This is a genomic window from Kitasatospora sp. NPDC101447, assembly GCF_044767225.1.
Lineage (GTDB): Bacteria > Actinomycetota > Actinomycetes > Streptomycetales > Streptomycetaceae > Kitasatospora.
Genome location: NZ_JBIWNL010000025.1, coordinates 64645 through 122076, shown reverse-complemented (window position 1 = coordinate 122076; position 57432 = coordinate 64645). Strand labels below are relative to the sequence as shown.

Sequence of the window (57432 nt, the reverse complement as noted above, 5' to 3'; positions counted from 1 at the left end):
TCACCCAGACCCCCGCCGACATGGCCGCCACCATGTCCCTGGCCGCGCTGTCCACCGCCGCCGGCGGCCGGGTGAACGTGGGGATCCGGCCTGGCTGGCGCGAGCAGTCCAACCTCTACCTGGTCTGCGCGATGCCTCCGGCCAGCCGAAAGTCCGACGTGTTCGCCTTCATGACCGGCGCGGTCTACCGGGTCGAGGACGAGCTCCGCGCCGAGGCCAAGGGCCGGATCATCGAGGCCGAGACCGCCAAGGAGACCGCACTCGCCGAGGTCGAGGCGCTCATGACCAAGGCCCGTAAGAACCCCGACCTCGACCGCGCGCACCTGGTGGCCGAGATCTCCGGCGCCCGGATGCTCGCCGACGAGATCGTCGTGCCGCCGAGCCCGCGGCTGACCCTGTCCGGGGACATCACGCCGGAGACCGTCACCCACCAGCTCGGCGTCCACCGCTGCCTGGCCGCGCTCTCGCCCGAGGGCGACCTGTTCGACAGCATCGTCGGCCGCTACAGCAGCAAGCCGAACCTCGGGGTCTTCCTCCAAGCCCACAAGGGCGAGCGGCTCCAGGCTGACCGGATCACCCGCGAGCAGCCGACCGTCGACAAGCCCGCGCTCACCATCGGGGTCACCCCGCAGCCCGCCGTCCTCCAGGAACTCGGCGCCGCCCCCGGCGCCCGGGACCGCGGCCTGCTCGCCCGCTTCCTGTACTCGCTCCCGCCCTCCAACCTCGGCTACCGGAAAATCCGCACCACCCCCATCCCGGAGCCGGTCGCCACCACCTACGACGCCCGTCTGTCCGCGCTCCTGCGGGCCCTCACCGCCCTGGAGGAGCCGGTCACCGTGAGGATGACCGAGGCCGCCGACCTCGCCGTCGAGAAGCTCCAGGAGAAGTTCGAGGTCCAGCTCCGCCCGGACGAGCCGCTCGCCCACATCAAGGACTGGGCCGGCAAGCTCGTCGGCCACATCGCCCGCCTCGCGGTCCTCCTCCACCTCGCCGACCACGTCGGCGGCGACTGGCGCGCGCCCGTCGAGGCCGCCACCGTCGACCGCGCCGCCGAGATCGCCGAGTACTACACCGCCCACACCCTCGCGGTCTTTGACCTCATCGCCGCCGACCCGGCCACCGAGGACGCCCACGCCCTCCTCCAGTGGCTCCAGCGGCCGAAGAAGGACGGCACCCACCGCACCCACATCAAGGCCCACGACGCCGTCGCCAGCAGCCGCCGGTTCAAGAAGGTCGCCGACGTCGAACCCGCTCTGCAACTGCTCGAACAGCACGGCTGGCTCCGCGCCGACCAGCCACCCGCCGCCGGCCAGCGCGGCCGGCCCCAGGCCGTCACCTACCGCGTCCACCCGGCCGCGAGCAGCCCCACGGACACGGAAACGATCACGTGACCGTCAGGAGTGTCAGGGCAAAGCCCTGACCAGCCACAACGCCGCCGGACGGCCTGTCAGGGAACGTCAGGGCTGTCAGGGATAACCGAGATCCCCTGACAGCCCTGACAACCCCTGACGCCCCACCAGGACTCAACGCAGCAGGTCAAAGACTTCCCCTGACATCCCTGACGGTTCTCGGCCTCTGCCTTTGCCCACACGCTGAGACCGTCGCACATCGCCACCACCCCCGCCCCTGTCTCGCAGTCCTCAGCCGTGCGGCGCAACTCTCACAACCGCCCATGGAGGCGCCACCGTGGCTACGCAGGACCAGAAGCTGAAGCTCGCCGCCGTGCTCGAAGAGCTGGACATGTCCCGCTCCGCCTTCTACCGGATGGTCGCCAGGGGAGCGGCCCCGAAGCTCCTGAAGCTCCCCAACGGCCAGATCCGTGTCCGCCGGAGCGACCTCGACGCCTGGTGGAGCGCGCAGGAGCGGAACGCCGCCGCCTGACCGATTCGCCGTTCCGTCCGGGCCCCGGCCACTGCCGGGGCCCCTTACCTGGAGAGCACATGCTCACGTTCGATGTGCAGATCTACAAGCTCCGCGACCTGAAGCGGGGACGGAAGCCTCACCAGTTGCGGTGGCGGGTCGGGAAGAGCCCGCACTCCCGCACCTTCGCCACGAAGACCCTCGCCGACGGCCGGCGGGCCGAGCTGCTGACCGCAATCAACAAGGGCGAGCAGTTCGACACCGACACGGGTCTACCAGCTTCGGAGCTAAGGGCCCTGACGCTCCAGCAGGCTCAGGTGTCGTGGTTCGAACACGCGAAGAAATACGCCCAGGTCACATGGCCGGGATCGTCCGCGAAAGACCGCGCCGCACGGGCGGATGGGCTGGCCACGATCACTCCGGCTCTCGTCACGGACCACCGTGGAGCTCCGCCGGCGGCCGCGCTGCGGAGGGCCCTCTCATGCTGGGCGTTCAACTTCTCCGAGCACCGGGGCGAGGTCCCGGCGAAGCTCGCCGAGGCACTCGGCTGGCTCTCCCAAAAGTCGGTGCCTGTCTCGCAGTTGGAGGACTCGGACACCCTCCGGGAGGCCTTGACGGCCATCACCCTGAAGCTGGACGGGAGGCGCGCGGCGGACAACACCATCAAGCGCAAGTACTCCACCCTCAGCGGCGCGCTTGGGTACGCGATCGAGCGGAAACTCCTCACCGCAAACCCGCTGAAGTTCGTGAAGTGGGCGCCACCGAAGACCGACGACGAGATCGATTTCCGCTACGTTCCGGCGCCGCGCCAGGCGCGGGAGCTGATCGAAGCGGTCCGGGCGCTCGGCCTCCGCGGACGCCACCTGGCCACGTACTACGGCTGCATCAACTGGGCCGCCACCCGCCCGGCCGAGGTCACGCATCTCCGCCTGGCCGACTGCACGCTCCCGAAGACGGGGTGGGGCCTCATCGTGGCACCCGGCAGTTCGCCTCGGGTCGGCTCCCGGTGGACCGACGACGGCCAGTCCCACGAGGAGCGCGGCCTGAAGCACCGCGCCCGCACGGCCACGCGGGAGATCCCGATCCCTCCAGTGTTCGTCCGGATGCTGCGCGAGCACGTGGACGAGTTCGGGCTGGGCCTCGACGGGCGCCTGTTCCAGGCCTCCGAGGGCGGGCTGCTCAGCACGAAGGAGACGTCCGAGGTCTGGAAGAAGGCCCGGGAGTTGGTGCTCACCCCCGACCAGGTGAATTCCCCGTTCGCGGAGGTGCCGTACGACCTGCGGGCCACCTGCGTGTCCGGCTGGCTGGCGGCCGGCGTCGACCCGGCTGAGGTCGCCCACCGAGCCGGGCACAGCATCACGGTGCTCTTCAAGTTCTACGCCAAGGTGCTCGACGGCCGGAAGGACCGATCCAACACCCTGATCGAGCGATTCCTGGACCAGGAGTACGGCGACGAGTAGGCGCTGATCCGTTCCACGGATGTTCCACACGCACTGGACGACACCGGGATCCAGGTGGGACTACCCGGGACGGGAACGCAAAGGGCGGGTGCCGAATGATCTCGGCACCCGCCCTGAGCAGGTGGTTCTCCTACCGGCGGAGAGCGTGGGATTCGAACCCACGGTGACGGGTCACGCCACGACAGTTTTCAAGACTGTTCCCTTAGGCCGCTCGGGCAGCTCTCCAGGCGGAGGTCAGCCTAACGGGTCCGGCCGGGTTCGGCGCACATGATTCGGGAGCGTGCGGGTCGGCGGGCGGGGGTCACTGGTCGCCGTCGCGCTGGCCGAGGGTCACCTTGGTGGTGAGCGTCTGGCCGTTGCGGGTGTACTCGACGTCGACGGTCTCGCCGGGCTTGTGCGTCCAGATCCGGCTGACCAGGGCGGGGCCGTTCTCGATCGGCACGCCGCCGAGCTTGGTGATGACGTCGCCCGGCTTGAGGCCGGCCTTGTCGGCCGCGCCGCCGGGGGTGACGGCCGGCTGGCCCTGGATGTCCTTGGTCTGGATCTGCGCGCCGTCGCCCTTGTAGTCGTCGTTGCGCAGCACGTCGAGCTTGGCGTAGACGGGCTTGCCGGTCTTGATCAGGGTGTCCGCGACCCACTTGGCCTGGTTGATCGGGATGGCGAAGCCCAGGCCGATGCTGCCGGCCCGGCCGTTGGCCGAGGCGTTGGACTGGATCGCCGAGTTGATGCCGACCACCGCGCCGCCGGAGTCGAGCAGCGGGCCGCCGGAGTTGCCGGGGTTGATCGAGGCGTCGGTCTGCAGGGCGTTCATGTACGAGGCCTGCGAGCCGGTTTCGTCGCCGGAGGCGACCGGGCGGTCCTTGGCGCTGATGATGCCGCTGGTGACGGTGGACTCCAGGCCGTACGGCGCGCCGATCGCGACGGTGGCGTCGCCGACGTTGACCTTGTCGGAGTCGGCCAGCGGCAGCGGGGCCAGCTTGCTCTTCGGCGGGTTGTCGATCTTGACGACGGCGACGTCGTAGCCCTCGGCGTGGCCCAGCACCGAGGCGTTGTACGAGGTGCCGTCGGCGAACTTGACGGTCAGTTTGCCGCCGTTGAGGGTCGGCGCGACCACGTGGTTGTTGGTGAGGATGTGGCCCTCGGTGTCGAAGACGAAGCCGGTGCCGGTGCCCGACTCGCCGTTGCCCTGCGCCTTGATGGTGACGACGCTCGGCAGCGCCTTCTGCGCGATGGCGGCGATCGAGCCGGGGGCGGGCTCGTTCTTCTGGGTGTCGCTGGCCTGGACGGTCGTGCTGCGGTGGTCGTCCGCGGAGCTGCTGCTGCCGTTGCGGTCGGCCACGGTGACGCCGACGGCGCCGCCGGCCACGCCGGCGACCAGCGCGACGGCCGCGATCACGGCGACCAGACCCCCGCGCTTCTTGCGCGGGCCGCCGCCGGTCGGGCCACCGGGGTAGTCGGCCGGGTAACCGAGCGGGCCGGACGGGCCGCCGGGGTAGCCCGCGCCGCCGGAGGTGGCGTCGTGGGTCGGGCCCCAGCCGCCGAGCGGCTGGCCGGCGCCGAACGGGTGGTGGCCGTGTGCGGCGGGCGCACCGGGCGCTGCCGGGGTGCCGGGGGCGGACGCGGCGGCGTACGGGTCGTGCGCGCCGGCGGCGGGGACGCCGTGGGTCGGCGTGGCGTACGGGTTGGCGGCCGGCGGCAGCACCGGGGCCGAGGGAGCGGCCGGCGCGGGCGGCAGGACCGGCGGCGGCGCGTCGATGTACCCGGTGGCCGGGTCGACGGCGGGCTCCTCGGCGACCGGCGCGACGGGTGCAGCAGCTGCGACGGGTGCCTCGGCCGGGGCCTGCGGCGCGGGGACCTTGGTGAAGGCCACGGTGGGCTTGTGCCCGCCCTCCGGCGCGGCGGCCTCGGGGGCCGGCTCCGACGCCGTCGGCTCGGCCGCGGACTCGGGCACCCGGCTGAACGCCATGGTCGGCTTGTGGCCGCCCTCCGCCGGAGCGGCACCGGCGTGGGCCGCGTCCGCCGGAGCGGCGTCGACGGCGTCGGCCGCCGCCTCCGGCTCGGTGACCCGGCGGAAGGCCATGGTCGGCTTGTGCCCGCCCTGAGCGGGGCCGTCGGGAGCCGACTCAGCCGCCCCCTGGCCGGCGGGCTGCTCCCCCTGCGGCCCGGTGGGCCCAACCTCGCGCTCGGTGCTCACGGACGACCTCCATAGCTGGCAGAACCAAGGACCATAGTTTTTCGCATTGTCGATTCGATTGCCGTAAGGACCCCTCTGAAGAACTCATAAGAATCCTTAGCCGGTGCCGACGGCCGGGGGCTCCCCTCCCCGCCTGGCGTCCCGCGATGCGGACCGCGCACGCCGTGGCCTTGGGCGTTCGCCCCCCTGCCGGTTAGCCTGTCGCTCCAAACTGACACGCGGGAGCTTGGACCGACCAGGCTGAGAGTGCGCATGTCGACCGTACGCCACGCGAGCGAGGCGCACGGTCGAGGGGGCGCAGACCGCCGGAACCTGTCCGGGTAATGCCGGCGTAGGGAGTATCGGCCATGCCGTCTGCTTCGCCATCCTCTTCTTCGGGTGCCTCCGGCTCCGAGGATTTCCCCGCCCCCGCGGATTCCTCCGGCCCCGCGGCCGGCACGGGTGCCGCGACCGCCGTCCTGGACCGCCCCGAGCGCCTCGAACGCGTCGAGGCGCCGCTGGTCCTGGACACCGAACCGCCGCGCACGCTGCGGTTCCGCGACCACTTCGCGCTCTGGATGAACCTGGGCGTCAGCCTGATCGGCTTCTCCACCGCCGCCACCGTGCTCGGTGCCCCCGGCAGCGAGCTGTCGCTGGCCGCCGCGGTGACCGCGATCGTGGTCGGCACGGCCGTCGGCACCGCGATGCTCGGCGTGGCCGCGCTGATCGGCGCCCGGACCGGCGCCCCCGCGATGGCGAACCTGCGCGGGCTGTTCGGCACCCGGCTGTCGTACCTGCCGACGGTGCTGAACATCGTCCAGTGCATCGGCTGGGGCGTCTTCGAGCTGCTCACCATCTCGGCGGGCGCCCAGACCGTCGCCCACACCACCGGCTACCGCTGGCTGTTCGTGCTGCTCGCGGGGGCTGTGACCACCGCGCTGACGATCTGGCCGCTGGGCTCGATCGCGGTGCTGCGCCGCTTCGTGGCCGGCGCGGTGGCCGTGGCGATGGTGTACTTCACCGTCCAGCTGGGGCGTCAGGGCGTGCCGGACCCGGGCGCCGGCAACTGGCACGGCTTCCTCGGCGCGACCGACGCGATGATCGCGGTGTCGGTCTCCTTCGTCCCGCTGGCCGCCGACTACACCCGGCACTCGCGCACCGCGCGCTCGGCGTTCTGGGGCAGCTTCTCCGGGTACACGATCGCCCAGGTCTGGTGCTACGTGCTCGGCCTGATGGCGCTGCTGCAGTCCGGCGGCGACCCGGACAAGATCTTCGACTCCTTCCTCGGCGTCTGGGCCGGCTGGCTGTTCCTGCTGGTGCTGGTGCTGCGCGAGACCGACCAGTCCTTCGCCAACGTGTACTCGACCGCGATGTCGGTGCAGAACCTGCTGCCGAAGGTGGACCGCCGGGTGCTGAGCGGCGGGATCGGCGTGCTGACCACCGTGCTGGCACTGCAGATCGACAAGTTCACCGACAGCTACTACAACTTCCTGGGCCTGATCGGCTCGGTGTTCGTGCCGCTGCTGGCGGTGCTGGCAGTGGACTTCTTCCTCGGCGCCGGGCGCCGCGGCTGGAACCTCGCCGAGGACGCGCCGGCCCGCTGGACGATGCTGCTGCCGTGGGTGCTGGGCTTCGCGGTCTACCAGTTCATCGCGCCGACCAAGGTGGCGGACTGGTGGACGGACTTCTGGACCTCGGCCCAGGACGCCCTGCACTTCACCCCGCAGGAGTGGACCTCCGCCTCGCTGTTCGCCTTCCTGGTGCCCGCCCTGGCCACCTGGGCGCTCACCCCGCTCTCCCGCCGCACGGCGCGCTGACACCCCGCGCCCCGGGGCCCGGCGCGCCGTCACCCGACGCGCCGGGCACCCCTCGCGCGGGCGCCGGGCGTCCCCCGCGTGGACGCCCGGCGACCCCCGGCAGCCGGCAGACGGCCCCACAGGTTGGGACCGTCTTCGCCTCCCCGTCACCTCCGCCGCCTATCGTTGGCCCTGTGACCAGCCCAGACCTGTCCTCGGCGGCGGCGCGCACCGCGCTGCCCGTCCAGGTGATCGCCCACCGCGGTTCCTCCCACGCCCTGCCCGAACACACCCTCGCCGCCTTCCGGCGCGCGCTCGACGAGGGCGCCGACGCGGTGGAGTGCGACGTCCGGGTGACGGCCGACGGCCACCTGGTCTGCGTGCACGACCGGCGGATCGGCCGGGTGTCCAACGGCCGGGGCACCGTCTCGGCGATGACGCTCGCCGAGCTGGAGGCGTACGACTTCGGCGCCTGGAAGACCGGCCGCCCCAGCACCGACCCCGAGCTGCGCGGCGTGCTCCGGCTGGAGCGCCTGCTGGAGCTGGTGGTGGACTGCGGCCGCCCGGTGGACCTCGCGATCGAGACCAAGCACCCGGTGCGCTTCCGCGGCCTGGTGGAGGCCGAGCTGCTGCGGATGCTGGAGCGGTTCAAGATCGGCGCGGCCCGGGAGAACGACCGCCCGTCCGCCCGGATCATGAGCTTCTCCTCGGTCGCGCTGAACCGGGTGGCCGCCGCCGCGCCGGAGTTCCGGCGGGTGTTCCTGTTCGAGCGGGCGCTGCCGCTGGTCGGCCGACTGCGCGAGGGCGCGGCGCTGCCGGGCGGGGCGCGGATCGCCGGGCCGGGCATCGAGCTGGTGCGGGCCCGCCCGCAGCTGGTGACCCGGCTGCGCGAGCTGGGGCACGAGGTGCACGTGTGGACGGTGGACGAACCGGCCGACGTCGAGCTCTGCCTGGAACTCGGTGTGTCCGCGATCATCACCAACCGGCCCGCCGAGGTGCTGGCGCAGCTCGGCAGGTGATCCGCCGACGCACCGACGGCCGTGCCGGTGCGGACTGATCGGTCTGGTCGGCAGTCAAACCTTCCGCGCGCGATATTGCCGGAATTCCTTGCCCCGGGCGACAGAGGGTGAGCACGGAATGACCTCCGGTCGACCGTCCGTCGCCGTGCTCGAAATGGGCTCGCGGGATCGTCCGGTGCTCGTTTCCGACGCATTACCAAGGGGCATCTCTCCCTCGGCATACGCTGAAGGAGGTCCGGGGGTGGCGTTGATGGTGGCGCGTGAAGTGCCGACTTCATCGACCATGGCAGTGCCGCACGGCCCAGCGAGTGTCGGGGTCGCACGGCGCCGACTGCGTCGAGATCTGGGCGACCGGCAGATACCCGAACCGGTCATCGATGATGCCGTACTGATCCTTTCCGAACTGTTGAGCAATGCGTGCCGGTACGCCCGTCCGCTCGGCCCGCTGCCGGCGCTCGGCCGCAGCGCCCGGGCCGAGGTGCTCGGGCAGGTGCTGGTCGGCGTGCCGTCCGTCCCGTCCGTTCCGTCCGGCCCCTCCGTCCCGTCCGGGGCGCACGCCGCGGACGGCGGCCGGGAGCACGGCGAGGGCACGGACGAGCCGGACGGCGGTGTGCTGGTCCGCTGGCAGATGCACGCCGACGGCGTGCTCACCCTGGAGGTCACCGACGGCGGGGCGGCCACCCGGCCGCTGCCCGCCAGTCCCTCGCTGACCTCGCGCGGCGGCCGCGGCCTGGGCATCGTCGACCGACTGGCCAGCGACTGGGGCGTGCGCGACGCGCCCGGCGAGGTGACGGTCTGGGCGGCGCTGCCCGCCCGCAGCCGGCACGCCCGGCACACCGGGGGCGACGCCCGCAGCGCGTAGGGCCCGTCCTCGCGCCCCCGGTGCCGGCGCGCCCCGGCGCGTTCGCGCGCGCCGGGGGTAGCGCAGGTGCCGGAGGAACGTCAGTAGGCTTCCCGGGACACAGGACCACCGTTCCCGGGAGAGCCGCACCATGGGCAAGAAGGCCGCCAAGAAGGCGCCGCAGCGTCAGTCCACCACCGCCGTCACGGGCGAGATCCCCGTGGTCGGGGCCCGAGAGGACTGCCCCTGCGGCTCGGGCCGCCGCTACAAGGCCTGCCACGGCCGGGAGGCTTCGCACGCGGTGCAGGAGCTGGTGCACCGCCCGTTCGAGGGCCTGTCGGGCGAGGCCGACTGGGTGGCGCTGCGCGAGCTGGTGCCCGCCGCCACGGTGCCGCTGACGCTGGCCGCCGGGGTGGCCGAGGGCGCCAACGGCGAGGTCCCGTCGGTGACCCTGGCCACCGTGCTGCCGCTGGCCTGGCCGGCCCTGCGCCGCCAGGACGGCTCGATCCTGCTCGGCCTGCAGACCCAGTCCTCCTCCGGTGACCTCAGCCGCGACCTCGGCGACGCCCTGGAGCTGGCCCTGGCCACCGAGCCGGGCACCCCGGTGCCGGCCCGCCGGACCGTGCCGGGCGGGCGCCGCCTGCAGGACATGCTGGACGCCACCGCCGCGTTCGCGCCCGCCGTGCACACCGGCTTCGAGTTCTGGCTGGAGGACGCCGAGACCGCCACCGGCGAGGTCGCCGCCTCCCTGGAGCGCGCCAACGCCTCGGCCATCCCGACCGAGAAGCTGGCCGGTGTCGACGCCGCCTACTGGTGCGGCACCCCGGACAAGAACCACCTGCGCTGGGTGATGACCGTCCCGGAGGAGCAGCTGCTGGACGCGCTGGCCCGGCTGAACGCCGCCGGTGAGGCCTCGCTCGGCCCGGACACCCGCCTGGTCGGCTCGTTCCGCGCGCACGGCCTGACCGTCCCGGTGTGGGACCTGCCGCTCGCGATGACCGCCGCCGACTGCGAGAAGCCGGCCGCCGAGTTCGGCGAGCGGCTCGCCGCCGTCCTCGCCGACGCGACCCCGCTGACCGCCGAGGAGCGTCGCGCCCGCGCGAACCTGGTGAACCGTCAGGTCACCCTGAACTAAAGCGCGCAGGATCCGCGTGATACGCGTCACATTGTCGCGGTGAACGCGCAATTTCCGGGCGTGGAGGGCGTCTTGGAAATTGGCGCGGGCGCGGATCCTTGTTACTGTCTAAAGAGTCCGGCCGCTGGTGCATCCCCCGTCGCCAGCGGCCGGATCTTTTGTTTTTCCGGCGGGCCGCGTGGATCACCGCGGATCAGTACGCCGAGCGGCCGCTGTCCAACCGGACCGTCGCATCGACCAACTCGCCCAGCAGCGGCCCGACCTGCGGCAGCCAGACCCCGCCGCCCACCCCCGGTCGCGGCGCCAGCACCCAGCGCACCCGGCCGGCCGAGCCGCCGGGCGGCAGCGGCAGGAAGCCGCCCGGCCCGTGATAGCGCAACGATCCCGGCACCCAAGGGAGTTGGGCGAGCATCTCGCCGAGCGCATCCAGCGAGTACGGGGCCACCAGCAGCGCGTAGCGGCCCGGCATCGCCAGCACCGGGCCGAGCGGCATCCGCAACGCGCCCAGGTAGGCCAGCGCCCGCGCCCCGGCCTCCGCGGGCAGGCTGACCGCGGAGACCGTGGAGCCGGTGGCGGCCAGCACCGTCGCGTCCGGGCTCTGCCGCTCCCACCACCAGCGCACCATCCGGGCGTCCGTGGTGGCGGCCAGCAGCGAGGGGTCGTGCGGGTGCACGCCGGGGACGGTGCAGTCCCGGTCGCCGCAGGAGCAGCGCCCACCGCTCAGCACGGTGCCCGGCACCACGGGCCAGCGGTGGTCGACGGCGGCCGCCAGGGCCGCGGCCAGTCGGGCGGCACGCTCCTCCGACCGGTCCTTCGGGTTCTCACGCATGGCGCTCGTTCCTTTCCCTGACCGCTCGGCTCGCTCCGCTCCGTCGGCATCCGTCGGGATCCTCCGCGCGGGCCCGCCGCGGCACGGCCCCGGGCGGTGCGGAGCGGGCGGCAATGCGGACGGGGCGGCTACGACGAGGAGCACGGTGTGGAGCACGACATGAGAAGGGCCGTGCACTGGAAACAGCCCTTGGAACGAGAATCCCGTATGCGACCGGATGGACGCCGCCCGGGCGCGTTTGGTTCCACCGTACGAGTGAGAGACTTCCGGCCGACCCGGCTCCCGGGCGGCACGGGCATACGATCCGGACGGCCGCCCGGTCCGTCCCCTCGGTTCTGCCCGTTCGCGGCTCGCTCCATGCCTCCCGGTCCGACCGGCGCGCACACGAACCCCGCACGCCCTCCGACCGGGTCGCAATGGCCGTGGAACCGGCCACCGCGTCGTCCTGGATCTGGACATGCCCCGAATGGCCTGTGTAGAAGTGGTGGCATTGCTGTCGATCAATGACGAGTAGTAGCGAATCGAGGCGAAACACGCCCTTTGGCCGTGCTCGCTCCACATTGGCCGTACCTGGGGGTTTCGCATGGCACGTAGCACCGCGTCAGGAGTGGCGGCATGACCGAGTCCCACCCGCCGACGGCCCTCCCGTCGACGACGACCGCCGAACCGGGCGAAACCGGCTGCGCAGGCGGGCTCACCGTCCTCGACCCGCCGGGACTCCCCGGCCCCGCCGACGCCCAGGACGGCCCCGCGGACGCGCCGGGCGCACCGGACGGCCCGGCCGACGACCGCACGGCACCGTCCACCGCCGTGCAGGACCGTTTGGCCGGACGCCTGTCCGATATCACCGCCCTGCACGAGCACACCGAGCGGCTCGCCCGGGCCCGCGGCCTCGCCACCACCCTGGACACCCTCCTCGCCTCCGGCGCCGCCCTGCTCGGCGCCCGCCGCGGCGTCCTGGTCACCCGGATGCCCGGCGGCGGCCCCGGCCAGCCGGTCGGCCTCGGCCTCGACCGCGCCAGCCTCGGCGCCCTGGAGACCGTCCCGCCCGAGCAGAGCCTGCTCGGACGGCTGCTGCGCGAACGGGACCGGCCCGAGCAGCTGCACTCCCCCGACCTCGCCGAGGACCCGGCCATCGGCGCCCGGCTGCGCGAACTCGCCGTCCACCTCGGCCTCGGCGGCGCCTTCGGCCTGCCGCTCGCCACCCCCGAGGACGGCCCGCTCGCCGCCGCCCTCTGGTTCTGGGACGAGCCCGCCGAGCCGACCGAGTGCCGGCGCGAACTGGCCCGCCACTACTCCGCGATCGCCGCCCCGCTGCTCGCCAAGCAGCTGGAGGCGGAACAGATCCGGCGCACCACCGAGGCGCTGCGCCGCGGCCTCCTGCCCGACCACCTCCCCCAGACCGCCGGGCTGCGACTGGCCGCCCGGCTCGTCCCGGCCGGGCTGGACCGCTCCTGCGGCAGCGACTGGTACGACGCGATCCCGCTGCCGGACGGCACCGTCGGCCTCACCGTCGGCTCCGTCTCCGGCGACGGCCCGGGCGCCGGCCCCGGCTCGGCCCCCGGCGCGGCCGCCGCGATGGGCCGGGTGCGGGCCGCGCTGCGGGCCTACGCGGTGCTGGAGGGCGAGGACCCGGTCTCCGTCCTGGGCGACCTGGAGCTGCTGCTCAAGACCACCGAGCCGACCCGCACCGCCACCGCCGTCTACGCCTGGGTGGAACCCGAGGAGCGCCGGGTCACCCTGGCCGGCGCCGGGCACTGCCCGCCCGTCCTGGTCGGCCGGCGCGGCGCCGAGTTCGTGGAGACCTCGCTGTCCGCCCCGCTCGGCATGCTGGCCTGCTGGGAGGCGCCCGGGGTGGAGTTCACCGCCGAGCGCGGCGACACCCTGCTGCTCTACACCGAGGGCCTGGCCCGCCGCTGCGGCCCGACCCTGCACGCCGGGCAGGCCAACCTGCGCCGGGCCGCCGCCGACGCCCCGCGCGACGTGCGGATCGACCCGGACCGGCTCTGCGCCCACCTGCTCGCCGTCTGCCCGGCCCCGGAGGCCGCGACGACGGCCACCGACGACCTGATGCTGCTGGCGGCGCGCTTCGAGTAGCCGCGCGTTCCCGCGCGTTCCCGCGCGTGCACACGTCTCCCCGAGGTCTGCGGGGCCCGGACGGACGCACCCGGACCGGGCCCGGACGGATGTACCGGGCCCGAACCGACGAGCGACCGGGCGTCCGTACCATGGACGCACGGCCGCCCGCGCGTGTCGCGATCCGACACTCCCCCGAGGGGCGGCGGTACCACCCCCAAGGAGGCGTTGCACGTGACCGAGGACCGCACCCCCGCGGTGGCCGAGAACCCCGAGGCCGAGGGCGGCGACGAGCCGCAGGAGTTCAAGGGCCGCAAGAACGGGCTCTACGGCGAGATCTCCGACGAGCTGGCCGCCTCGATGAAGTCCGGCTGGGCCGACACCGAGCTGCACGGCCTCTCCCCGGTCGCGCAGGCCCCGTACGCGGCCGAGCGCCGTGCCAAGCTGTCCGCCGCCTACCCGGGCGAGCGCCTCGTCGTCCCGGCCGGCAACCTGCGGGTGCGCTCCAACGACACCGACTACGCCTTCCGCGCCTCCAGCGAGTACGTGCACCTCACCGGCGACCAGACCGAGGACGCGGTGCTCGTCGCCGAGCCGACCGGCGGGACCGGCCACGCGTTCGCGCTCTACCTGCTGCCCCGCTCGGACCGCGAGAACGGCGAGTTCTGGCTGGACGGCCACGGCGAGCTGTGGGTCGGCCGCCGGTACAGCCTGAGCGAGCAGGAGCAGCTGCTCGGCCTGCCCGCCCGCGACGTCCGCAAGGCCGCCGAGGAGCTGGCCGCGGCGGCCGGGGACTCCACCGTCCCCACCCGGATCGTCCGCGGCTACGACGCCGGCCTGGAGGCCGCGCTGGCCGACGCCCTGGACGCCGACAAGGACGCCGAGTTCAAGGAGTTCCTGAGCGGCCTGCGGCTGGTCAAGGACGAGTGGGAGATCGGCGAGCTGCGCGCCGCCTGCGACGCCACCGTCAAGGGCTTCACCGACGTGGTCCGCGAGCTCGGCCAGGCCGTCGCCACCTCCGAGCGCTGGATCGAGGGCACCTTCTGGCGCCGCGCCCGGGTCGAGGGCAACGACGTCGGCTACGGCACCATCGCCGCCGCCGGCCCGCACGCCACCACCCTGCACTGGGTCCGCAACGACGGCGACGTGCGCCCCGGCGAGCTGCTGCTGCTGGACGCGGGCGTGGAGACCCACACCCTGTACACCGCCGACGTCACCCGTAGCCTGCCGATCGACGGCCGCTTCACCGAGCTGCAGCGCAAGATCTACGACGCGGTGTACGACGCCCAGGAGGCCGGCATCGCCGCGGTGAAGCCCGGCGCCCGCTTCCGCGACTTCCACGAGGCCTCGCAGCGGGTGCTCGCCGAGCGCCTGCTCGCCTGGGGCCTGCTGGACGCCTCGGCGTACGACGTCGAGAAGGTCCTGGAGCTGGGCCTGCAGCGCCGCTGGACCCTGCACGGCACCGGGCACATGCTCGGCCTGGACGTCCACGACTGCGCCCACTCCCGCCGCGAGGAGCACGTCGACGCCCTGCTGGTGCCCGGCATGGTGCTCACCGTCGAGCCCGGCCTGTACTTCCAGCTGGACGACCTGACCGTGCCGGAGGAGTACCGCGGCATCGGCGTCCGGATCGAGGACGACATCCAGGTCACCGCCGACGGCAACGAGAACCTCTCGGCCGGCCTGCCCCGCCGCTCCGAGGACGTCGAGGCCTGGATGGCCTCGCTGGCCTGAGCCCGGCCCGAACCCGGCCTGAGCCGGCCGGACCCTTGTCCGAGCCGCCGTACGCCGAAGGGCCCGGCCTCCCGAACTGCTCGGGAGGCCGGGCCCCGGTGCGTCCGGGGGTGTCAGCGCTGGACGGTGGGCCGGACCGCGGCGGTCGCGCCGCGGTGGCCGTCCGAGTTCCCGCCGACCTGGATCTCCACCGGGCCGGCGCTGCCGGTCCGCTTCAGGCCCACCCGGAAGGTGTACTCCACCGGGTTGCCGTGCAGGACGCCGACCAGCTCGGCCGGCGCCACCCCGAGGCTGCCGTTGCAGTCCGCGGTCACCTCGAAGGACTTCCACTCGTTGCCGACCTTGGCCTCCATCGTGACGTCCGACCCGGTCAGGCCGGCGCCCGTGGGCAGGGACAGCCGCACCACCGGGCGCAGCAGGGCCGACCCGTCCGGCGACGAGACCTTGAAGGAGAACTCGGTCGGGGCCTTGCCGACGACCAGCGCGGTCGGGGCGGACACCGAGGTCACGACGGGGCGGTGGCGGTCCACGACCGAGGCGCCGACCACGCTCTTCGTCATGACCGAGAGGGAGTGCGGCAGCACGGCGTCCGCCTCGACGGCCAGCCGGCCCGGCTGGTTGCCCGCGTCGAGGACCATCCGGTACTCGACGGTCCGGCTCTCGCCCGCGGCCAGGGTGAACGCCACGTCGTCGCCGGTCCCCGCGTAGTCCATCCCGCCGCCCTGGCTCAGCGACGGCAGGGCCTTCCAGCCCGAGGCGTCCTTGCGCTCCAGCGTGCCCCGCGCCATCGAGAGCATCTGCGTGCACTGCGCACCCTCGTACTCCTGGGTGGCCACCACCGGCGCCACCGCGCGGCTGCCCGAGGCGTCGTTGTTCTTCCAGGTCACCGAGAAGGGCACCTGGTCGCCCACCTGGACCTGCCGGCCCTCGCCCAGGCCGTTGAAGGTGATCGCGATGCCGCCGTTCCCGGTGACGGGCGTGGTCACGGGCTTGGTGACGGGCTTGGTCACGGGCTTGGGAGCGTCCTTGGCGGTGTCCTTGGCCGTGTCCTTGGTGGTGGTCCTGGTGGTGTCCGTGGCCGTGGTGGCCACCACGGCGGGCGTCACGACGGCGGCCGGCGCGGTGGCGGTCGGGGCGGCGGAGGGGGCGGCGGTGGCGGCGCTCGGCGCGGCCTCGGTGGGCGCCACGGAGGCCGCAGCCGGCGCGCTCGTGGCGGATCGGACGGCGGTGGGGGCGGGGGCGGCCCGGTGGGCGGCCTCCGAGGCGTCGCAGGCGGAGGCGCCGATGGCAGCCACCACAACGAGCGGGACGATCTTCGCAATACGGGCGATAACGGACGCGTTCATGTGACAGTCCCCCCAGAGGACACAGTGCTGGTGATGTCGGATGAGCGGACGCCTTGCCCTGCGTCCCGAGGAACCGGCCCGAGCCCCGGCCCCGCCGGCCCGCTCTCCCCGCCTCTCACCCTGATAGACGTCCATCCCGGCAGGGGGTTGCAGGTGGATCCGAAGGTTTTTCCGCAACCTCGCCCCGGAACGCCGAAAGACGCCGTGACCAGGGGTTTTCCTGGTCACGGCGCCTCTCGGCGGCCGCCGGTCGACTACCTCACGATGTTCTCGAAGGCGATCTTCTCGCCGATCACGGTCAGCGAGCCGCTGCCGTCGTACGGCAGCGTCGCCTGCATCCGAATCGGCATGATCCCCGGTCCGTCGGCAGGGTCGACGCTCATGCGGTACATCACCGTGTGGCTCGCGCCCGGCGCCAGGGGGAAGGCGGCGGCCTTGCCGGCCGTCGCGTAGTCCATGCCGCTTCCGGGCGACATGCTCACCTTGGTCCAGGTGCCACCGTCCTGGCGCTCCAGCGTGCCGACGTTCATCGGGATCGGGCTGTTCGGCGTCCCCGGGTAGGGGTCGGTGAAGACCAGCGGCTGGACCGCCGGCAGGTTGACCGTGCCGGTGTTCCGGTACGTCACCACGATGCTCACCGGCAGCGGGTCCTTGACGGACACCATTCCCCCCGGAAGTATCCCGCTGTACGTCACGGCGACGGTGTCGCGGTTCACCGCCGGGGGGTCCGGAGCCTCCGACGCCACCCCCGGCGCCTTGTGGCCGCTGACGTCCAGGCTGTTGACGATCGCCTGCAGGCCGGCCTGGTAGTCGTCCTTGAGGCCGCTCGCCGCCACGTACACCTGGTCCGAACTCAGGGCCCACATCTGGGACGTGAACGAGTCACCGGGCTTGCAGGTGGCCTTCCACTGGGTCTTGTCGCCCGTCTTCCCCGCGATGGTGGGCCGGGTCCGCACGGCCGGGGAGACCGACGAGTATGGCCCGGTGGGGATGTAGGGATGACCCCAGATCGGGCAGGACGGCTGGTGGCTCCAGCCCGAGCTTGAGGCCATGTCGCCCATCGTGGGCCAGATGGCGTGCGCGCTCTCGTCCGGGGTGTTGTAGACCGTGACGTAGACGCCGTACGGCTCGCACTCGTCCTGGGACCAGTTCGACGAGGAGTCCGTCGGCGCGCCCGGGCTCAGGACGCAGACCGTGGAGGCGTCGAGCGGCACCGTCTTCCAGCCCGCCGGCACCTTGAACTTGACGCCGCGGAACGAGTACGACGTCGCCGGACCCACCGGGGGTGCGGTGTTGGTGGCCGACGCGCTGGAGGACGGGGTGCCGTCGGCGAGGGGGAGGTCGGTCTCGGGCTCACCCGTCGTGGTGTCGGTGGCCGTGGGGGTCGCCGACGGGGTGGGAGTGACGGTCGGCTCGGCGGTCGGGCTCGGGGAGGTCGTCAGTGAGGCGGCCGGCGGCGGCGGGGTCTGGTCGTGGGCGACCGGCTCACCGTGGAAGGTGAGCACGCCGAGCGCCATCGCCGCGGCCAGGCCGAGCGGGACGGTGACGGCGTACACCGGGCGCAGTCGGCGGATCCGGCTCTTCGGGGGTGCGGCCGGGCGCAGGCTGTTCGCCGTGACCAGGGCGGCGCGCGCGCCCATCGCCTCGCGGAGCAGCCGTTCGGTCGGGGTTTCGGCCGGCCCGTCGCCGTCGCCGCCGATACGGCGGGGGAACTTGTCGGTCATCTAACCTTCTCCAGGTGCTTTTCCAAGGCGTCCAGGGCACGACTGGCCGTGGACTTCACGGCACCCCGGGAGAGCCCCAGGGTCTCGGCTATCTGCGCCTCCGACATGTCGGACCAGTAGCGCAGCACCAGCACCTCTCGCTGGCGGGGAGTCAATTCCTGCATCGCCACCAGGACCCGACGGTGCTCGTCGTTGAGGACGGCGTGGTCCTCCGCCGAAGCGGCGTCGGGCTCGTGCGGCGGCACGTACTCGCGGGCGGTCTTGCGGCGGCGCAGCATCGAGCGGGCGCCGTTGACCACGGACGTCCGCAGGTACCCGAGCGCGTTGTCCAGGTCGTCCAGCTCCTCGCCGTGGCGCTGGTAGAGCTGGGTGAAGGCCTCCTGGACGACGTCCTCGGCCAGGTCCTGGTGGTCGACCAGGAGCACGGCCATCCGCACCAGGCCGAGCCGGTGGGCGTGGTAGAGGTCGGTCAGGGTGGGCCGTTCCTCCTCGGGCTTGCGACCGCCGCGCAGCAGCCGGAAGCCGGAGCGGCGCTGCTTCACCTCCTGCTCGGTGACGGGGCCGGCGAGGGGCTCGCCGACCTCCTGCGCGCCGAACAGCGCGGCGACCACACCGCGGACGGTGAAGCCGCGCGCCTTTCCCGGCACGACGGTCGGCCCGATGGCCATGGACATGCGCGTTTCCGCTTTCCCCCGGGACGGTGACGGCGTTCGCCGCACCGTCAGGTCCACCTGATCAAGATCGTGATCGGGGGGATCCTCCCAGCTGCCCTCGCCTCGGTTCCCTCCGCCCCCACACCTAGTGGACGTGTAGCAGGGGTGGAGGTTGCAGGTGGGTTCGAAGAAATGTCCGAGGAACCCGGGACGGCTAGACTCACCGGCGTTCCGCCACCCGTGAGCAGGGGGTTCGCATGGCCGAGCAGGACGTCGAGGGCGCGGTCGGCACCGACACCGGAACCGCCGGCGCGACCGCCGGCGCGACCGCCGCCGGAATCACCGTCGGCACCGCCACAGCCACCGAGCAGCGACCGCGACCGGTGGCCGTCGCCATCGGCCGGCGGCCGGAGCCCGTGCACGACGTCGCGGTGTACGCCTTCGAGGGCATGGCCCCGTTCGAACTCGGCGTCGTGGTCGAGGTGTTCGGGCTGGCCCGGCCCGAGCTGACCGGGCTGCTGGCCACCCCCTGGTACGGCCTGAAGGTGTGCGCCGACCGGCCCGGGACGGCGCTGGACGCGGTGGGCGGCTTCACGCTGACCGCCCGGCACGGGCTGGACGAACTGGCGGCCGCCGACACGGTGGTGGTCCCCGGGGTGCCGAACGCCTTCGGCGGCGAGGTCTCCCCCGGGCTGGTGGCGGCACTGCGCACGGCGCACGAGCGCGGCGCCCGGATCGTGTCGATCTGCTCGGGCGCCTTCGCGCTGGCCGCCGCCGGGCTGCTGGACGGCCGGGAGGCGACCACCCACTGGCGGTACGCCGAGCTGCTGCAGCAGCGCCACCCGGCGGTGCGGGTCAACCCGGACGTGCTGTACGTGGACAACGGGGACGTGCTCACCAGCGCGGGCAGTGCGGCCGGGATCGACCTCTGCCTACACCTGGTCCGCCGGGACCACGGCGCCAAGGTGGCCAACACCGTGGCCCGCCGCTTCGTGGTGGCGCCGCACCGGGACGGCGGCCAGGCCCAGTTCATCGAGGCGGCGGTCGGCACGGTCGAGGAGGAGGACGACGGGATCGCCCGCAGCATGCAGTGGGCGCTGGACCACCTGTCGTCCCCGCTGACCGTCCCGGTGCTGGCCCGCGCCGCCCGGATGTCGGACCGCTCGTACCTGCGGCACTTCACCGCCCGCAACGGGACCAGCCCGATGCGCTGGGTCGTCACCCAGCGCATCGCGGCCAGCCTGCCGCTGCTGGAGTCGCCGGACGGGACGGTGGAGGAGATCGCCGCGGCCGTCGGCTTCGAGAGCTCCGCGACCTTCCGCCACCACTTCGGCCGGGTGATGCGCACCTCGCCGACCGCGTACCGGCGTTCGTTCGGACGCGGGGTCGCCTGATCGCGTCACGCCGTCACTCCCTCAGGCCGTGGCGGCCTGAGGGAGTGACGGCGTGACAGTGTGACGACCGTGTCGAGCCGTTACGCGTTCTCCCGCCGGTCGGCGTTGGCGACGATGGCGTCGTGCAGCCACTGCGCCAGGCCCGGGGCGAGCTCCTCGTACACCTTCGTCCAGCGCGGGTCGGAGACGTACAGGCCGGCCAGCCCGCGGTGGATGGTGAACGTGCAGTCGTAGAAGTTCCGGCAGATGTGCTGCCGGTGCGCCTCGGCGAGGTCCGTGGCCACCGTGCCGTCGGCGGGCTCGCCGGCGGTGATCGCCGCGGCCAGGGCGGTGTTGAGCTCGGTCATCTCGGCCTGGACCCGCTGCCAGTCGGCCTTGGAGTAGCCGCCGGTGCGGCGCTGGGACTCGGCCCAGGCAGCGGTGTCGCCCCAGCGCTGCTCGGCCTCCTGCTCCCACTCCTCCTGGTATCCCTCGCCGAAGATCTCGAACTTCTCCTCCGGGGTCAGCTGAATGCCCATTCTCCGTGCCTCCATGGCGTGTTCGACGGCTGCGGCGATGTCCTGGAGGTGCCGGATCCGGTCGGTCAGCAGTTGGTGCTGCCGCCGGAGGTGCTCGCTCGGACTGACCGAGTGGTCGTCCAGGATCGCCGCGATCTCCTCCAGGGGGAACCCGAGTTCGCGGTAGAAGAGGATCTGCTGCAGCCGGTCGAGATCGGCGTCCACGTACCGGCGGTAGCCGGAGCGGGTACGGCCGGCCGGGGACAGCAGGCCGATCTCGTCGTAGTGGTGCAGCGTGCGGACGGTCACCTTGGCGATCTTCGCCACGGCGCCGACCGAGTAGCCCTCACTGGTCATCGGAGTTCCTCCCTGGTGCTGACCACTACCCTCGGCTCTCACGTCGCGTGAGGGTCAAGCCGTCTGTCCGGGCGTCGGCCGCTCGGGCGGGCGGGCGGCCGCTCGGGCGGGCGGGCGACTGCTCGGGCGGGCGCTGCTCAGGCGTCGGCGCCGACCAGCGCCCGTTCACGCCGCCGGGCCGCCCGGCGTCCGCCGTCGCCCTGGCCGCCGGACCGGGTCCGGCGGGACTGCTGGGTGGGCCAGAGCAGCACGTACGCGGCGGAGACCACCACGAAGGCGAGCCGGACGAGGCCGCGGGCCGAGTCGGACGGCAGGAACAGCGTGCCGCCGTACAGCGCGGCCAGCGCGATCCAGCTCCACCACGGGACGAGCCGCTTCTGCCCGACCGCGTCCCAGAGCAGGGTGCCGAGCAGGATCGAGGCCGTGTAGTACGTGTAGACGCTCGGGTCGAGGAGGATCCGGGCGTCCGCGCCGAGCAGCACCACGGCCGGCCAGCGGCCGCGCCACACCGCGATGGCGCCGAGGCCGATGCCGAGCGCGAACTGGGTCGGGCGGTCCCACCAGGGGGTGGTCGGGTCGGTCACCCCGAACCAGCGCAGCGCGGAGGCGGGCTGGTTGGGGATGGTGAACTTGGCCGCCGCCATGGTGTCCAGGTTGCCCAGGTAGAACGGCAGCCAGGCGATCGCCACCAGGAGGGCGAACCAGAGCGCGGTGCGCAGCCAGGCGGGCCGGGGCAGCGCCAGGATCAGCGGGGCGAAGGCGATCGCCCACGGCTTGGAGTCCACCGCCAGCGCCAGGAAGATCGCGACCTGGGTGGGCTTGCCGCGGGCCAGGGCGTGGGCGGCGAGCGTGGTGAAGAACAGCGCGAGGACGTCGTCCAGGTGCGCGAAGCGGACCGACACCTCGACCCACATCGGGATGAACGCCAGTCCGGCGATCAGCAGCCGCTGCTGGAGCCGGCGGTGGTTGGTGCCGGTGCCCAGGTAGTAGAGGGCCGCGGTGCGGCCGATCACGACCAGCATCACCAGGCCGAGCGCGGCGCTCGCCGCCTCGGCGACCAGTTGGCCGATGTGCGGCGAGAACGGAGCGGTGAGCCGGGCCGCGGCCAGGCTGACCGGGCCGATCTGCAGCTCCGGGTGGTGGGCGTAGAGCGACAGGCCGCCGTCCGACTGGCCGCTGAAGAGCAGCTGCTCGCCCTGGCGCAGGTAGTGCCAGGAGAAGCCGCCGCTCGGCTCGACCAGGAAGAACCAGAGAACCGTCCAGGCGACCAGCAGGACGTGGTGCCTGCGGAGCGGCAGTCCCGCGATCCGTCCGGTCGCCGCCTCGTAATCCGTGGTGGCCCGTGCCGTGCGTGCTTCCCGCACCTGTCCTCTCCCCGCCGGTTCCGCCCCCCTCCGGCCGGACATCCTATGTGACGGAGGAGTACCGCCCGTGCCGCCCGCATGACCGTCCGGTGGACGGCGCGGGCGACACGGGCGTACCCGTGGAACGGTTGTCCCTGGTCAGCTGTGCTGGCCGGTCCTGCGGCGGCGCAGCACCACGAGGGTGCCGACACCGGCCACCAGGACGACGCCGCCGACGGCCGCGATCGCGGTGGTGTCGTCGCCGCCACCGGTCTGGGCCAGCGCCTTGTCCGCGTTGTCGGAGGCGGTCTTGGCCTTCTCGACGCCGCCCTGGGTGATCTTCGGCGGGGTGACGGTCGGGGTCTGCACCGGGAAGTCGATCGGCTGCTGGACGTCCGTGCTGCTGCCGGACGGCGCCGGAGCGGCGGTGGTCGCGGAGGCGGACGGCGAGCCGGTGCCGGGGGCCGGGGTGGTCGGCGCCGGGGTGGTCGGGGTCGCGGTCGCCGTCGCGGTGGCGGTGGCGGTGGCCGTCGCGGTCGCGGTCGCGGTGGCGGTCGCGGTCGCGGTCGCGGTGGCCGTGGCCGTCGGCGAGTGGCTCGTCGTCGGGGTCGGCTTGCCGGTCTTGGTCGGGGTGGCGGTCGGGGTGGGCTTGCCGCCGCCGGCCTTGATGGTGAAGCCGGCGCCCTTGATCCCGTCACAGCTGAAGCTGCCGTGGTCGTCCGGGTTGCCGGTGTCGGCGGAGAACACCACCGGGACGACGCCGGCCTTGCCCAGCGGGGTGTCCTGGGCGAAGGAGGCGCGGACGTCGATGTCGATGTGCTTGCCCTGGCCGATGTAGAGCAGCGCGTCGTCGGCGGCGTTGCCGTCGGTGACGTCGCCGAGCAGCATCAGCACGGCGCTGTCGTCGCCGTCGCCGCCGCCGGGCGCGACGGCACCGGTCTTCCAGGTGCCGCCACCGGGCAGGCCGGCCGGCAGCTTGTACTCGACCTTGAGGTCCTTCGCCTTGAGCGAGCCCGCCTTGTTCTTGAACTTCAGCAGCGGGTAGGCGACGAAGTCGCTCTTGGTCGAGTTGTCGATCCGGTAGGTGAACACGCGGGCGTCGCCGCCGGCGATGAAGGTGTCCGGAACACCGCGCACCGAGAGGTCCAGGGCCTTGTGGCCCGCCTTCTCGGCCGGGGCGGACGCGGAGGCGGAGCCGGTGACTCCGACGGCCATGGCGCCCTGGGCGCCGGCCAGCACGAGCGAGGACGCGAGCGCGGCGGCGCCGGCGAGGGCAAGACTGCGACGTATGGACAAGGGAGACCTCACGGACGTTTCCGGGCGAGGCCCGGGCGCGAGGGGGCGGCCGCAGACGCCCCGTCCCCCCGCGAAGCTGAAAGTGCGACGGAGAGTACCGAATGATCCGGCCGAGCCGGAAGGCGGGTGCCGCACTGTGCCCGAGCGGTGGAAGTGACGCGCCCGGTTCGTCCAACTCCGTCCAGGTGCAGCGCTTTTGCGCTTTGCCAAAAGATGACCGGGAGTGACGGGTACACGTCCGGAGGACCGTACCGCACCCGGGACGGGAGCGGTACGGGTGCCGGGGGTCGGATCGTCAGCGCGATGCCGGGGGCGGGGCGGGGGAGCGGGCGCGCGTCAGCGCGCGTCAGCCCGCGAAGAAGGACTTGGCCGCGATCAGCGCCCGCTCGTCGCGCAGCACGTCGCCCGGGCGGGTGCCGTTGCCGAGCAGCACGCCGCCCCAGCGCATCCGCATGTACTCGGCGGTCAGCCGGAGCGTGCCGATCAGCGGCTCGGCCTTGTCGTCGGAACCGCTGAGGGCGGTGACTCCCCACAGGGTGGCGCCGCCCATCCGGGTGCGGAAGTCCAGTCCGGGCACGCGGAGCCAGCCCGACCAGTGGTCGAGGTAGAGCTTGGCGCTGGTCGGCAGCGTGTACCAGTACAGCGGCGCGACGAGGACCAGGTCGGTGGCCGCCAGGGTGGCGTCCAGCAGGGTCCGCTCGTGGCCGACCGGCTCGGGGTAGCTGCCGTCGCCGTCGTGCCGCAGGTCCCGGAAGACGGGCAGCGGGTGCTCGTCGAGCCGCAGCCAGCGCTGCTCGGCCCCGGCCGGCAGGCTCGACTCGGCGGCCAGCCGCGCGAGTCGGGCGGAGTTGCCGTCGGTGCGCGCGCTGGCGTCGAGGAACAGGAAGCGGCGCGGCTCCCCGGCGCCGGACGGCTCGTCGAAGGACTGGTGGTCGGACGGCTGATCGGACGGCTGCTGGTCGGACATCGGCTTTCCCCCGGGTCGCACGGTGCGGACGAGGGTGCGAGCACCCGGCCCACTCCGGTTATTCCGCGCCCGCGCCGCTGCGCGCGCCCCGGCCGTCGGCTACGCGGGCGGCCCGCCGGTCACTCCGGCAGTCCGGCCCGGCGGCGGGCGACGGCGGCGACCGCCGCCCAGTCCTTGTCGCCGTCGCCGTGCGCCAGCGCGTCCAGGAAGGCGTCCCGCAGGATGCTGCCGAAGGGCAGCGGCACGTGGCGGGCGGCCCCCGCCTCCAGCGCGAGGCCGACGTCCTTGAGCCCGAGCGGCAGCCGGAAGCCGGCCGGCTCGTACCGCCGCTCGGCCACCATCGCGCCGTAGCCGGAGTAGATCGGCCCGGGGAAGAGCGTGCTGGTGAGCATCTCGACCAGGTCGGTCGGCCGGACCCCGTGGGCGTCGGCCAGGCTGCACGCCTCGGCCAGCGACTCGATCGCGCAGGCCAGCAGGAAGTTGGTGCTGATCTTGGCGGTGTTGGCCTGCCGGGGGCTCTCGCCGAAGTGCCAGGTGCGCTGCCCCATCGCGGCGAACAGCGGCTCGGCCCTGGCCAGCAGGTCGGCGGCGCCCGCGGCGAGGATGTTCAGCCGGCCCTCGGCCGCGACCGGCGGCCGGCCGAGGACGGGCGCGGCGACGTAGCCGATGCCGTGCTCGGCGTGCAGTGCCTCGGCCCGCTCGGCGAGCGCGAGAGAGACGGTGGCCATGTTGACGTGCAGGGTCGCCGCGGCGCCGGTCAGCAGGGCGGGGTCGAGCAGCAGGCGCTCGACCGCGTCGTCGTTGGCGAGCATGGAGACCACCGTGTCGGCGTCGAACACCTCCGCCAGTGAGTCGGCCGCCTGAGCGCCCTCGGCCACCAGGGCGGCCACCGGCTCGGGCGAGCGGTTCCAGACCCGTACGGTGTGACCGGCCCGCAGCAGGCTGCCGGCCATGCCCCGCCCCATCGAACCCAGCCCCACGAAGCCGACCGTCGTCCCGGTCATCCGCGCACTCCCGTCGCCGCTGTCGATCACTGCGGCCGACTGTACGTCAGGATGCGAACGGACCCCGGCCGGTCACGGCGCCCTGGCCGGTCACGGCGCCCTGGCCGGTCACTGCGCCGGGCCGCTCGGGCCGGTCAGGCGCAGGCGCGCGCCGGCATCCGGGTGCGGTGCGCGGCGGCCCCGCGCTCCAGCTCGGCGATCACCCGGCCGCGCAGCAGCTCGTACTGGGCCTGCAGTCGGCCGGGACGGGCCGGGCGGGCGACCGGGCGGCCGGGGCCGACCAGCTCGTCCGGCCCGAACTGCTCGCGGGTGAGATCGATCTCGAAGCCGGTGGCGAAGCGGTTCCACCAGTGGAGGTCCGTCCGGACCCCGTCGACGTGCACTTCGCCCATCATCAGCTCGCCGCCGAGCAGGTCGTGCACCACCATCGCCGTCACCCCGCACTGGCCGCGGGCGGGATTGTCGGGACGCCAGTGGGCCAGATCCTCGGGCGCACAGGTGTCGACACCCCAGGAGGAGCGGATCGCACGTTCGATGTCGTTGAGGGTCCACGCCGTCATACCGGGAAGCCTGCCACGCGGCACTGACAGCGGCAGCGGCTTTTCGAAGGGTCACCCCGTGTTCTGCGGCGACCCTCCCGGCGTTCACCCGAATGAGTCAATGAAACCGGCCGGTCGGCCATCCCGCGTCACGGGACGGCCGACCGGCCGGGCGTCACCCCGCCGACGGGGTGCGGGGGGAGGTCACCCCACCGACGGGGCGACGGGGCGGGGAAGCGTCACTTCGCCAGCTCGGCGACGCCGGCCTGCGCGAACTGCTCGTCCAGGTCGCCGCTGGGCGCGCCCGCGACACCGACCGCCGCGACCGGAGCGCCCTTCGACTGCACCGGGGCGCCGCCGGCCAGGAACAGCGTGCCCGGGATGTCCTTGAGGTTCGGGGCCTGGGCCAGGCGCTTGGCCAGCTCCGAGGTCGGCGCGTTCCAGGAGACCGCCGTGAAGGCCTTGCGCTCGGCCGACTCCGGGGCCTGCGGGCCGGCGCCGTCGCCCTTCAGCAGCACACGGGTGACACCGTCCCGGTCGACGACCGCGACCGACACGTGCTGGCCGGCCTTGGTCGCCGCGTCCAGGGCGGCCTGGGCGGCGCGGGTGGCGGCGTCGATGGTCAGGCCGGTGCTCTGGGCGAGGTTCTTGTTCTGCGTGTCGGCCTTCACCGCGGCCGGAGCCGCCGGGGTCTCGGTGGTCTCGGCGCTGGCCGAGACGGCGCCCACGGTGGCGGCGGCGATCGCGGCGGCGGCGACGGCGCCGGTCAGCACCCGGGTGCGCACGGAGGTCTTCTTCATGGTCCAGCTCCTCGACGGTTCTGCGGGGTGGTGCGGGGATCAGGGGGCGCCGGGCCGAGGCGGACCGCCCGGCGGCGTGCTTCGATCCTCCGTCCGGGACCGGGGCCGCCACATCGACGGTCCGGCGCGTGCGTCCGGGCATGATGGGGGACGGCGGCGTCAACCGATCGGCTGATGCGGGACCGGGCCGGACGGGTCACCATCGAGGGATCGGCGCAGGTCAGTACGGTCTGCCGCCCGCACGCACCCGGTGCGCGGCCGGTGCCGGTGGGCGGCCCCCGCGCCGCCCGGACCGCGCGCCATCCGTCCGACCAGGAGCCACCCGTGCCACAGCCCCGCCCCGCCGCCGGCCGGCCCGGCACCGTCGGCCGGCCCGGCAGTGTCGGCCTGCCCGGTACCGCCGGCCGCGACGCCGGCGATCCGGACGCGGGCCGACTGGCGGTGCTGCTGGACTCCGCCTTCGTGGTCCTGCTCGCCGCCTCGCTCAACCGCTACCTCAGCCACCACTCCGGCAGCCCCCAGGCGCCCTGGGTGATCGGGCTGAGCGTCGCCCTGGCCGTCGCCCAGCCGGCCGGCTCCTGGCTCGACCACCACCGTCCGACCGCGTCGGGCCGGCGCCGCCGGTGGCCGCTGGGGCTGGTGGTCACGCTCTGGGTGGTGCTGGTGCTGCTCGCCCCGAGCTTCGCCTGGTGCGCCGTCCCGCTGATCTACACCGCCCTGCGGGCGCTGCCCGCAAGGGCGGCGATCCCGCTGGTGGGCGCACTGACCCTGCTGGTGGTGATCGCCGAGATCCGGCTCCCCGGCGGGGTGGACGCCACCCTCGTCCTGCTGCCGCCCACGGTCGCCGCGCTCGGCACCGGCGTCTTCCTCTTCATGGCCCGGCAGGCCGACCGGCAGCGCGCGCTGATCACCGACCTGGTCCGCACCCGGCGCGAACTCGCCGCCACCGAACGGCGCGAGGGCACCCTGGCCGAGCGCGAGCGGCTGGCCGTGGAGATCCACGACACCCTGGCGCAGGGCCTGTCCAGCCAGCAGATGCTGCTGCAGGCCGCCGACCGCACCTGGGACACCGATCCGGCGACCGCCCGCACCCACGTCCGGACCGCCGCCGAGGTGACCGCCCGGAACCTCGCCGAGGCCCGCCGCTTCGTCCACGACCTCGCGCCGGCCGAGCTCGCCGAGGGCCGCACCCTCGACGGGGCGCTGCGGGCGCTGGCCGGGCGGGAGTCCGCCGAGAGCGGCCTGCCGGTCCGCTTCCACCTGGACGGCACGCCGGTACCGCTGCCCACCGCCGCGCAGTCCGCGCTGCTGCGGATCGCCCAGGGGGCGCTGGCCAACGTCCGCGAGCACGCCGGGGCCTCGACCGCGGCGATCACGCTGTCCTTCCTCGGCGACCAGGCCGTCCTGGACATCGCGGACGACGGGCTGGGCTTCGACCCGGAGGCCGCGGGCACCGGGGGCGGCCGCGGGTACGGACTGCCCGCGATGCGCGCCCGGCTGCGGCAGTTGGGTGGCACGCTGACCGTGGAGAGCAGCCCCGGCGAGGGCACCGTCGTCTCCGCCGTGATCCCCCTGGAGCACCGATGAACGCGCGAACCGAAGTCCTCGACCACCTCGGCGACGTCGACGAACTCGACCACCTCGACAACGTCGACGAACTCGGTGACGTCGACGAACTCGGCGACCTCCGCGGCACGGTGAGCGCATGAGCAGCGGAGCGCCGGCCCGTACCGCTCCCGTCCGGCTGCTGGTCTGCGACGACCACGCGGTGGTCCGGGCCGGTCTGCTCGCCCTGCTCGCCAGCGCGGGCGACATCGAGGTGGTCGGCGAGGCCAGCACCGGGGAGGAGGCCGTCGCGCTGGCCGCCCGGCTGACGCCGCAGGTGGTGCTGATGGACCTCCAACTCGGCGACGGCATCGACGGCGTGGAGGCCACCCGGCGGATCACCGCCACCTCGGGCGGTCCGCACGTCCTGGTGCTCACCACGTACGACACCGACGCCGACATCACCCGGGCGATCGCCGCCGGCGCCACCGGCTACCTGCTGAAGGCCGAGCGACCGGAGGAGCTGTTCGCCGCCGTGCACGCGGCCGCGCAGGGCCGGACGGTGCTCTCGCCGCCGGTCGCCTCCCGGGTGATGGCCCAGATGCGGGCCCCCGTGCCGCAGCTGACCGACCGTGAGCTGGACATCCTCGAACAGCTGGCGCAGGGGCTGGGCAACCGGGAGATCGCGCGGGCGCTGTTCATCAGCGAGGCCACGGTGAAGACGCATCTCGGGCGGATCTACGACAAGTTGGGCGTGGACACCCGGGCGGGTGCGGTGGCGGTGGCCAAGGAGCGCCGGTTGCTGCGCTGAGCGCTCGCGCGGTGCCGCTGCGTGCTGCCATGATGCTCGGAATGTCGGATTCCGTCCCGACGTGTGTACGGCATGCAGCCCGGCCCGGCGCGCGCGACCGTCGGCCGATGCGCCTGACGGGCCCACAACCGCCTGCTCCGGAGCCTTTCGGGCCGGTCCGGGACGATCGCCACAATGTGGATGTTTCGTGGATTCCACTATTGACAAACCAACCACGCGGTTTGTTAGCGTGAGACCAACGACGTCCCCGGGGGTGGGGACCTGCCGGGGCCTGTGCGGACCGCTCTCGCCGGAGAGTGGGGCCAGGGGGGCCGGCGGGGCTTGCCGGGGTGTCGGGGGGAGCGGCGACGCCGAAGCCGCGCGACGAGGCGGCGTGGAGCGAGTCCGGGGGGACTCGCTCCACGCCTCCCCCGATCCCCTTGCGGCGGCGGACTACGCCAGCGCGCTCCAGTACGGGCAACACACGGACGGCACCGGCGCCGAGCCGCGGCCACCGTCCCCCGCCGGCGCCGGGAGCCGCTCCGAGCGGGCCACCGCGGGCGAGCTCGCGGTCAGTCCGGCCTCGCCCAACTCCCCGAAGCAGAGCGCCAGTCGATAGCCGTCCCGGGTGGTCGCGGCCACCCCCGGGCAGTACGGGTCGGTGTTCAGCGAGGTGATCGTCCAGCCGCGCCGCCGCCAGTGCCGCTCCACCACGCCGACCAGCACCGACCGCCGGGGCAGCGAGACGACCGTGAGGATGTCCCGCCCCCGGGTGACGTACCAGAGCACCGCCGACTCGCGCCCCGGCTTCGGCAGCCGCGCGCCCGACCGGGGCGGCGCCTCCTGCCAGGCGGGAGACGGGTCGATGGCGTCCACGGTGTCCTGGAGCAGCGTCTCGCAGCGTTCTGCGGCATCGAGTTGATCGACCGTCACCCCGGGCTCCGGCCCCGACCACCACCAGGCGGGCACGGCCGGCGCGCCGCCGGGGCACCCACCCGGGCATCCGACGTTGAGTTCGGCACCACCTGACTGCACAGGGCCCTCCGTACTCCTCCCGGCGTTCAACCCGGGCTGGGATTCCGTCACTGCTTGGACGGCGGACGGGTACGGACAGTTCCATCCCCCACCGTTTCCACACCCCAAACTGCACTGCACGGTGCAGTTGCATCAATGCTCTGCACTGTGTAGTTTACTTCTCGTGCCGCCGACGGGAACAGCCCGCCGCCCACCGGCACCACCGACTCCGAGAGGACCCCGACATGCCCACCATCACCGTCGACACCGCCCGCATCCCCTACCGCGTCGTCGGCGACGGCCCCGACACCCTCGTCCTGGTCCACGGCACCGGCCCCGGCTCCGGCATGTGGGACGGCCTGCTGGACTCCTTCACCGACCGCTACACCGTGCTGCTGCCCGACCTCTCCGGCAGCGAGGCCGCCGAGGACGACGGCTCCCCGCTGACCCTGGAGACCCTCGCCACCCAGGTCAACGCCGTGATCGACGACGCCGGGCGCGGCCCCGCCGACGTCTTCGGCTTCTCGCTCGGCGCCGTCGTCGCCACCGCGGCCGCCGCCCAGCGCCCCGACCAGGTCCGCCGCCTGGTCGCCGCCGCCGGCTGGATCAGCGCCGAACAGGACGAGTACATGCGCCTGTCCATGGCCACCTGGCTGTCCCTCGCCGACAACCCGGCCGCGTTCGGCGGCTACGCCACCCTCACCGCCTTCAGCCGCGGCTTCCTCGACCGGATCGGCCGCGAGGCGGTCGAGGCCAACGCCGCCTACATGCAGCCGACTCCCGGCACCCTGCGGCACGTCGCCCTCGACCTCGACCTGGACCTCACCCCGCTGCTGCCCCACGTCCAGGCCCCCGCCCTGGTGATCGGCTGCACCCAGGACGCCACCGTCCCGGTGCAGAACCCGCGGCGCCTGCACGCCGCCCTCCCGGGCAGCGTCTACGCCGAGTTCGACACCGGCCACATCGTGTTCGCCGAGGAGGGCGAGGCGTTCGTCAAGACCGTCCGGGAGTTCCTCGACGCCGCATGAGCGGCGCGCAGCGGGCGACGGGCACCGGGCGACGGGCGGCGGGCGACGGACTACGGGCGGCGGAGGCAGGAACGGGAGCACATCGCCGCCCGGGAGACAAGCCCCTGATCAAAACGGCTGATTAGCGCGCATGGTGATTGGAATCAAATTGACTGAACGTCAACTTCCAAGGTGAGACTGCTTCGTAAGCTTCATTGGCAAGGAGTCCACCATGCGCATACTCTTCACCGGTCCCGCGGCGGCCGGTCACCTCTTCCCGATGGTCCCGACCGCCCAGGCGTTGCGCGCCGCCGGGCACGAGGTCCTGTTCGCCTGCGGGCAGCCGCTCGACCAGCTCCGCAGCGCGGGCTTCCCGATCGTCGAGATCGGCGACGGCAGGAGCCTGCGGGAACTGTTCGAGGAGCGCCTCGAAGGCAAGATCCAGTACGTCTCCCCGGACAAGCCGCAGGAAGAGATCTTCGACATGGCGGCCGCGATCTTCGCGCACGCCTCCCGCCCCGGCGTCGACGGGCTGCTGGAGGCCGCCACCGACTGGGGCGCCGACCTGCTCGTCCACGACTCCTTCCAGGCCGCCGCACCGCTGGTCGCGACCCTGCTCAAGATCCCGTCGGTGATCAACAACTTCGGGGTCAGCGCGGGCCTCCCGATGAGCGACCTGCTCGCCTCCCACTTCACCGACGTCTACGAGCGGCACGGCCTGGCCGGCCCGGCCGCCTCCACCGCGCTCAACGTCGGCCCGCTCGGCGGCGACCCGGACGGCCTGCCGATGCGCTACATCCCCTACAACGGCGGCGGCGTCGTCCCGACCGAGTTCCTCCGCCCCGCCGACCGTCCGCGGATCGTCGTCACCCTGGGCACCGTCCTCGCCGAGCTCGACGGCGTCCGGGCGGTCGTCCGCCTGGTCGAGGCCGCGGCCGAGGTCGACGCCGACTTCTCGCTCGCCGTCGGCGGAGCCGACCTCGCCCCGCTCGGCACCCTGCCCGACAACGTCCGCGGCCTGCCCTGGGTCCCGCTGAACGAACTGCTCAACCGCGCCGACGCACTGATCCACCACGGCGGCTCGGGCACCATGCTGACCGCCCTCCAGGCCGGCCTGCCCCAGCTGCTCCTCCCCCAGGGCGCGGACCACTTCATCAACACCGAGGCCCTCACCGCGACCGGCGCCGCCCTGAGCTCGGCCTCCGACGCCGTGGACACCGCCATCCTCGACCGCCTCATCACCGACCAGGGCCTCCGCGACACCGCCCACCGGCTCCGCGCCGAGAACGCCGCCCTCCCCACCCCGACCGCCCTCGTCCCCACCCTCGAAGCGCTCGCCAACCGCTGAGCCGGGGCCCGACCGAACCCGACAGCCCGGCCTCCGAGGGGGCGGCCGGGCTGTCGCCCCGGCCCGTCCCGCTCAGCCCTCGACGCGGTGACCGGCCGACCGGAGCACCTCCACCGCCCCGGCGAGCCGCTCCGCGGGCACCAGCACCAGGTCGGCGTTGAACGTCGACGCCACGAACACCGGCACTCCGGCCGCCGCCAATGGCGCGAGCAGCCGCGACAGCACACCCGGCAGGTCGAGCCCGTGGGCCTCGTCGCCGCTGTACAGCGCCCTCCACCGCTCGACGGACGCGCCGTCCACCCGCTCGTCCACCACCCGCACCACGGTCAGCCCCTCGGGCGCCCGGACCAGCGAGATCCACGCCGACGCCAGGGCCGACGCCTCATCGGCCGGCCGCTCGACGCACAGGGCCTCGGGAAGAACGCGCAGCTGCTGCGCGGTCGCATCGGTCATCCGCCGATCCTAGGACCCGTCTTCGAACCCGACCGGGCTTTCCCCGGAACCGGCCCCCACACGGACGACGCAGAAGGCCACCTGTTCGGGCTGTTCGAACCGGTGCAGACGTACCCGGATGCGGTGCTCCTCGGCTGACGGGCGCCCCGGCCGCACTTCAGCCGGCCGACGCAGGATCGCTCCCGCGTCGGCGGACTGAAGCGCGGTCAGCACCGCGCGGGTGCGCGGGTTCCGCCCGTGGGACGTCCGATCCCCACCGTGGCCGTACGGACGGCGAAGTACGGCGTCACGCACCACCCATGGCGCAAGCGGCTTCGAGGGCGATGAGGCGGTTGGCGAGGGCACGCGCCGGACCGGTGAGGCCCTTGAGGACTTCCCGGGCGTACGGGCTCCGGGGGTGGTGAGCGAGCTCCTGGACGGCGCTCCAGGCTTCGGCGATGCCGGCCAGGCCCTGCTGGATCTGGCGGATGGCGTCGTGACGCTGGGCGAGGTACTGCTCCGCGCGCTCGTGGGCGTGGCGCCAGTCGGTGTCGCCGCGTTCGGCGGCCCGGGCGAAGGAGGGCTCGGTGTCGCCGTCGGCGAGGCGGATGGCGTCGATCTCCTCGACACGCCTGCGGAGGTGTTCCTCCTCGTGCCGGGCGTCGAGGGCCGCGGTGGCCTCGGTGAGGCCGAGGTGACCGGTGATGACCTGCTCGGCGAGGTCGGGGGCCTGCCGACGCAGCCGTGCGTGCTGGGCGAGGAGGGCCTTGGCATCGGCCTTGCGTCTACGGGCGGTGGTGTAGGCGGCGTTCAGGGAAAGGGTGCCGACGCGGACCTGTTCGGCGAGGTCGGGGGCGTGTTCGAGCACGGTGGTGGCGATGGACAGGCGGGTGAGGTTGATGCCGTGGCGGGCGATGGCGGAGGGGAGGGAGTGCTGTGAGAGTGAGCGCGCCATCGCGGTGATCATGGCGCGCTGGCCGGGGTTGGTGTTCCGGCGGTGACGGTTGGCGGACACGACCAGGCCGACCGGGTCGTCGCCCTGATAGATGGTGAAACGGACTTCGACGTCGGCCAGTTCGCAGGCGGCGACGCGGTTGCGGCCGTCCAGGAGAACACCGTCCTCGTCCAGGACGACGGGCTCGGTCAGACCGTTGGACTCGATGTCCTCGGCGAGGTCGAGGAGTTCGTCGGGGCCGAGCATCGGGAACAGGGCGGTGACGGGGTGGACGTCCACGGCGGGGAGCTCCTTGATCAGGATGGGTGTTGGGGCAGAAGACGCCACAAAGGTGCATATGGTTCAGCTCCTGTACCCGTCGACCCCGGCCGGCGACGGCAGCGCCGGGAGCCTCGGCAGCGGGCCGGGATCTCCGACGGCAGCAACGCCGCCGTGGTCGCCCCTCGCCGCGGCCCTGCCCGGGAGCGGCCGCCGTCCCAGGCGCGTTCCGGCCCGGATCCGGCCCCGATCCGGCACGGCGGGCTCGGATCGCTCCGGACAACGCAAAAGGCCCAGGTCGCTGACCTGGGCCTTTACTGCTGGAGCGGGCGACGAGAATCGAACTCGCGCTCTAAGCTTGGGAATCTCGGACGCTTCACCAAGGTCTCCGCAGGTCAGCGCCCCGCCATCTCCAGGTCCCGTGCTGACTGTGGCAGGTGTGCTGCACCGTGGTTCCCCGCTACTCACCGGTCCTACTGGTGCACTAGTGGTGCGACCGGCCACTTCGTGGCCTTCCGCTCCACTCTCACCCCCACAGGCCTCGGACGCGAATTTCCAGACATCCAGGGCTGGGTCAACGACGTCGACGAGAGCTACGGGTAGTCCGCCGCTGCTGCCGGCGCTGAGTAGGGACCGTGGTTGATAGCTTCACGGATACGGCTGCAGCGGCAATAAGCCCCTTATCTGCCGCCTGCTCGACGCTCTGATACACGGCCATGGACGAGGTGAAAATCCTCCGGCTGATCGCTGGGGTGTCCAAGGCAAACGCGAAGCCGTAGAGGACCAGGGCACGTCCTCGCCGAATGGCTGCTTCCCTCCACTTCAAAGGCACGACGGCCGAAGCCCTAGCCAACACAAAGCCCTCTGCATCGTGCAGGACAAGAGCCGGGCCGTCTTGCTCAAGAGTGAGGCCTTCAGGACACGGGATAGTCAAGTGAGGCCCTAACAACCGCCGAAATCCGTAGGCGCACGTTCGATGAAGCTGAACCTCGATCGACTTTCCGGTGATCGGTGAAGTAGCCACAACCAATCGCTCCGGCTGCAGCAGAACAATCGGCATGGGCCCCGGGAACCATTGACCGCCTGGGCTAAGGAGATCAACGGTGCTGCCGAAGTTGAACGAAGATAGGGAAGGATCAGTTGAGAGCATCAGGCGGACATGAGTACCGACTTCAATAAGTGCCTTCTCAACTGCAACAGTAGCCTCGGCACCCTGATCCAATGCTGAGGAGAGGATCGCGTCGCCTCCAGCTTGGGCTTCGGCGTGAATGGTGCTAGCGGCAATCGCGCTCATGCGGGGCAAAAGACCTTCGTAGATCGTCTCCCAGAGACGTGCCTGAACTGGGTCGTCGGCGAAGGTCATCTCCGTTAGTTGCTGCAACAGCTCCATGAACTCGTCGGACTGCGACGGGGCAACCGCCGCTCGCGATGCCGCGCAGACTGTACGCAAGAGGATGAATCGTGCTCGGTCAAAGTTGTCCGTCGCCAAATCGGCAAGGTCGAGGCCGATGTCGTTAATTAGCCGGATCAGCAACTCAAGCGGGGCCTGTTCTTCAGTCAGCACCCAGCTGAGAGCGCAGCGGCTGCCGGCGTTATGAAGCAGGTGACTTACGGAGAATCCGTAGAGCGTCCGAGCGCCGGCGTATGGGAGAAAGCGGGTAAATTCAGCGTCGGCTTCCTCCCACTTCTCCTGAGCGACGAGGGCTTCGATGAGAAGGCGGCGCGCCTCAGCTACGGTGGGGGCCCATAGATTGTCGCCGAGAGCAAGGGCGGCCTCCGCAGCCTTCTCAGCCTCATCGGCCCGGCCCTCCTGAATGAGATCACCTGCAGCGACGGCAGCCTGCATCGTCTGCGTTTTCTCAGTGCGAGGCAGTCGGGAAACCAGCTGTCGAAACTGAGCCAGAAGTCTGCGCAACCCCTCATGGTCCGCTGCCCTGCGAGACTCCATCTGGAGGATCAGGAAGGCTTCTGTTGCCAAGGTGCCCGCCGCGGACGGAGCATCGCCGGCCACTCCGGCTACATAGGGAAGCAACTCACCAAGTTGCTCCACGATCCGGTCGGACGAGCCATCGAGGGCGGTGAGTTGGTACAGGTTAGACAGCTGGACCCGCGCCTGGGCCCTGAGCAGCAAATCGGGTTCCCCGCATTGCTCAAGATATCCGAGTTCGAGCTGGAGGAGGCGGATGGCAGTGGCGTATTGACCGTGATTCCCATGGAACCCAGCCAGATTACCGGCCAACAAGGCGGTGTGGTTATGGATCGCCTGGACGCGTTCAATGTGCCCGAGGAGCGCGGAAGCATGCTGCGCTAACTCCCATGCCCGCTCGGACTCGCCGCTGTTCATCGCCTCAGCCAGCCACCGGTCTGTGTGGTACGCCGTTTCCGGTAGAACGTGCTGAAGGTCCGTACTGATCTCAAACTGCTGGCGGAGAATGGACTGAAGTACCGCATTCATCGACACGGTGTCGTCACATCCCGCAAACACTGCTTCACGTGACGGCAGGGGCTCCGTGTACCTCACGAAGGAGACGCCCGCAAGCTCGCGAATGATCTCGCGGGCCGGACTGTCTTCCTCGTGGATCAGTGCGCGGGCAATGCCGTTGGGAACGTCATCGGGTGACACGAAAGCGCAGGCCACAGCCAGGTGGACCGGAGCGCGATGCGGGGCAAGGAAGCACAGCACACCCAGGACTTGAAAAGTCTGATGGAGCAGCTCCATCCTGCCCCGTGCATTACCGCGCAACCGATTAACGCTGAGTAGGACTGCGGCTACCAACGTTCGCGGGTAGCCGAGCGGCACTGAGAGCTGATCGTCCAAAGCTGCCGTAAGCAGCGTGGTCCGATACCCATCGAGCCGATCCAGGTCCACCTCGCAAGTCACCAGGTAGCCTGCAGCCAGTTCAATCGCAAGCGGCCAGCAATCCAATGCGTCCACCAGGTCAATGAGTGCAGCCTGGTGCAAGTGTGCCTGCTGCTGATTCAGCTCCAGGCGCAGTGTCAGCAGCAGAAGAGCATGTTCCGGCGTCATCGGTCCAACTTCGACGCGGCCTTGGACACCACGCCATGTTCGGGATACAGATGTCGCTAGGACGCGCCCCCGGCCCCGACGTGGAATCCACCTTGCCACGGTGCCTGGAACGGCATCGTCGAACACGAGTAGCCAAGGACCCGGCAATTCCTGAAGCAGCGCTTGAACCCGCTCACGGACCAACACCGGATCGCCAACTTCCGGGACATCCGAAAGACCAGTCAGATGAGCCAGCAGTCGGCCGTAGGAGGCGGTCAGCGCCTCCTCAGTGGCCGCGTCCATCCAGAAAATCAGGTCGTACCGGAACGCCTCACGGGCGATGTAGGCAGCGGCAAGGCTGGACTTTCCAATCCCCGACAGGCCGCTGATCACGCACATCGGGACCATGTTGACGTCATTGTCAGGCCCAGACAGCACTGCAGAGACCTTGTCGAGAAGCTCTGGCTGGGCGATGTCTGGAACGTTGGGAACCGGCCCGAGCACGATCCCGAAGTCCTGCCGACCCAGTGCCTCGCAGAGCACGTCGTCGTCGACCAGCAAGCGACGGCGGAAGTCCTCGACCGGCCAGTACGCCTGCGTTGCATCAGCCGCCCGACGCAGCACCTCGGCCACGAGGAAGCCCATGACCAGGCTGCCTGACCGATGTGAAAGGCCTCGCCCACCCTGGGCGCGCTGCTGGCGAAGCTCCCCGTTCAAGTCCTCTCGGAGTTCAGTGTCGTCGCGGGGATCGAACGTGATCCGAGCGCGTCCCAGCCGTGTCCACTGCTCTGGTGTGAGAGCCCTCAGCCGCCCCAGTGCGGTGGGTGCCCTCACCAGGATCGACTCCAGTTCGACACGGAGGACGTCGAAGCTGTGTCCATGGCGGGAGAGCACCTCGGCCAGCCGCGAGCAGCTCGTCTCCGGCGCTGCATTGGTGATCAGCTCATAACGGTGCGACTCGTACGTGGCGACAAGGTGAACCAGGACTTCCAGCGCACGGGACGCACTGATCTCACGGCCAGCTGCTGCGCTCTTGACCTGTACAGCGACCAAGGACACACCGTCAGCGTCTACGAGGTCGAAGTCGACAGAGTCAGCAGCCTTCGGCGAGACGACTTCCCCAGGACCCTCGATCCGGCACGCAGCTACCCGGGATTCGGGACCCACCGCGAGGAGCGCCTCTAACGTCCTCAGGTACTGGTACTGAAAACCTCGAGCGGCGATCCGACCACCGTCTACACCTGCCATAAGCCCTCCGCCGTCAGGGAGATGAGCACACCACCAGGCTAAGCACCGCTACTGACACGTGAAGCCCCAACTTAGAACACTGCAAGCAGGCTTACCCCCACATTGAACGACAAGAACCAGCCCCGGCAACAGCACCGCGAATAGGCTCCGGTGCAGATGGCTCAAGGCTCCCATGTGCCGATTCAGGTGCTTTGCTGCAAGTCGCGGACGTCAATCAAGCAGCCATCTCAGGCAGCGCGCGCAAGCGCTCGCGGAACTCGGCGACCGCAGGCTCGGTGGCGTACGGCTTGAGGTAGCCATCGAACTTGGTCAGGCGGCTGACAGCGCGGACGGAGTGGACCTTGGTTTCGAGGAGGCCGAGGCCCCGGTTGGCGGCGTCGAGGGCACCGTCGAGGTCCTTGCCGGCGAGGCGGGCGGTGGCGAGGCGGCCGGAGCGGACGGCCTGGTCGCGGGGGACAGCGTGGTCGATGGAGGAGGCGAGGGCGTTGGTGGCGCGCTCGACCTGGCCGGCGCGGAGCATGACCTTGCCCTCGGTGGAGCTGAGCTGGGCGTCGCCGTACCAGGAGAGCCAGGCCGGGAGCTGGGCGTCGCCGTTCCTGGACCAGAGGTCGTGGGCGCGGTTGAGGGCGGAGCCGGCCTGCTGGTGCTGACCGTCGCGGGACAGGCTCTCGGCGTGGTGGAGTTCGAGGTAGCTGCGGACACCGGGCTGCATCGTCGCGGGGGTGTTGGCGAGGGCCGTCTCGACCTGGGCGACGCGCTCGGCGGGGTTGCCGGCGTCGGAGAGGTGGACGCCCATCTCGGCGAGGAGGAAGGAGCCGAGGGCGTCGTCGCCGACGGTCTTGGCGGCACGGAGTGCGCCGAGGTAGTACTGCTGGCCAGCTGAGCGCAGGCCGCTGTCGTAGGCCATCCAGCCGGCGATGTAGTTGACCTGGGCGGCCAGCCCGTACAGGCGGGCCTCGACGGCTTCGGTGTGGCGGCCCTGCTTGAGCAGGGTGGTGATGATCGCCAGGTCGCCGCGGGCCTGTTCGATGAGGCGGGCACCGCCCATCTGGGCGTCCAGGGTCTGGAGGGTGGCGACGCGTGCTTCGAGGGTGTCGACCATGGAGTCGGTTACCTGATCGCCGTTGAGGGCGGAGGCGAAGGCGGGCGAGGCCGAGGCCCAGCTCGCTGCGACGGTGGCCATGGCGGCCCCGGTGATGGTGAGAAAGCCCCGCCGATCCATACGACCACTCCTGACCAGTTCCACCAGTACGTCCACGGTACCGGCCTTTGTCCACGGCGCCGTGACGCCGGTCACCTCCCAGACAGGAAGCCACCCCGGCCACGGATTGGCAACCAGCGTACGGGGATTGACGCCAAGGAGGTCAGCCAAAACGTACTGGGCGTCCGGCTCGGGTTCCTGGCCCTGCTCCCACTTCCAGACCAGGGTCCGGTTCGTCGCGAGGTGGATCTTCAGTGCGGCGCCGCGGTCGCGCATCATGCCGGCGAACTGGTTCTTCCCCCATCCGCGTGACTGCAGCAGGTAGGTGAGCGGGTGGACCGCCAGCGTGCCTTCGATCATCTCAACCCCCGGCTTTTCAAGCCCTGTTGGTGAGCGTACTGCTACCCGCCGCGGCAGGGGCGCTCTCGGAGAGAAACCCCCTGGAAACGTTCCGCAACGCTCCGTCGCGCCGCGACGCTGGATCAGCCGTCGTCCGAGGAGAGCGGAGGGGAACGTGCCATGGACGCAGCCGTGAACCCGCAGCAAGGCCGCCACCGTGGCACGCACCGCGACCCGCTGGGGACCGTGCTCACCGTGCTGTGGGGGCTCGGCCACATCGCCACGCTCGCGCTGCTCGGGACCGCGGCCCAGCATCAGCTCGGTGCCGAGCACCAGTTCGCGGCACCGCCGACACGCACTCTCCCGGATCGGGAGTCGACCGCCTGAGCATCCACGGCTCCGCGCTCGGCCCGCCACCCGCCTACGAGTTGGAGGAGAAGCACTGTGTCTCGCCCCCAAGCATCGCCGCCGGTCCGACGAGGTCCTGCGGTCACGGCAGCGACCAACGCCTTCGCCCGTCGCACCGCCGTCGTCACCGGGGCCGCCGGGTTCATCGGCTCGCATCTGTGCGAGCGACTGCTGGACCTGGGTGCGGAGGTGGTCGGCGTCGACAACCTGCTGACCGGCCGCCTCGACAACCTGTCGGGCCTGCGTTCGGCCGGGAGGTTCAGCTTCCAGGCCGACGACGTAAGCCAGCCGTTCAGCGTGGTCGGGCCGGTGGACTTCGTCTTCCACCTGGCCTCGCCCGCGTCGCCGCTCGACTACGCCCGCCACCCGCTGGCCACCCTGAAGGTCGGCGCGATGGGCACGCTCAACGCCCTGGAGCTGGCCGAGGCCAAGCGGGCCCGGTTCCTGCTTGCGTCGACCTCCGAGGTGTACGGCGACCCGCTCGTGCACCCGCAGCCGGAGCGGTACTGGGGCAACGTGAATCCGGTGGGCCCCCGGAGTGTGTACGACGAGGCCAAGCGGTACGCCGAGGCGCTGACCTCGTGCTTCCGGCGTTCCGGCAGCGCCCGCACCCGCATCGTGCGGATCTTCAACACCTACGGGCCGAGGATGCGCGCCGACGACGGGCGGGCGGTACCCGCGTTCATCCAGCAGTCGCTGGCGGGCGAGCCGATCACCGTGGCCGGCGACGGCAGCCAGACCCGCTCCCTGTGCTTCGTGGCCGACACCGTCGAGGGTCTGCTCGCCGCCGCCACGGCGGAGCATGCCGACCCGGTGAACCTGGGCAACCCGCACGAGATCACCATGCTCCAGCTCGCCGAGGAGATCCGGGCGCTGGCCGGTTCCTCGTCCACGATCACCTTCGTCCCGCTGCCCGCCGACGACCCGAAGCGCCGCTGCCCGGACATCACCTCGGCCCGCGCCCACCTCGGCTGGGAGCCCATCAACTCACCTGCGCGACGGCCTGCGCCAGACCCTCGACTGGGCTGAGAAGCACTTCCCCCGCCAGGCCACCGCCACCACCGGAAGGAGCGCCTCGTGACCACCGCTTCCCACCCGCTGCCCGCGCTCGTCTGCGGGATCGACGACGGATACGCCCGCCCGCTGCGGACGCTGATGCACTCGATCGCCGCCGCCCACCCCGGCAGCGTCGACGAGTTCCGCCTGATCGTCCTCGACCAGCAGATCAGCGACGCCAACCGCCAGGCGATCCTGCGGGACGCCGCCCGCATGGGCCTGCGCACCGAGCTGCGGCCGGCGCCCATGACCGACCCGCGCTACCCCGTTTCCGACTGGGTGAGCGGCGCGGTGTACGTGCGCCTGGCCATCCCGGAGGTCATCCCCAACGAACGCCGGGTGCTCTACCTGGACACCGACACCCTGGTGCTCGGGGACCTGCGCCCGCTGCTGAGGCAGTCCCTCGGCGGGCGCCCGATCGGCGCGGTGCGAGACCCGCAGAACCCGGTCATCGGCCGCGGAATCCAGCTGCCCGGCTGGGAGAAGCTCGGCGTCCCGTACGGCAGGGACTACTTCAACAGCGGCGTTATGCTCATCGACCTCGACCGGTGCCAGCGGCTCGGCGTCTTCGAGCGGTCGCGGCAGTTCCTGTCCGAGCACCCGGACAAGGTCCGGTTCTGGGACCAGGACGCGCTGAACTGGGTCGTCGACGACAACTGGCACCGGCTGGACAGACGTTGGAACACCTTCGCCATGTCTCCGCAGGCCACCCAGCCCGGGTTCATCCACTACGCCGAGGCGGACAGCCCGCTCGCCCAGCTCTTGGACGACGAGGCGACCGCCGCCCTGGTGCACTTCGCCGGCCCCGACAAGCCGTGGCAGGACAGCTACCCGGAGGGCCAGCTCCGAGACACCTACCGGCTGTTCCACGACTACGTCGATGCGGGAGGCGCCGAGTGAACGGCCGGAAGCCGTTCTGGCGGCGGCCGTCCTGGTGGCTCGCCGCCGCCGTGGCCGCACGCAACGTGAACGGGCTGCGGCAGGTCCGCCAGACGCTGGCCCGGGTCGACCGCCCGGCCCCGCTCTCGGCGGTGGAGCCGATGGTGCTGCACGTCGTCATCCCGGTGCTGCGCGAGCAGCAGCACATCGCCGGTGCGCTGGCGTGGTTCGTGCCGCTCCTCCGTAACTTCCCGGGTTCGACGCTGACCCTGGTGTCCACGGCGCGAGAGGAGCGCGAACGCACACACCTCGTCGGCCGGCTCGCCGGGGCGACGGCAACCGACCTCACGGTGCAGCACTTCCCCCAGCTGACCGACGACGAGCTGACCGCCCTCGCCGAAGCCCTGGCCAAGACCGGCGAACGCACGCTCACCCTGACGACAGCCGCCGAGGTCCTGTCGACCTTCCCCACGACGGCGGACGTCATCGCGAGCGAGATCGCGCGCCTCCGGGAGCCGGTGGTCCGGCACGTCCACTACGAGGGCGACGGGCGGAAAGCCGCACAGGTGAACGCCGCTGTCGAACAGCTCGGGGCCGACTCCGCCGAGGAGTACGTCGCCGTCTACGACGTGGACTCCCGCCCCAGCCCGGAGCTGCTGCAACGCACCGCCGAGTTCCTGGCCCGCCGACGAGCGGAGGACGGCGAACTGCCCCGCGTCGTCCAGCAGTCCGCCCGCTTCGCCACCCAGGGCGCCGCCGACACCTGGTGGGAGCGGGCCCTGTGCCGAGGTGCCGCCCGAGCACAGACGCTGTGGACCCTCCGCCGCGAAATCCCCAACCTTCGCCGGTACGCCGACTCCGCCCGCCGAGCAAGGGGCGGGCGGGGCCTCGCCCAGACCGTCGGCCACGGCCTGCTTGTCCGCACCGACGTCTTCCGGCAGATCGGCGGGCTGCCCACCTTCACCGTCCTCGACGACGTCGCCTTCGGCTACCGGCTCACCCTGGGTGACATCCCGGTCGACAGCCTCCCCTTCACCACCACCGTGCCAGCGGCCGAGTATCTGCCGGAGCTGCTGTCCCAGAGTGAGCGCTGGTTTCAGAGCTACCTCGACTACCCGCAGTGCGCCGCCCGTTGGCGCGCCCAGGGCCGCGGCAGCCGCCTCGACCACGCAGCGGCGCTCACCATCGGCGCCTACCGGGGCATGGCCTGGCTGCTGGTCTCGCCCGCGACGGCAGCCTGCCTGGCCCTCGCACTCAGCCCGCGCACACGCCCACCGGCCCGGGCAGCGGCCACGGTCGCGCTCTGGGCCGCCACCGTCGCACCGGTCCGCCTGCTCGCCGAGGCCGAAGGCCGTCCGCTGACCGTACGGGAGACCGCCACGCAGAGCGCGGAAACCCTGGCCGGGCTGCTGCTCAAGAGCATCGGCCCGATGACCGCCCTCGGCCGCTGGGCCGCGACCAGCACCAGGCACTCGGCGCTCGCCCCCAAGAGCAACCGCCGTACCAAGGACAGGGAGACACAGTGATCCTCGGCATCGAGGGGGTCAGCTGCGTCGGCAAGACCACCCTGGCCGCCATGCTCGCCCCTCACCTCAAGCAGCCCGCCGTCATCCCCTGCTACTTCCACGCCAGCCCCGACCCCACCCGGCTGCCGGCCCCGGAGCCCTTCACTGCGGACCACCAACTGGCCAACATCACCCAGTTCCTGGAAGTCGAGGACCTCCGGCTCACCCAGGCCAGGCAGGCCCTCGCCGAGAGCCGGGACGTGATCCTCGACCGCACCGTGGACACCCTCCTCGCCCACGCGCACGCCGTCGGCCGGATGAACGGCTTCGACTGCGACGACCAGGCCCAACACGCCGTCACCAGCAGGGCCGTGGTGATGCCCAACCTGACGATCGTCCTCATCGCCGATCCCGACGTGCTCGCCCGCCGGGCCCGCCTGCGCAAGGGCATGCCGACGATCTTCTACGACCGCCACTTCAGCGAACACTTCAACGCCTACTTCGACCACCCTCTCGCCGCTGTGGTCGCCCGGCTCGACACCACCACCTGCTCACCCGAGGAACTCGCCGCACGCGCCCTCGACCACATCCGCCGCCACCAGGCCGGCGAGCACCCGCTGCGGGAGGCATCGTGAAGGCTGCACTGATCGGCTGCGGTGCCATCGCCAGCCGTTGGGTCCGATCCCTGCTCGCGGACGGCCGCATCGAGATCGCCGCGCTCGTCGACCCCGACCAGCAGGCGGCGCGGGCTCTCGCGGACCGGTACGAGCTGAGCCCCACGTTCGCCACGACGCTCGACGAGGCGCTCGCACTGGCTCCGGTCGACGTCGTCGTCAACCTCACCCCGCCCGACCACCACTACCGCGTCAGCCGCGAAGCCCTCACCCACGGCTTCCACGTCCTGACCGAGAAGCCCCTGGCCCTGAACCTGCCCAACGCCCTCGACCTCGTCCGCCTCGCCCGCGAGCGCGGCCTGCTGCTGGCCGTCATGCAGAACCGCGGCGCCGACCCCGGCTTCCTCGCCTTCCGCGACATGGTCCGACTCGGCGGCCAGCCGCCCTTCGCCATCGCCTCCGACACCCTCGTCACCCTGCCCGGCCCCGGCTTCCGCAGCAACCAGCACCTGCCCGTCGCCACCGACCTTGCGGTGCACGCCTTCGACCAGGTCCGCGCCCTGATCACCGCACCGCCGACCGAGGTCACCTGCACCGAGACCCCGACCGGCTTCCTCGCACCGCACACGTCGATCGCCACGATCACCGTGCAGTTCGCCGACGGCTCCCTGTTCACCTACCGGGGCGGCTACATCGTCGACCCGCTCCTACGGACCAACGCCAACGGCGACTGGCGGGTGGAGGCCCGAGGCTTCGCCGCGTGCTGGGCTCCGGACCCCACCGACAGGCACAAGACAACCGAGGCCGGGCCGCCCGCCTACCAGCGGTGCATCACCGCCATGGTGGACGCCCTCCACCAGCCCGGCGCCGTGCCCGTCCCCGCCCTCGGCAACCTCGGCTCCATTGCTCTGCTGGACGCCGCCCTCCAGTCCGCAGGCAGCCGCCGCTCCGTCCCGGTGCCGGAGGTGCCCGATGTCCGCCCGTGACGCCATGATCGACCGCCCGCACCCGCTGCTGCTCGATGCGCTCATTGCAGCCGGCTTCGACGCCACCGACGCACGCTTCACGCCCCTGCGCTCCGGAACGGACAGCCTCCCGTTCGTAGCCGCCACTCGCGACGGCGACGAACTGGTGGTCAAGGTCCGCCGCGCAGGCAGTCGCTCGCGCTACCCGACCGCCGCCTGGGCCTCGTCCCGGATGCGAGAAGCGGGCATCCCCGCCGCCCGCGTCCTCTGGTACAGCCGAGAGGCGTGCGTCGAGATCCGTTGCCCGGGCCGGCCGATCGAAGCGGAGCCCCCACGGCCGCAGGACCTGGACGCCGCCACCCGAGCCGGCGCAGTCCTCCGCCGCCTGCACATCGTCGAGGTCAGCAGCTTCGGCCAACTCGACGGGCACGGCACCGGCCAACACTCCACCATCCAGGGCTGGTTCCTCGCCCTACCCGCCCGCCACATCCCCAGCTTCGACGGCCTCGACCTGTCCGGACTGCTGAACCGCACCCGCCTCGTCCTCGAAGCCGGAGCCGCCCGCCTCCCCACAACGGCGCCCAAGCTCCTGCACGGAGACTGGGTCGGACGCCACCTCTTCACTGACGGCCGCCACATCACCGGAGTCGTCGACCTGGAGAGCGCCCGCGGCGGCGACCCGCTGGCCGAACTCGCCGGCTGGGCCCTGCGCGAGCCCGCTCCGATGACCGAGGCCCTCCTCGCTGGCTACTTCGACGGGCCGTTGCCCGCCGAGAGCCTGCTGCCGCTCGTCCTGTTTCGCCTGCGCATCGCGGTCTCGCTCCTGCACTTCCACGTCTCCTGCGACGACCAGGACGGGGTCCGGCTCCGGGCCGCCCAGATCCAGGCCGACCTCGCCGACCTCGACCACGGCCGCCTCACCGCCGTCCCCCGCATCGCCCCCGACCCGCACTCCTCCGGACGGCGCCGCCCGTAGGCAGCCCCGCCCCCGACTGGAAGGACGCCATGAACGACCCCAAGGTCACCCTCCCGTTCCCCCGCGAGCCCAAGTACGGGCAGGCCGAGAAGGACGCCGTCCTCAAGCTCCTCGACGACGGGCACCTCTCCGAGATCAGCCGCGGCCCGGCCACCAACGCCCTCGAAGCTGCCTTCTCCCGCCTCACGGGCACCCGGCACGCGCTCTCGTTCAACTCCGGCACGGCCTCCGTGCACGCAGCACTCCACGCGGTCGGAGCCAACCCCGAAGCCGGCGTCGCCGTCTCCCCGATGACCTGGATCTCCGCCATCACCGCCGTCTTCCAGGCCGGCAGCTACCCCGTCTTCTGCGACATCGAGCCGGACAGCCCCAACATCGCCGCCACTGCGGTCGCCCAGGTCGCCGACGAATGCTCCGCCGTCCTCGCCACCCATACCTGGGGCATCCCCGCCCGCATGGACCAGCTCGCCAAGGCCACCGACCTGCCGATCGTCGAGGACTGCTCGCACGCCCACGGAGCCCTCTACCAGGGCCGGGCCGTCGGCTCCTGGGGCGCCGCCGGGTGCTTCAGCCTCCAGGAATCCAAGTCCGTCTCCGGCGGCGAAGGAGGCGTTCTCACCACCTCCGACCGGGAGGTCTACGAGCGCGCCCTCACCCTCGGTCACCACCCCGCCCGGCTGGCCGACGAACTCACCCTCTCCGAACTGAGGCCGCTCGCCGACACCGGGGCCGCCTTCAAGTACCGGATGCCCGCCCTCTCCGCCGTCATCGCCCGCCAGCAGCTCCGTTCGCTGCCCGACCGGATGCTCGCTGCCGAACAGAACCTCGCCACCCTCCGCACAGCCCTGGAGGAGTACGACGCACCCGTCGCCTGGCCCGCGATCGGCGAACTCTCCGTTCGCGGTTGGTACGGCACCCCGCTGACGATCAACGCCCGAGTGCCCGACCCGAAGACACTCCACGAGAAGTGCCGGGCCGCCGGCATCCCCGTCCGCTCCCAGTACGAGGACTGGACCCAGGCCCCGCTGCTGCAACGCCTCGACCTGGCCGCCCGCTACTGGCCCCACCTCGCCGACAGCCCCTACCAGCCGCCGACCCGGGACACGCTGCCGAACTACTACAAGGCCCTGCGGCAGATGATCGTGATGAAGGTGCCGCAGATCCCGGCTCCGGACTACATGGAGCAGGTCGCCGAGGCCCTCGCCACCGTCCTGGCCCGCACGGTGCTCACGGCATAGCCGCGAACGCCTCCTGCACGTCCTCGCGCCGCTCCGTCCACCAGGCCAGGAAGCGCTCGGCGGGTAGGAACAGGTGGTCGCAGGAGTGGTCGTCGCGGTCGTAGTGGAAGACCAGCTGCCAGTAGTCCGACATGCGCTTCCACCACAGCCGCTCCACCGCGTCCGCCAGAACCGGCACCGGGATCGGCACCACCGACCGGTAGCCGGCCACGAACGCGGCGGTCCGCTCCAGGTCGAGGAAGCCGTTCTCACCGCCGAACTGCACCGTGGCGGTGCGGGCGACCTCCTCGCCGAACGGCCTGACCCGGATCCGGTCCCAGTCGATCACCCCGGCGATCTCACCACCCCGCCAAAGCACGTTCCGGTGCTGCACGTCACCGTGCGTCCACCCCACCGGGCCGACCGCCACCTCGCTGGCCGGGCGCTCGTGCCCGTACTTCTCCAGCAGCACCTTGCGCTCAGCCAGCGCCGCGACGGCCTCGGCGTCGAACACCGTCCGGCTCTCCAGGTCTGTGATCAGGGCGAGGAAGCGGTCCGCCTCCTTGCGGGCCGCAGCCGGCGTGGTGACCCGGACGGTCGCCTGCTCCGGTCCGGGCGGCAGCAGGCCGACCATTCGCTCACCGTTCAAGTTCCGGTGGATCCGACCAAGCAGGACGCCGAGGTCAGCGGCCTGCTCGATCGAGAGAGCCGTACCCGGCAGGTGGCTACCCTCCGTCCACGGGATCAGGCAGTACCCGCGGTCGGCGACCTCGACCACCGCATCCCCGGCCGAAGAGAGCCGTGCCCTGCCCACCGGCAGGCCGTCGTCGGCCAGCACTGTCAGCACAGCCAGGTTCCGACGTGCCAGCGGCAGCGGCACATCCATGATCCGCTTCAACGCGAACGAGCCCTCGGCCGTATCCAGCCGCCAGTTCCCGTTCATCAACCCGTCCGACAGGAAGCGGCACTCCCGCACCTCGCCCAGCCCGAAGGCCTCGCCGAGGACCGCCAGATCCTCTGCGATCTCGCTGAACCGAGCGCCACTTGGGCCGTCGAAAGTCGCTTCCGTCACCCCAAGCAGGCTAGCGGAGCAGGGACACGAACGCGGCTAGTTCGAGCATCACGAATCTCGCTGCCGGCCAGCGTCGAATGTGATCAAGACTGCTGCAGCAAAAGGACCTTGTTGCAGCGAGTGACGTGGTACGTTCCGTGGTCCAACCGAAAATAGGCGACCCCGGCAGCGCGCCAACGCTCCGGGGTCCGGCAACAGGAGCTGTAACTCCCGATGCGCGTCCATCGTACCGAACACGTACGTAACTTCACCGTGCTGCCCAACGCCATGCTGCAGTACCGGCAGCTGTCCTACACCGCCCGCGGCCTGCTCGCCGACCTCCTCTCCCGCCCGGACGGCTGGCGCGAGGACGGCCGGCACATGGCCGACACCAGCCCCCAAGGCCGAGGCGCGATCCGAAGGGCCCTGAGGGAGCTGACCGACGCTGGCTTCTACCGGGTCGAGAAGATCCGCATGCCGGACGGCACGATCATCACCGAGACCCACGTCTACGACACCCCGCAGCTCGCACTGCCGGGTACCACCCGTCCGGTCTCCGGTGAAGCGACCACCGGCGATGCTGACGCCCTTGTAAAGAACCTGGCGGAAGAACCCTCCCTCCCTGCCCAGCAGGTCGGAGAGCCGGTCACCACTGCCGAGCCGCAGGCGAGGGCGGAAGGGAAGGAGGAAGACGCCGACAAGGACGTCGATCGCGAGCCGCCGACGGTGCCGGACGAGCAACTCCGCGAGGCGGTCGCCACACTGTTCCGGGTGGTCCGCCCCGAGCCGCGCCTGCGGCTGGGCGAGGCCGATGCCCGCGAACTCGCTCCCCTGGTCGCGCATTGGCTGGAGCGCGGCAGCACCCCCGCCGACCTCGCCCAGGCCCTGCTGCCGGGCCTGCCCACCCCGATGCACTCGGCAGTCGCGGTGCTCCGCTACCGCCTGGAGCGCAAGATGCCGCCCGTCCAGGCCCCGCAGGAGCCCTCGAAGCCCCGGTACGCCGAGTGCGCCATGTGCCACGACCCCGTGCCGCAGCCGGGCATCTGCGCCGCCTGTGCGGGCCTCGGCACGCGTCCGGTCGCGCTCGGCAGCGGAGCGGAGGTAGCCGCTGCCGGGGTCGCGCGTGTCCGAGCAGCGATGCGCGCCGCGAGGGGAGGGGCCAACACCGGGACGCTCATGCCTGCGGGTTAGCCGTTTCTTTCCACTCATCAGTTGACTGGTCAGGTCGCGCCGTTGACCGACTAACAGTAAGCACAGGAGTCGGCAAGCGACTGATGGGTGCTTCCCAGCTGAGGAGGCCGTCTCCGGCTCCTCGGTTCAGCTGAAGTGAAGACCGGCTCGGGGGTTCTCGGGCATGATGCTGCTGCAGGTAGACGAGGGGGCTCGTGGTGGCGGGTGTTGAGGTGGCGATCCTGGCCGAAACTGGCAGGTTCGACTCTGGAGATGCACGGTGGCAGGACCAGGTCGCGGCGCTACACACCGCGTTGCGTGAGGAGGCCGGGACGGTCTTCTCACGCCGCGTGCCCAAGCCGGGGTGGAAGGGCACCGTCGACACGGTGATACTAGCGGTGGGCTCCTCCGGCGCCCTGACCGCCGCCGTGGCGTGCTTTCGTGCCTGGCTCGCCCGGGACAAGACAAGGACGCTCACCGTGACGTGGACCGACGAGGCTGGAGGCGAGCGGTCTCTCCAGATCAGTGGCGACAACGTCGACCAGGCATCGTTCCAAGCGCTGGCCGAGGCGATCCGCAGCCGTCTGGGAGACGGTTGATGGCTGGAGGGGGTCGCTATCGAGGGCTTCTGATCGGCAACACGAGCTTTCCTCGCGACCCGCACGCCCTTCTCGACCTGCACGGGCCCCGAGTCGACGTCCAGCAGCTGAAGCAGGCGCTGACGGACGAGCAAGTCGGGCTGTTTCGTGGCCAAGACGTCTGGCAGCTGGTCGACAACGGGATCCAGGACATCAGGGAGCAGGTCGACGAATTCTTCACCTCGGCCACCCGGGAGGACGTGCTGTTGCTGTACTACAGCGGCCACGGCCAGACCGACGAACTCGGAACGCTCTACCTGTGTGCCAAGGACACAAGCACCAACCGCCTACGGGCCACCGCGTTGAGCGCGATCGAGATCAATAACATGATCGACGGCTCACCGGCAGGTACCACCATCGTCATCCTTGACTGCTGCTACAGCGGCGCCTTCAAGGGTGCCGCCAAAGCCCCGGCCGCGGGCAGGGGTAGGTACGTGCTCACCAGCAGCAGATCGACCCAGCTCACTCTGGCGGCCACCAGGCTCGGCCAGCCCAGCCCGTTCACTGGTGCGCTCGTGCGCACCCTGCGGCAGACCTGGCCCGCAGGGCATCTGACGATCGTCGAGCTTTACCGACTGGTGCACCGATGGATGACCAAGGACTCCGTGATCACCCCGCAGCTGAGGATCGCCGGGGAAGGCGATGTCATCATCGCCCGGCGCGCAGCCTCGCTCTGGGGCGCTCCTCCGACTGAGCAGGCCCCCAGTCCGGAGAAGATCCCGGCCCGAGATTCCGCTAGCGCAATCAGCACAACCTCCCGCAAGGAAAACAGGGGTGCCGCGCCCGCGCCTCAGCCGTTCCACGCGCCCGACGTCATCTCCTACACACTGCCATCGCTGGACCTGCTGGAACGTGGCGTCCCCGCCAAGGGCCGCTCCAAGATCAACGACGAGGCAATATCCCAACTTCAGGGCGTGTTCACCGGGTTCAAGGTCGACGCCAGGGTCATCGGCTTCTACAGCGGCCCGACGGTCACTCTCTACGAGGTCGAACTCGGGCCCGCTGTGACCGCTGGGCAGATCACCGCATTGACCAACAACATCGCCTACGCAGTCGCCACCTCCGACGTCCGGATCGTCTCGCCGCTCCCTGGGAAGGCTCTGGTCGGCGTGGAGATCCCCAACCCGGCCCGGGCGATCGTCGCCCTCGGCGATCTGCTGCGCTCGCGCACCGCTGCCGAGGACACGCACCCGATGGTGGTCGGCCTGGGCAAGGACGTCGAGGTCCGCACCGTGATGGCCCACCTGGCGAAGATGCCGCACCTGCTGGTCGCCGGCGCCGCTGGAACGGGCAAGTCGTCGTTCATCAACTGCCTGATCACCTCGGTGCTGGTCCGCGCCACCCCCGACGAGATCCGTATGGTGCTGATCGACCCCAAGCGGGTCGAACTTGCCGCCTATGAGGGCATCCCGCACCTGATCACCCCGATTATCACCAACCCGGAGAAGGCCGTCCGGGCCCTCCAGTGGGTGGTGCGCGAGATGGACATGCGCTACGACGACCTGGCGGCCTGTGGCTTCCGGCACGTCGACGACTTCAATGCCGCGGTGCGGGCCGGCACCGTCCAGCCCCCGCTCAGCAGTGAGCGGGAACTGGTGCCCTACCCGTACCTTCTGGTGATCGTCGACGAGCTGGCCGAGCTGATGATGGTCGCCCGGCAAGACATCGAGGACTTGGTGGTCCGGATCAGCCAGCTCGGCCGCGCTGTCGGCATCCACCTGGTGCTCGCCACAGTGCGCCCCTCGGCGGACGTAATCACGGGCCTGATCAGGGCCAACGTGCCTTCCCGGCTGGCCTTCGCCACCTCGACGATGGCGGACTCCCGGGTAATCCTCGACCAGCACGGCGCGGAGAAGCTGATTGGCAAGGGCGACGCCCTGTTCCTGCCGATGGGCGCCAGCGAGCCGATCCGCATACAGGGCGCCTTCGTCACCGAGGCCGAGATTGCCAAGGTGGTCCAGCACTGCAAGGACCAGCTGACGGCCTAGTAGAACCGCCGGAACTGCCGACCAGTCGAATCCCGGCCGCACCTCAGGTGGAACACGGTCCCTGCGAACTCGTGTGGTGGGGACCGAAACTGGACGACAACGGGCGCGGTCTCTCAGCGGTGGATCGGTCCGCGCCGAACCGCTCGGGAGCGGGGTCCTGCGGTCCCCAGCGTCGGGACCGGAGGAGATGCGGACCATCGGTCCCGGGGACCGTCACACGGGTAGGCCAGCGGGGACCGGGACCGGTCTGTAGGGACTGAGCCGCTGGGACGGTTGCCGACGTTCTTCCCACGGGGACCGTCAGTGCCGGGGACCGGGACCGACTCGGAGGTTGGGCCGCAAACGGGTCGGGACCGAGGGCAGGACCGCTTCGGGACCGGGTGCTCGACGGGGTCGGCACCCGATCACCGCTTTCGCGTCGGGCCCTTTAGGAAATTGGCCGACCCTGGCGTAGCGTCCTCCGATTCCCGACGAGCCGCCCTCCGCAGCGGTCCCGGACACGTGACCGTCAGCCCATCGCTGGTCGGCTATCCACATCAACCGACTCGGAGGAGAGCCCCTGACCACCCACCCGAAGCCCACCGACCCGACCCCCGACATTCGCGCCCAGTCGACCAACTACCCCAAGCTGCAGCACGCTTGGCCTCTACCTCGGAACGGTCATGCCGCAGGCGCAGCAAGCTATCGCGTGGGGCTGCCCCAGAGGCAGCCCCACGCAGGTCACCCGCCAATCAGCGAGGGTCAGCCGGTGACGAGTCGAGCGGGGGCGCTCGACTCGTCACCGGCAACCTGACACCAGGGGGTGCCAGGAGGGTCGGAGGAGACGATCACCACCTCCCCGAACACCTGTCAACGCGCTCCACAACGCCGCCGAGCGCGAGAGATCGCCAGCACCGTCGAAGCCCGAAACCGGACTGCTTCCGCTTCTGCGCGACCAGCACCCTCAACACGGCCCGCGGTCTGACTGCCGGCGACCCGCAGGATCGCCTCGACAACGCGGTTGATGAGCTCGACGCCGACCAACACGCCATCACCAGCATCGACACGGCAGGCGTGAAGCTCGAAAGCGGCTGGGCGAGCCGACCGCCTTTACAGCAAGTGAGATGCACCCACTCGTAGTTGATGTCACTTTGATGTCGTCTGGGCTGGTCGGGAACCTTCCCGACCAGCAGTGTCTTGTGTTGGTTCCGCGCCGATCACCAGCACTGGAGCCGCCATGACCGACCGCACCGACTTCGACCGACCTACCTTCGACCGCACCGTCATCCGAGCCGTCCCTCATCCTGACGAACTGCGACCGCGTGGACTCGCCATCGCCTGCGCGCGGTGCGGTGCCACCCGCGACTGGCTGCTTCTCAATGTCCGCGCCCTGGTCTTCGTCCGCTGCCGCTGCGCGCACGAGTGGCACGAGTCCGACCTGACTCGCGCCGACTTCGACGAGTCGTTCACGAGCGTTGAACGCACCTGGAGCACCCTTGAGGAGGCCATGACCGCCCTGGCCTTCGACGGGCTCCTCGCCGGAGCGATCTGGGACTGATCCCACACCCGGTGGAGCCGCCGAGCGACCGACGGCTCCACCGGGATCAACTCGCCGAACCCGTCTGAGGGCCTGGGAATTCTGAGCCCGTAGCACAAGATCGGCCGAATGCGTTCGGCCGGCAGAACCCGAAGCTGGTCCTGCCGCCCAGGGAACCACCGAGATCCCCCAGGCAGCAGACCGCACTGGTGGCACCGCCACCGGTCAGCCCGAGATCACGCGACAGCGCGACCACCACCCGCGCCGCACAGAAAGCCGTGCATGTCCGACCAGTACCTCACCGTCGCCCAGGTCGCCGACCGCCTGGGCACCAGCGAGCGCTTCCCCCGGCGCCTCATCGCCGAGCGCCGGATCACCTTCGTCAAGATCGGAGCCCACGTCCGCATACCCGAGTCCGCCCTCGACGCCTACATCGCCACCGGCACCGTCCCCGCGGTCCGCTCCCGACGCGACCGCCGAGGGAGGGCTGCCTGATGGCTCGGAAGAAGCCTTCGACCCGCCGCCGGTTCGGCGCGATCCGCCAGTACCGCTCCGGCCGTTGGACCGCGAGCTACCACGACCACCTCGGCAACGAGCACCGCTCACCCGAGACCTTCGAGACCAAGACCGACGCCGAGGTCTGGCTCACCCTCGTCGAGGCCGACCTCACCCGGGGAAACTGGATCGACCCCGACACCGGCCGCGTCCCTTTCAAGGACTACGCCGCGGCCTGGATCAACGAGCGCGGCCTGATGCCGACCACCGATGAGCTGTACCGCCGACTGCTGTGGCTGCACATCCTGCCGACCTTCGGCGAGATGCCGGTCAAAGGCATCCTGCCGAGCCACGTCCGTACGTGGAACGCCGGGCGCCGACAGGCGACCGGTGCCACCACGGCGGCGAAGGCGTACCGGCTACTGAAGGCCATCATGGAGACGGCCACCGACGACGAGCTGATCAACCGCAACCCCTGCCGCATCAAGGGCGCCGGCAGCGAGGACGCACCCGAGCGGCCCGTGGCCACCATCGAACAGGTCTTCGAGCTCGCGGAACTCATGGGACCCCGTTGGCGGTTCATGGTCTTCCTCGGAGCCTTCGCCACCCTCCGCCCCGAGGAACTCGCCGAACTGCGCCGCAAGGACGTCGACCTCGACGAGCGCTCCCTGAAGATCAGCCTGGCCTCCCCCGAGCTGAATACCGGCAAGCGTGCCACGGGCCCCACCAAGTCGAAGGCCGGCAAGCGAACGATCCACCTGCCCTCCTTCCTCGACATTCCCCTGCGCCAGCACATGGCCTGGCATGCCGAGCCGGGACCGGAGGGGCTCGTCTTCGTCGGCGAGAAGGGCGCACCGTTCCGGCGAAGCACCTTCGGGCGCAAGTTCCGCAAGGCCCGCGCCAAGGTCGACGGCCTGCCGCGCCATTTCCACTTCTACGACCTGCGTCATACCGGCAACACCCTGCTCGCCGAGGAAGGCGCCAGCCTCAAGGACCTCATGGTCCGCATGGGCCAGTCCTCGACCCGCGCGGCGATCATCTACCAACACTCCACCGATGGACGCCAGCGCCAGCTCGCCGCCACGCTCGACACCCGCGTCCGCACCACAACCGGGCACACCCGGCCCGCGCCACCTGAGCCTCCGAACGGTGCACCTACCGGTGCGCCAGTGGTGCGGCCTCTTCGACGGTTGATCTGATCCCATGTCAGGGGCCGGCGAGCACCCTCGCCGACCCCTATTGACCGCTACAGGCCCGCAGTCGCCACCGCCGCACCGAGGCGATCAATGCTCTGACCTGCGATTTCTCGGCGCGCCGACATTGGACACCCTGGTGACTCAGGTCACAAGAAGTTGATCTCGAAATCCGAGGCGCTAATCGTACAAAGATTCGATGAAGCCTAAATCTGACGGCTTTTCAGCTGATCTGGAGTACACAGTGGTGCGCAAGCAGTGCGGGGCCCGGAAATTGGTCCAGACAACAAGAAAGCCCCAGGTCGTTGACCTGGGGCTTTACTCTGAGCGGGCGACGAGAATCGAACTCGCGCTCTAAGCTTGGGAAGCTCATGTTCTACCATTAAACTACGCCCGCCTGATGAGCCGTCAGAGACCGCTCGATCCAGTGCCACTGTACCCCATCCGTGACTGCGGTTGCACGAGGGATCCGGGGGCGCGGCGGAGCGGGGTGGGGGCGGGTCCGGAGGCGTACTGTGTGGGCCGCGTACGAGCGCTCCGGTGGGTGGGGTCGGGGGCGGCGAGCCACGGCGAGGAATGTCCGGAACATCCCCTAATGTGACGCTGTCCCGGGGCTCGGCCGCCGGGGCGCGTGAGTACGGGTGAGTACTGGGTTAGGGATGGGAAGGGGATCGATGGAGCAGCGCGCCGTCGTTCGTTGTGCCGAGGGGCACCTGTTCAGCACCACCACGTTCCCGATGCAGAACCTCGGTCCGGGCCGGCTCGGTCCCGGGCGGTTGATCCGCTGTCCGCAGTGCGGACGGCTGCGGAGTTCGGTGCTGGCCGACGTGCGGGAGCTGTCGGAGCCGCAACTGGCGCAGGCGATGCGGCTGGAGGCCGCGGAGTTCCTGGCCTGACGGTCGGCGGTAGGACCAGGAGGACGTAGTGGGGCCCCGGGCGGATTCGTCCGGGGCCCTTTCTTGCACGTAACCTCGAAGCGTGCTGCTCTCTGACAAGGACATCCGGACCGAAATCGACCTGGGCCGGGTCGTCATCGACCCGTTCGACCCGTCGATGATCCAGCCGTCGAGTATCGACGTGCGCCTCGACCGCTTCTTCCGCGTGTTCGAGAACCACAAGTACCCGCACATCGACCCCTCGGAGGAGCAGCCGGACCTGACCCGGCTGGTCGAGCCGGAGGGCGACGAGGCGTTCATCCTGCACCCGGGCGAGTTCGTGCTGGCCTCGACGTACGAGGTCATCTCACTGCCCGAGGACGTGGCCTCCCGCCTGGAGGGCAAGTCGAGCCTGGGCCGGCTGGGCCTGCTCACCCACTCCACGGCCGGCTTCATCGACCCCGGCTTCAGCGGCCACGTGACGCTGGAGCTGTCGAACGTCGCGACGCTGCCGATCAAGCTGTACCCGGGCATGAAGATCGGGCAGCTCTGCCTGTTCCGCCTCTCCTCGCCGTCGGAGCACCCGTACGGCTCGGAGCGCTACGGCTCGCGCTACCAGGGTCAGCGCGGCCCGACGCCGTCCCGCTCGTACCTGAACTTCCACCGCAGCGCGGTCTGAGCACACGGCGAGGACCCAGCGGTCCTGGCGGTCCCCGCAGTCCCGACGGTCCCGGCGGACCTGCCGGACCCAGCAGAGCGCACGCAGGCCGGGGGGGCCCCCCCCCGGGGGGGGGGGGGCGCCCCCCCCGGGGGGCGGCCCCCGGGGGGGGGGGGGCCGCCGCCCCCCCGGGGGCCCCCCCCCCCCCCCCCCCCCCCCTGGGCCCCCCCGGCCCACCGCC

At 71.5% G+C, this 57432-nt stretch carries 48 protein-coding genes, 2 tRNA genes, 2 pseudogenes and 1 riboswitch (1 of these 53 only partly in view); of the genes and pseudogenes, 32 read left to right on the top strand and 20 right to left on the bottom strand.

The window, feature by feature from the left end:
* The 3 genes from ACIRST_RS29270 to xerC form a co-directional block, all read left to right on the top strand.
* Positions 1 to 1391, top strand: partial view of a DUF3987 domain-containing protein gene (locus ACIRST_RS29270; RefSeq protein WP_402805606.1) — the 3' portion only. 586 nt of this gene lie to the left of the window's left edge; the window shows 1391 of its 1977 coding nt (coding positions 587-1977); its start codon lies off the left edge, out of view; its stop codon occupies positions 1389 to 1391.
* A gap of 295 nt (positions 1392 to 1686) precedes the next feature.
* Entirely contained in the window at positions 1687 to 1881 is a 195-nt protein-coding gene (locus ACIRST_RS29265; protein WP_402805604.1) for a helix-turn-helix transcriptional regulator, read from the top strand.
* A gap of 59 nt (positions 1882 to 1940) precedes the next feature.
* Entirely contained in the window at positions 1941 to 3320 is a 1380-nt protein-coding gene (xerC, locus tag ACIRST_RS29260; protein WP_402805601.1) for a tyrosine recombinase XerC, read from the top strand.
* 137 nt (positions 3321 to 3457) lie between these two features.
* Here xerC and ACIRST_RS29255 read toward each other — a convergent pair.
* Positions 3458 to 3545 (bottom strand) — tRNA-Ser (locus tag ACIRST_RS29255).
* Between the two features lie 76 nt (positions 3546 to 3621).
* Positions 3622 to 5514, bottom strand: a complete 1893-nt coding sequence (locus tag ACIRST_RS29250; RefSeq protein ID WP_402805598.1) for a S1C family serine protease — start codon at positions 5512 to 5514, stop codon at positions 3622 to 3624.
* A 208-nt stretch (positions 5515 to 5722) separates the two neighbouring features.
* Positions 5723 to 5869, top strand: a riboswitch (TPP riboswitch).
* On the opposite strand from ACIRST_RS29250, the gene ACIRST_RS29245 reads away from it, so the two are divergent.
* The 4 genes from ACIRST_RS29245 to ACIRST_RS29230 all read left to right on the top strand — a co-directional run bounded on the left by ACIRST_RS29245 (position 5862) and on the right by ACIRST_RS29230 (position 10284).
* Positions 5862 to 7310, top strand: coding sequence for a cytosine permease (locus tag ACIRST_RS29245; protein WP_350519685.1), 1449 nt, complete (start codon positions 5862 to 5864; stop codon positions 7308 to 7310). Its footprint overlaps the riboswitch before it by 8 nt.
* A 173-nt stretch (positions 7311 to 7483) precedes the next feature.
* Positions 7484 to 8308, top strand: a complete 825-nt coding sequence (locus ACIRST_RS29240; RefSeq protein ID WP_350519684.1) for a glycerophosphodiester phosphodiesterase family protein — start codon at positions 7484 to 7486, stop codon at positions 8306 to 8308.
* A gap of 406 nt (positions 8309 to 8714) precedes the next feature.
* The gene (locus ACIRST_RS29235; RefSeq protein WP_402805595.1) at positions 8715 to 9170 is read left to right on the top strand and encodes an ATP-binding protein; all 456 of its coding nucleotides are present in this window, start codon (positions 8715 to 8717) and stop codon (positions 9168 to 9170) included.
* Positions 9171 to 9300: 130 nt separating this feature from the next.
* Positions 9301 to 10284, top strand: a complete 984-nt coding sequence (locus tag ACIRST_RS29230; protein WP_350519683.1) for a DUF5926 family protein — start codon at positions 9301 to 9303, stop codon at positions 10282 to 10284.
* A 193-nt stretch (positions 10285 to 10477) separates the two neighbouring features.
* Here ACIRST_RS29230 and ACIRST_RS29225 read toward each other — a convergent pair whose 3' ends face one another.
* The gene (locus ACIRST_RS29225; protein WP_402805591.1) at positions 10478 to 11113 is read right to left on the bottom strand and encodes a bifunctional DNA primase/polymerase; all 636 of its coding nucleotides are present in this window, start codon (positions 11111 to 11113) and stop codon (positions 10478 to 10480) included.
* A 615-nt stretch (positions 11114 to 11728) separates the two neighbouring features.
* Between ACIRST_RS29225 and ACIRST_RS29220 the strand changes: the two genes are divergently transcribed.
* Positions 11729 to 13210: a PP2C family protein-serine/threonine phosphatase gene (locus ACIRST_RS29220; RefSeq protein WP_402805589.1), complete on the top strand. Its 1482-nt coding sequence runs from the start codon at positions 11729 to 11731 to the stop codon at positions 13208 to 13210.
* A gap of 213 nt (positions 13211 to 13423) precedes the next feature.
* On the top strand, positions 13424 to 14923 hold the full coding sequence (locus tag ACIRST_RS29215) for an aminopeptidase P family protein (protein ID WP_402805586.1): 1500 nt from the start codon (positions 13424 to 13426) through the stop codon (positions 14921 to 14923).
* Between the two features lie 113 nt (positions 14924 to 15036).
* Here the strand turns inward: ACIRST_RS29215 and ACIRST_RS29210 are convergent, their stop codons facing one another.
* The 3 genes from ACIRST_RS29210 to ACIRST_RS29200 form a co-directional block, all read right to left on the bottom strand.
* The gene (locus ACIRST_RS29210) at positions 15037 to 16269 is read right to left on the bottom strand and encodes a hypothetical protein (protein WP_402805583.1); all 1233 of its coding nucleotides are present in this window, start codon (positions 16267 to 16269) and stop codon (positions 15037 to 15039) included.
* 254 nt (positions 16270 to 16523) lie between these two features.
* A complete protein-coding gene (locus tag ACIRST_RS29205; protein ID WP_402805580.1) occupies positions 16524 to 17993 on the bottom strand; it encodes a hypothetical protein in 1470 nt (489 codons plus the stop codon).
* Positions 17990 to 18667, bottom strand: coding sequence for a SigE family RNA polymerase sigma factor (locus ACIRST_RS29200; RefSeq protein ID WP_350519677.1), 678 nt, complete (start codon positions 18665 to 18667; stop codon positions 17990 to 17992). The genes ACIRST_RS29205 and ACIRST_RS29200 overlap by 4 nt, the downstream gene beginning before the upstream one ends.
* Positions 18668 to 18903: 236 nt before the next feature.
* On the opposite strand from ACIRST_RS29200, the gene ACIRST_RS29195 reads away from it, so the two are divergent.
* Entirely contained in the window at positions 18904 to 20040 is a 1137-nt protein-coding gene (locus ACIRST_RS29195; protein WP_402805577.1) for a helix-turn-helix domain-containing protein, read from the top strand.
* Between the two features lie 80 nt (positions 20041 to 20120).
* On the opposite strand, the gene ACIRST_RS29190 is transcribed toward ACIRST_RS29195, so the two are convergent.
* From ACIRST_RS29190 to ACIRST_RS29160, 7 genes are all read right to left on the bottom strand, one after another.
* Positions 20121 to 20894: a MerR family transcriptional regulator gene (locus ACIRST_RS29190; protein ID WP_350519675.1), complete on the bottom strand. Its 774-nt coding sequence runs from the start codon at positions 20892 to 20894 to the stop codon at positions 20121 to 20123.
* A 137-nt stretch (positions 20895 to 21031) separates the two neighbouring features.
* Positions 21032 to 22258: a hypothetical protein gene (locus tag ACIRST_RS29185; RefSeq protein WP_402805575.1), complete on the bottom strand. Its 1227-nt coding sequence runs from the start codon at positions 22256 to 22258 to the stop codon at positions 21032 to 21034.
* A gap of 138 nt (positions 22259 to 22396) precedes the next feature.
* Complete coding sequence (locus ACIRST_RS29180) at positions 22397 to 23533, bottom strand: LPXTG cell wall anchor domain-containing protein (protein WP_402805572.1); 1137 nt, start codon at positions 23531 to 23533, stop codon at positions 22397 to 22399.
* A 346-nt stretch (positions 23534 to 23879) separates the two neighbouring features.
* Positions 23880 to 24500: an NAD(P)H-dependent oxidoreductase gene (locus tag ACIRST_RS29175; RefSeq protein ID WP_350519673.1), complete on the bottom strand. Its 621-nt coding sequence runs from the start codon at positions 24498 to 24500 to the stop codon at positions 23880 to 23882.
* Between the two features lie 119 nt (positions 24501 to 24619).
* Complete coding sequence (locus ACIRST_RS29170; protein WP_350519672.1) at positions 24620 to 25534, bottom strand: NAD(P)-dependent oxidoreductase; 915 nt, start codon at positions 25532 to 25534, stop codon at positions 24620 to 24622.
* Positions 25535 to 25638: 104 nt separating this feature from the next.
* The gene (locus ACIRST_RS29165) at positions 25639 to 26064 is read right to left on the bottom strand and encodes a hypothetical protein (protein ID WP_350519671.1); all 426 of its coding nucleotides are present in this window, start codon (positions 26062 to 26064) and stop codon (positions 25639 to 25641) included.
* A gap of 218 nt (positions 26065 to 26282) precedes the next feature.
* Positions 26283 to 26843, bottom strand: a complete 561-nt coding sequence (locus ACIRST_RS29160; protein WP_350519670.1) for a heme-binding protein — start codon at positions 26841 to 26843, stop codon at positions 26283 to 26285.
* Between the two features lie 324 nt (positions 26844 to 27167).
* On the opposite strand from ACIRST_RS29160, the gene ACIRST_RS29155 reads away from it, so the two are divergent.
* Genes ACIRST_RS29155 through ACIRST_RS29145 form a run of 3 tightly spaced genes read left to right on the top strand, consistent with a single transcriptional unit; the run spans position 27168 to position 29199 of the window.
* Positions 27168 to 28430 carry a sensor histidine kinase gene (locus tag ACIRST_RS29155; protein ID WP_402805569.1) on the top strand — a complete coding sequence of 421 codons (1263 nt, stop codon included), beginning with the start codon at positions 27168 to 27170 and terminating at the stop codon, positions 28428 to 28430.
* Positions 28427 to 28552, top strand: a complete 126-nt coding sequence (locus tag ACIRST_RS29150) for a hypothetical protein (RefSeq protein WP_402805566.1) — start codon at positions 28427 to 28429, stop codon at positions 28550 to 28552. Before ACIRST_RS29155 ends, ACIRST_RS29150 begins: the two co-directional genes overlap by 4 nt.
* Positions 28549 to 29199 carry a response regulator gene (locus ACIRST_RS29145; protein ID WP_402805564.1) on the top strand — a complete coding sequence of 217 codons (651 nt, stop codon included), beginning with the start codon at positions 28549 to 28551 and terminating at the stop codon, positions 29197 to 29199. The genes ACIRST_RS29150 and ACIRST_RS29145 overlap by 4 nt, the downstream gene beginning before the upstream one ends.
* Positions 29200 to 29631: 432 nt before the next feature.
* On the opposite strand, the gene ACIRST_RS29140 is transcribed toward ACIRST_RS29145, so the two are convergent.
* Positions 29632 to 30111 (bottom strand): hypothetical protein, encoded by a 480-nt coding sequence (locus tag ACIRST_RS29140; RefSeq protein ID WP_402805561.1) that lies wholly within the window; start codon positions 30109 to 30111, stop codon positions 29632 to 29634.
* A 326-nt stretch (positions 30112 to 30437) separates the two neighbouring features.
* Here ACIRST_RS29140 and ACIRST_RS29135 point away from each other — a divergent pair, with 326 nt between their 5' ends.
* Both ACIRST_RS29135 and ACIRST_RS29130 read left to right on the top strand, forming a co-directional pair.
* Positions 30438 to 31220, top strand: a complete 783-nt coding sequence (locus ACIRST_RS29135; protein WP_402805558.1) for an alpha/beta fold hydrolase — start codon at positions 30438 to 30440, stop codon at positions 31218 to 31220.
* Between the two features lie 211 nt (positions 31221 to 31431).
* Entirely contained in the window at positions 31432 to 32547 is a 1116-nt protein-coding gene (locus ACIRST_RS29130) for a nucleotide disphospho-sugar-binding domain-containing protein (protein WP_350519666.1), read from the top strand.
* Positions 32548 to 32619: 72 nt separating this feature from the next.
* Here the strand turns inward: ACIRST_RS29130 and ACIRST_RS29125 are convergent, their stop codons facing one another.
* The 4 genes from ACIRST_RS29125 to ACIRST_RS29110 all read right to left on the bottom strand — a co-directional run bounded on the left by ACIRST_RS29125 (position 32620) and on the right by ACIRST_RS29110 (position 40008).
* Positions 32620 to 33000, bottom strand: a complete 381-nt coding sequence (locus ACIRST_RS29125) for an ACT domain-containing protein (RefSeq protein WP_396552488.1) — start codon at positions 32998 to 33000, stop codon at positions 32620 to 32622.
* 286 nt (positions 33001 to 33286) lie between these two features.
* A complete protein-coding gene (locus ACIRST_RS29120) occupies positions 33287 to 34213 on the bottom strand; it encodes a ParB/RepB/Spo0J family partition protein (RefSeq protein WP_350519664.1) in 927 nt (308 codons plus the stop codon).
* A 553-nt stretch (positions 34214 to 34766) separates the two neighbouring features.
* On the bottom strand, positions 34767 to 38258 hold the full coding sequence (locus ACIRST_RS29115) for a hypothetical protein (protein ID WP_402805554.1): 3492 nt from the start codon (positions 38256 to 38258) through the stop codon (positions 34767 to 34769).
* A 403-nt stretch (positions 38259 to 38661) separates the two neighbouring features.
* A complete protein-coding gene (locus ACIRST_RS29110; protein ID WP_402805552.1) occupies positions 38662 to 40008 on the bottom strand; it encodes a transcriptional regulator in 1347 nt (448 codons plus the stop codon).
* A 159-nt stretch (positions 40009 to 40167) separates the two neighbouring features.
* Here ACIRST_RS29110 and ACIRST_RS29105 point away from each other — a divergent pair, with 159 nt between their 5' ends.
* Genes ACIRST_RS29105 through ACIRST_RS29070 form a run of 8 tightly spaced genes read left to right on the top strand, consistent with a single transcriptional unit; the run spans position 40168 to position 47628 of the window.
* Positions 40168 to 40374 (top strand): hypothetical protein, encoded by a 207-nt coding sequence (locus tag ACIRST_RS29105; RefSeq protein WP_402805549.1) that lies wholly within the window; start codon positions 40168 to 40170, stop codon positions 40372 to 40374.
* 57 nt (positions 40375 to 40431) lie between these two features.
* Complete coding sequence (locus tag ACIRST_RS29100; RefSeq protein ID WP_402805546.1) at positions 40432 to 41424, top strand: NAD-dependent epimerase/dehydratase family protein; 993 nt, start codon at positions 40432 to 40434, stop codon at positions 41422 to 41424.
* A gap of 48 nt (positions 41425 to 41472) precedes the next feature.
* Positions 41473 to 42351 (top strand): glycosyltransferase family 8 protein, encoded by an 879-nt coding sequence (locus ACIRST_RS29095; protein ID WP_402805543.1) that lies wholly within the window; start codon positions 41473 to 41475, stop codon positions 42349 to 42351.
* Positions 42348 to 43856 (top strand): hypothetical protein, encoded by a 1509-nt coding sequence (locus ACIRST_RS29090; protein ID WP_402805540.1) that lies wholly within the window; start codon positions 42348 to 42350, stop codon positions 43854 to 43856. The genes ACIRST_RS29095 and ACIRST_RS29090 overlap by 4 nt, the downstream gene beginning before the upstream one ends.
* Entirely contained in the window at positions 43853 to 44470 is a 618-nt protein-coding gene (locus ACIRST_RS29085) for a hypothetical protein (protein ID WP_402805537.1), read from the top strand. Before ACIRST_RS29090 ends, ACIRST_RS29085 begins: the two co-directional genes overlap by 4 nt.
* Entirely contained in the window at positions 44467 to 45435 is a 969-nt protein-coding gene (locus ACIRST_RS29080; RefSeq protein WP_402805534.1) for a Gfo/Idh/MocA family protein, read from the top strand. Before ACIRST_RS29085 ends, ACIRST_RS29080 begins: the two co-directional genes overlap by 4 nt.
* Positions 45422 to 46390, top strand: coding sequence for a phosphotransferase family protein (locus tag ACIRST_RS29075; RefSeq protein WP_402805531.1), 969 nt, complete (start codon positions 45422 to 45424; stop codon positions 46388 to 46390). The genes ACIRST_RS29080 and ACIRST_RS29075 overlap by 14 nt, the downstream gene beginning before the upstream one ends.
* Before the next feature lie 29 nt (positions 46391 to 46419).
* Positions 46420 to 47628, top strand: a complete 1209-nt coding sequence (locus tag ACIRST_RS29070; protein WP_402805528.1) for a DegT/DnrJ/EryC1/StrS family aminotransferase — start codon at positions 46420 to 46422, stop codon at positions 47626 to 47628.
* Here the strand turns inward: ACIRST_RS29070 and ACIRST_RS29065 are convergent.
* On the bottom strand, positions 47618 to 48679 hold the full coding sequence (locus ACIRST_RS29065; RefSeq protein ID WP_402805525.1) for a phosphotransferase: 1062 nt from the start codon (positions 48677 to 48679) through the stop codon (positions 47618 to 47620). The genes ACIRST_RS29070 and ACIRST_RS29065 overlap by 11 nt on opposite strands.
* A gap of 213 nt (positions 48680 to 48892) precedes the next feature.
* On the opposite strand from ACIRST_RS29065, the gene ACIRST_RS29060 reads away from it, so the two are divergent.
* The 7 genes and pseudogenes from ACIRST_RS29060 to ACIRST_RS29030 all read left to right on the top strand — a co-directional run bounded on the left by ACIRST_RS29060 (position 48893) and on the right by ACIRST_RS29030 (position 55664).
* On the top strand, positions 48893 to 49849 hold the full coding sequence (locus tag ACIRST_RS29060; RefSeq protein WP_402805522.1) for a hypothetical protein: 957 nt from the start codon (positions 48893 to 48895) through the stop codon (positions 49847 to 49849).
* 212 nt (positions 49850 to 50061) lie between these two features.
* Entirely contained in the window at positions 50062 to 50427 is a 366-nt protein-coding gene (locus ACIRST_RS29055; protein ID WP_402805520.1) for a hypothetical protein, read from the top strand.
* Positions 50427 to 51002: pseudogene (locus ACIRST_RS29050) on the top strand (caspase domain-containing protein); the annotation flags it as partial. The gene ACIRST_RS29055 and the pseudogene ACIRST_RS29050, both read left to right, overlap by 1 nt.
* A gap of 279 nt (positions 51003 to 51281) precedes the next feature.
* A pseudogene (locus ACIRST_RS29045) lies at positions 51282 to 52445 on the top strand (DNA translocase FtsK); the annotation flags it as partial.
* A 1225-nt stretch (positions 52446 to 53670) separates the two neighbouring features.
* A complete protein-coding gene (locus ACIRST_RS29040; RefSeq protein ID WP_402805518.1) occupies positions 53671 to 53991 on the top strand; it encodes a hypothetical protein in 321 nt (106 codons plus the stop codon).
* A gap of 261 nt (positions 53992 to 54252) precedes the next feature.
* Positions 54253 to 54465, top strand: coding sequence for a helix-turn-helix domain-containing protein (locus ACIRST_RS29035; RefSeq protein WP_402805516.1), 213 nt, complete (start codon positions 54253 to 54255; stop codon positions 54463 to 54465).
* Positions 54465 to 55664: a tyrosine-type recombinase/integrase gene (locus ACIRST_RS29030; RefSeq protein WP_402805513.1), complete on the top strand. Its 1200-nt coding sequence runs from the start codon at positions 54465 to 54467 to the stop codon at positions 55662 to 55664. The genes ACIRST_RS29035 and ACIRST_RS29030 overlap by 1 nt, the downstream gene beginning before the upstream one ends.
* A 320-nt stretch (positions 55665 to 55984) precedes the next feature.
* On the opposite strand, the gene ACIRST_RS29025 is transcribed toward ACIRST_RS29030, so the two are convergent.
* A tRNA-Gly gene (locus ACIRST_RS29025) sits at positions 55985 to 56055 on the bottom strand.
* 277 nt (positions 56056 to 56332) lie between these two features.
* Between ACIRST_RS29025 and ACIRST_RS29020 the strand changes: the two genes are divergently transcribed.
* Both ACIRST_RS29020 and dcd read left to right on the top strand, forming a co-directional pair.
* Entirely contained in the window at positions 56333 to 56554 is a 222-nt protein-coding gene (locus ACIRST_RS29020; protein ID WP_030056617.1) for a hypothetical protein, read from the top strand.
* 82 nt (positions 56555 to 56636) lie between these two features.
* On the top strand, positions 56637 to 57212 hold the full coding sequence (gene dcd, locus ACIRST_RS29015; RefSeq protein ID WP_350519663.1) for a dCTP deaminase: 576 nt from the start codon (positions 56637 to 56639) through the stop codon (positions 57210 to 57212).
* The last annotated feature ends 220 nt before the right edge of the window (positions 57213 to 57432 follow it).

What these genes read in the sequence shown, in the direction of transcription:
- xerC (WP_402805601.1), top strand. Translation starts at nt 1,941, where the DNA reads ATGCTCACGTTCGATGTGCAGATCTACAAGCTCCGCGACCTGAAGCGG.
- ACIRST_RS29245 (WP_350519685.1), top strand. Translation starts at nt 5,862, where the DNA reads ATGCCGTCTGCTTCGCCATCCTCTTCTTCGGGTGCCTCCGGCTCCGAG.
- ACIRST_RS29230 (WP_350519683.1), top strand. Translation starts at nt 9,301, where the DNA reads ATGGGCAAGAAGGCCGCCAAGAAGGCGCCGCAGCGTCAGTCCACCACC.
- ACIRST_RS29225 (WP_402805591.1), bottom strand. Translation starts at nt 11,113, where the DNA reads ATGCGTGAGAACCCGAAGGACCGGTCGGAGGAGCGTGCCGCCCGACTG.
- ACIRST_RS29220 (WP_402805589.1), top strand. Translation starts at nt 11,729, where the DNA reads ATGACCGAGTCCCACCCGCCGACGGCCCTCCCGTCGACGACGACCGCC.
- ACIRST_RS29210 (WP_402805583.1), bottom strand. Translation starts at nt 16,269, where the DNA reads ATGAACGCGTCCGTTATCGCCCGTATTGCGAAGATCGTCCCGCTCGTT.
- ACIRST_RS29205 (WP_402805580.1), bottom strand. Translation starts at nt 17,993, where the DNA reads ATGACCGACAAGTTCCCCCGCCGTATCGGCGGCGACGGCGACGGGCCG.
- ACIRST_RS29200 (WP_350519677.1), bottom strand. Translation starts at nt 18,667, where the DNA reads ATGTCCATGGCCATCGGGCCGACCGTCGTGCCGGGAAAGGCGCGCGGC.
- ACIRST_RS29195 (WP_402805577.1), top strand. Translation starts at nt 18,904, where the DNA reads ATGGCCGAGCAGGACGTCGAGGGCGCGGTCGGCACCGACACCGGAACC.
- ACIRST_RS29190 (WP_350519675.1), bottom strand. Translation starts at nt 20,894, where the DNA reads ATGACCAGTGAGGGCTACTCGGTCGGCGCCGTGGCGAAGATCGCCAAG.
- ACIRST_RS29175 (WP_350519673.1), bottom strand. Translation starts at nt 24,500, where the DNA reads ATGTCCGACCAGCAGCCGTCCGATCAGCCGTCCGACCACCAGTCCTTC.
- ACIRST_RS29165 (WP_350519671.1), bottom strand. Translation starts at nt 26,064, where the DNA reads ATGACGGCGTGGACCCTCAACGACATCGAACGTGCGATCCGCTCCTCC.
- ACIRST_RS29160 (WP_350519670.1), bottom strand. Translation starts at nt 26,843, where the DNA reads ATGAAGAAGACCTCCGTGCGCACCCGGGTGCTGACCGGCGCCGTCGCC.
- ACIRST_RS29150 (WP_402805566.1), top strand. Translation starts at nt 28,427, where the DNA reads ATGAACGCGCGAACCGAAGTCCTCGACCACCTCGGCGACGTCGACGAA.
- ACIRST_RS29145 (WP_402805564.1), top strand. Translation starts at nt 28,549, where the DNA reads ATGAGCAGCGGAGCGCCGGCCCGTACCGCTCCCGTCCGGCTGCTGGTC.
- ACIRST_RS29135 (WP_402805558.1), top strand. Translation starts at nt 30,438, where the DNA reads ATGCCCACCATCACCGTCGACACCGCCCGCATCCCCTACCGCGTCGTC.
- ACIRST_RS29130 (WP_350519666.1), top strand. Translation starts at nt 31,432, where the DNA reads ATGCGCATACTCTTCACCGGTCCCGCGGCGGCCGGTCACCTCTTCCCG.
- ACIRST_RS29125 (WP_396552488.1), bottom strand. Translation starts at nt 33,000, where the DNA reads ATGACCGATGCGACCGCGCAGCAGCTGCGCGTTCTTCCCGAGGCCCTG.
- ACIRST_RS29110 (WP_402805552.1), bottom strand. Translation starts at nt 40,008, where the DNA reads ATGATCGAAGGCACGCTGGCGGTCCACCCGCTCACCTACCTGCTGCAG.
- ACIRST_RS29105 (WP_402805549.1), top strand. Translation starts at nt 40,168, where the DNA reads ATGGACGCAGCCGTGAACCCGCAGCAAGGCCGCCACCGTGGCACGCAC.
- ACIRST_RS29075 (WP_402805531.1), top strand. Translation starts at nt 45,422, where the DNA reads ATGTCCGCCCGTGACGCCATGATCGACCGCCCGCACCCGCTGCTGCTC.
- ACIRST_RS29070 (WP_402805528.1), top strand. Translation starts at nt 46,420, where the DNA reads ATGAACGACCCCAAGGTCACCCTCCCGTTCCCCCGCGAGCCCAAGTAC.
- ACIRST_RS29060 (WP_402805522.1), top strand. Translation starts at nt 48,893, where the DNA reads ATGCGCGTCCATCGTACCGAACACGTACGTAACTTCACCGTGCTGCCC.
- ACIRST_RS29040 (WP_402805518.1), top strand. Translation starts at nt 53,671, where the DNA reads ATGACCGACCGCACCGACTTCGACCGACCTACCTTCGACCGCACCGTC.
- ACIRST_RS29035 (WP_402805516.1), top strand. Translation starts at nt 54,253, where the DNA reads ATGTCCGACCAGTACCTCACCGTCGCCCAGGTCGCCGACCGCCTGGGC.
- ACIRST_RS29030 (WP_402805513.1), top strand. Translation starts at nt 54,465, where the DNA reads ATGGCTCGGAAGAAGCCTTCGACCCGCCGCCGGTTCGGCGCGATCCGC.
- ACIRST_RS29020 (WP_030056617.1), top strand. Translation starts at nt 56,333, where the DNA reads ATGGAGCAGCGCGCCGTCGTTCGTTGTGCCGAGGGGCACCTGTTCAGC.